Here is a 57,671-nt window from a genome sequence, read left to right on the forward strand (position 1 = left end):
TAAAAATAATCAAAGAAAAGAAAAATGTTTGCAACACTATTTTTCGAAGAATTTCTCTAAGAAAATTGACTCTTTTTATAGAATAGAGTTTTACATAATCTGCAATAACAAACCAAGCGATTAATAATAGTAAAATTGCTTTGTAATGAGCATCGAGTAATTCAGAAAAATAAGGAAGTCTAGCTAACTTAGTATGATAAAAATATTGGTATTGATTACAAATAAAAAAAAGTAAACCAAAAATAATAATCAATGCATCTAAAATATAGAATCCTATTTTTATTGAAAAATTAAATTTATTAAGATTACCCATTATAAAATTTACGTTATACTTTTTTTATTTTTGATTCTACGAAATCTCTCATTTTTTTCTCGAAAACTTCATGAGAAAAACTTAATGCATGATTCCTTATTAAAGTCTGATCAAATTGAAGTTCTTCGAACTCATTTATTGCAAAATTTAAACTTTCTTCAGTTTGTTCATCAAAAAAAACACCTGTTTGTTTATCTATTACAGTTTCCACAACACCTCCTTTCGCAAAAGCAATAACTGGTGTACCACAAGCTTGCGCTTCTAATGGAGCTATTCCAAACCCCTCTATACCAACTTGTATAAAAGCTTTTGCCTTACAGATATATTCGCCTACTAACTTCGACTCTAAAAAACCAAAAAAATGGATATTATCTGAGGTCGATAGCCTTACTAGGTCATCTAACTTTTCTCCATCTCCAATAACTATTAACTTCTTTTTGTTTTGATTAAATGCTTTTATAACAACATCAAATCTTTTTATTGAAGCCATTCTACCTACAATAACGTAATAATCTGACTTATGTTTTACAAGTTCAAAATTTTCGAAATTAACGGGTGGATAAATTACAATAGACTCTCTATTATATGTTTTTTTTACCCATTGTTGAACAAACTTAGAGTTAGAAATTATATAATCAGGTTTCTGAGCTTGTTTAATATCAATTTTTCTAAGAATTAATAATAATGGATAGAATAGATATTTACTTTTACCAAAGTATAGGTCTATTTCGTCCCAGATATAATTTGAATTTCTCGCCTGAAAATAACTTATATGAATTTGGTCTTTTCGAGATTTTGTAACGCCTTTCGCTATAGAATGAGAAGAAGAAATAAAATAATCAACTTCTGGAGAAACTTTCATTCGGTTTATTACCCAAAAGAAAATGAAGTAAAGAAATCTAAATTTATTTTTTAAAATTCTAAGAAAAGTATCGTGAACCTGTATGTTTTTTTGAGGAAAAATTTCCAAAAACTCCTCCTTTTTCATAATATTAGTCAAAGTATACACTTCGTCAAAAAGAAAAATTTGATTAAGCTTTGCGATTACTCTTTCTGCACCTCCGTATTTATCAAGCCAATCAATAATTATAGCTTTTTTCATTTATTATTTTTTAAAGGTTGAAATACTACTAAACAATGAATAAAATAATCCGCTAAAAACAATTCCATCAAATCGAATTAAAAAATCATCCGTTAAATTCGAAATAAAGAACAACGTTCCAAAACAAATAAATAGTGATTTGAAATTAAGTAAATCTATGCTTTTATAAAACGGAAAAAATATATAAATACAACAAACTATAAAGCCTATAACTCCAAATTTTATTGAGAAATCTAAGAATTGATTATGAACTGGAAATTCGTACTTAGCTAAGAAATGTTGATTTGTCTTTTTATAATAATCAAAAAGTTCTTTTTTACCCATCTCTGCTCCTGTTCCAAAAGGTAAATTTTCTTTTGCGACTTCTACAGATGCTTTCCAAATAGAGACTCTTGTCACCAAAGCATTAAACACTACAATTTCTGGATTTTTAATTTCATCTAGCTTTCCAACTTTATCCATATGTATAAAAGTAACCGAAGAGTATTTCTCGTACATATAAGGATTAAGTTTAACAAAACCTCCTATTATTGTGGTAGTTATCATTAACCCTGCGAATAAACCAATCATTGTTTTCTTTAATGAAAATATAGAAATAAGTTCTCTTACCAAAATAATAACAACGCAAATAATAACAGCTAATAACGTGACACGAGTATTGACAATTAGGACTAAACAAAAGGAAAGGAAAAATAGAATGATGTTAAAAAACATTCTATAAAATTGTTTATTTACAATTGATTGAATCAAAAAATAAAAATGAACTACACTCAAAAATCCAACCTGTAAATTAAGTAATGGTGCATGCGAGCCTAATGAAATTGCAAATTGATAACCAATTTCTATCAAATCAATTCCATTAATATATTTCGTTATTTTCTCAGGAAAAATTAAAACAAATCTTACTAAAAACCCTAATAATATAACGAGAAACCAGATCCTATATTGATTTAGAATAAAATTGATATTCAAGTTTTTATTCGTTAAAACAAAAATTGGAAAAATAATTAATGTCAATAATTTTTCTACAGATTTGAATCCTCCTGAAATTGTATCATTATTGAAAAAAAACAGTAAACTAATTAATAACGGAGAACTTATGATTAGAATATCTTTAAAATGTTTTTTTTCAATAATGATAAACTTATAATGAAGTAAATTAAACACTAAAAAAAGTATAATAATAGGTGTACAAATACTCCTAAAAACAATTGTACATGCAATTAGTATGATCAATAACTGATTAATTTGATTATACTTTTTTAGAGAAACTATCATAGTAGAAAACGTAATAAAACAATGGTAAAATTCCAATTTTGTGTCTAACTGCTGAACCTAAATCTGGCTCAAAAACACTTTGGATTGCTAGATAAGAAAACAGAAAATAAAATATCCATAATATTCTATTATTCTTTATCGGATCTTTTATGGCCCACGAAAAACGAACTATAAAAATTATTGTAAATAAAATCTGCCAAATAATAAATAGAAAAATTCGAGGTGATAATAAATGCTTATATTCTACAATTGGGAAATTAACTGATAAAAAACTATAAAAAGTATTCACTAACTCTGCTAATAATCCTGTAGGTTCTAATGGAGGAATTATCATAGAGTTTGCATCTTCAGAGCCTTGTCTAACTTCATTTACAGAATTTCTTGCTAAATCAGAAAAAAATTCTCCCTTTGCTAAATAATGTAACGCTGAAAATAGAATTATTACTAATACACTTATTATTATTATTCCGAATGTCCTGTTTGTATACTTTATTTTCGAAATAAAGTATAATAAAATAGATATAACAGGTATTAATGCAAAATAAGACCTGAAGAATATTCCAAATATTATTAATATTAAAAAAGAATATAAAAGTGATAAATCAAACCCTATTTTTTTAGATTGAAATAAGAAAACAATTTGTGAAATAAATAGAAATGTAATAAACTCTTTTGAAGGCATTGAGATAAAAATTCCTATCATCAAAAAAGCTAAGTAAACAATTATATTTTTTATAGTAAGGATATGAAAATCCTTTGGTACACCTATTTTGAATAAAATAATATAATAAAAAAACAACTGAAAAACACCTACTACATTAAAAGGTAATTTACCTAACTGAGTATATTTATAAAAAGACATTGTAAGCGGATAACTTCCTTTGAAACCTGCTTCATTATAATAATCAAAAACAATTGTATTAGCATCTATAAAGAACTTCTGTGGCAATACTTTCTCTCCTATCAATGCGATAAGAATTGACAATAAAAAAAGAAGTATAAATGTTAACTTATTTTTTTGTAGAGTAACTCTCATTTCAATTGATATAAATTTTTATTTTATCCTTTTGGTAAATATATATAACAGCACATAAGTTCCAAAAAAGAATTGTTAAAACATACGTTATAGACGCTCCTATTATTCCAAATTTAGGAATCAAAATTAAATTCAAGGAAAGATTAATTAGCAAAGCAATCAATAGAAAACTACGAAAAACTTTTGGTCTTCCTGTCATATTCAAGTAAGCAGCCGAACTTCCTAAACTTGAAATTAAAATTTGTCCAATAACAAGAATTAATAAAGCTGTTTTCGCTGCAATATATTCTGCTCCAAATATTGGTAAAATGTAATCAGAAAATAAAATAATTATTAAGCCTATTGTTACACTTAACAGAAAAATAAATCGACTCGAATGTCTTAAAACCTTCTTTAACTCGTCTAACTCATTCTTCAAATAAAGTTCAGCTATCTGTGGCGAAAGATTAACATTGATGCTTAAAATTACCATACTCAAAATTGCCATTATTTTTATTCCCAAAGCGTATAAAGCCACATCTGAACTCGAAAAATAGTTTCTCAAAATAATAATATCAATTGTAGAAAATAAATAAACTGCAAAGCTACTTATTCCCATTGGCAAAGAATAATCTATTATTTCGCGATAAGTTATTGATGAATAATTATGTTTTGATTTCGGAATTTTACTCAAAAGGACTAATACAAAAACTGAAGTAATAAGACCTAGAATTACAAAACCTAAAATATAATAAAAGACAATACTTTCCTCTTTTTCACTTCCATATAAAATGATTGCGCCAAAGATAACAGGAAAGAACTTGAATGTATTTCGAAATAATTCAGACCAAACAATTTGGTCAAGAGCTCTCAAAACCTCCGTATTAAAAAGAGTCCAAACATTAAAAAATAAAAACAATATACTATAAGATGTTATTTTATATGAGTTTTCCAAACCAAAAAAAGAATTAATAAAAGTTGAATCAAAAAAAATAAAAAAAATAAGTCCTATTATTAAACAAAAAAGAAAACTTAGAATTGATATTTTATAATACAATTTTTTTAGTTCATAAAATCTTTCTTCGCTTTTCAATCTTCCTGCGAAATATAAAATAGAGATATCTGTGCCGAACAAACAAATACTTCCTGATACGAGTAAAAACATACGAGTAAACTCGTAATCGCCCACCACAGAAGAATCAAAATTTCGATTAAAAAAAATAGTAAAACCAAATAACGTCAATACACCAATTCCTCTTAAAAAAAGTGTGATTAAACCTTGTTTAATTTCCTTGTTTTTGATAATATTTTTGCTCTTTTCAAGCATTTGTAATTTTTGTCTTTTGGTATAGATTATTGTACTTCGCATACAAATATTTGATATAAGACAAAAACAAGTAGAAACCAATCAAAAAAAGTGGTAAAATAACTACCATTTTTTCATATATCTTTTGGTGTATTTTATTGTTAAAAGATGTATTAACAGGATAAATAGTAGATTTATACTCAATTAACTTAGTATTAATATCAACTAATTTTTTCATATAATAATCTTTCATCTCAATTACATTAGATAATTGATCATAACTATTAATATTCAAATCTTTACCAACAACAGAAACACTTCCATTTCCTAAATTTTCTAGAATCTTATTAATTTGTTCAATACTCTTTTCTGCTTGTTGTTTAGCATTAGTTTGATTTTTAATTGCGAAAGCAGACCTTTGTTTATAATATGGTTTAGAATTAATAGTATTTAATAAAAAATCAATGATTTTTTGAGAATTCACCGATGAATTTGTTTTCAACGTGATTAAATGATATTTATAATTCTTTTTAAACTCTTCATTTTTCAAAATTTTAGATAAATCTTGTCCATTTGATGTTAATACTTTAAAAATTTCCAAATTATCCTTATCTGTAAGAATACTATTTATATTTTCTATAGATTCTATTCTTAAATCTACAACATCATTCAAAAAGTCATATTTAGATTTGTTCGAATTTAAGTTCGATTTAAAATTTTCTACTTCTGCATAAAGTAAATCAACACTTTCAAAATTAGGAACAACAACAACTTCTGTTTTAAAATTATTTTTTGATTTTTTATCAAAATAAACCCCAAGAGATATACCTAAAATGAACAAGATAATTACTATTATTTTGTTTCGAATAATAAAGTTGATTAATCGTAGGATTAAAAAACCTATTGATAGAAAAAAACCTTTAATTTTCTTCGCTAAAAAAACCAAATCAATTTCTTGATTATTATTTTCTTGTTGAGTTTCCATAAAATAAATAAGTGTTGTTGTTATAACATTAAAGTTTAGAACGCATTTATTTAACTTTTCTTATATCTCTATCTTCATTTAATTTTTTACTTCATTCAACTAATTTATTCCGTAAATTTGTTCTCATATTTTAATCTAAATTATTTGAACTATGTTCCTCGAAAATACCTTTAATCATAACAAAAAAAGTGGATGGATAGAAGTCATCTGTGGCTCAATGTTTTCTGGTAAAACCGAAGAACTTATACGCCGTCTAAAACGTGCCGAATTTGCCAAACAACGTGTCGAAATCTTCAAACCTACGATAGATACGCGTTATGCGGACCGCGAAGTCGTTTCACACAATCAAAATTCTATTACATCAACGCCAGTTGAGTATTCTTCAGCAATTTTATTATTGGCTGATGATTGCGATGTGGTAGGGATTGATGAAGCACAATTTTTTGATGAAGGAATTGTAGACGTAGCCAATCAATTGGCAAACGAAGGCAAACGCGTTATTGTTGCTGGTTTGGATATGGATTTCAAAGGTCGTCCTTTTGGTCCAATGCCCAATTTAATGGCGACTGCCGAGTATGTAACAAAAGTGCATGCAATCTGCGTTCGTACAGGAAATTTAGCCAATTATTCGCACCGAAAAATTGACAGTGATCGTCTTGTAGAACTTGGCGAAGTACTAGAATATGAACCATTAAGCCGAGTTGCTTTCTGGGAAGAACATAACAAACATAAAGTTGAAAACTTATAATCTAAATCAAATTGCAAGTATCATCAACGGTACTTTGATTGGAAATGGAGACGAAATCATCAATCAAATTTTCTTTGATTCGCGCATGATTGTCAATCCAATTCACGGAATTTTCTTTGCTTTTCACGGAAACCAAAAAGACGGACATTTGTTTTTGCAAGATGCTTATCAAAGAGGAATTCGAAATTTTGTCGTAGAAAAAGCGTTGACAAATTTGCCTCATGCAAATTTTATCGAGGTTGAAAATCCGCTACTTGCTTTGCAAAATTGGGCAAAAATTCATCGCAAACAATTTCATTTTCCTGTGATCGGAATTACCGGTTCCAATGGAAAAACGATTGTCAAAGAGTGGTTGAATCAATTGTTATGGAAAAAATTCTCGATTGTTCGTAGTCCAAAAAGTTACAATTCTCAATTTGGAGCAGCACTTTCTGTTTTGCAAATGGAAGAGAAAAACGATTTGGGTATTTTCGAAGCTGGAATTTCGATGCCAAATGAAATGCAAAATCTCGAAGAAATTATTCAACCAACAATAGGTGTGTTGACAAAAATCGGAGAAGCGCATTTAGAGAATTTTAAAAATCAAGATGAATTGATTCAGGAAAAACTGAAACTATTTTCTCATGTTGATAAATTAGTTTTCAATATCGAAAACGAAAAAGTTCATCAAGCTATTCTTGAAAACGCTCATTTAGCAAAAACAGATAAATATACTTACGGTTACTCCAATTCTGCCACTGTACAGATCAAGCAAATACAAAGTAATCAGACTAATACGCAAATTTCTATTTTACATAATCAACAAGAATTCACCTATTCGATTCCTTTTATCGATGATGCTTCGATTAAAAATAGTTTAATTTGCTTAACGACTTTAATTAGTTTAAATATTGATTATAAACAACTTAAAAACGAATTTAGTCAACTTCTACCAATCGAAATGCGTTTGGAAATTAAAGAAGCGATTAATCATTCAATTTTAATTAATGATACCTTCAATTCTGATCTAAATTCATTAAAAATTGGACTAAATGTGCTAAATCAACAACCGCGCGACAAAAAATCGTTGGTGTTGACGGATATTTTACAAAGTAACTTATCTGACCACGATTTATATCAACAAGCAGCCGATTTAGTCAACCTTTATCATTTTGATGAGATAGTGTTGATCGGAGAAAAAATTTCTCAGTTCAAACATTTATTTGAATCCTATGTTCGTTCATTCAACTCGACTGAAGAATTCTTAGAGCAGTTCAAACATCAACATGTCGACAACGAAGCTATTTTATTAAAAGGTGCTCGTCCGTTCAAATTAGAAAAAATTTCGAATGAATTAGAAACACGTTCCAACGATTCTGTTCTTGAAATTAATTTGCAACACCTGATCGAAAATATAAATGTGTACCGCTCATTGCTAAAATCTACCACAAAATTGATGTGCATGGTGAAAGCGAATAGTTATGGAACAGGAAGTTTTGAGGTAGCAAATACCTTACAAAATAACGGTGTCGATTTCTTAGGCGTGGCGATTGCAGATGAAGGAAAAGAATTGCGCGAGGCTGGAATTACCATTCCAATTATCGTCATGAACCCGGAACAAAGTAGTTACTCTACGGTTATCGATTATCAATTGGAACCAGAGATCTATAGTTTACGTGTTTTGAAATTATTCATTCAGAAACTACAAGAAAAACAAATTTCTTCACCTTATCCAATTCACCTAAAAATGGAAACAGGTATGAATCGTCTTGGTTTTCACGAAGATGATTTCGAAGAATTAATTGCAATTCTAAAAGATAATTCACATGTTTATGTTCGCTCAATTTTCACGCATTTAGCAACTGCCGATATGCCAGAGCAGGAAGATTATGCGAAATATCAATTAGAACGTTTTGATAATAGTTATTCAGTAATTACAACTGCTTTAAACATAAAACCAATCAAACATGCATTAAATTCTCCTGGAATTGTAGCGTATGGAGAACATCAATATGACATGGTTCGTTTAGGAATCGGAATGTATGGCTACTCTGAATATACCGATTTTATGGAGAAATATTTGAAACCTGTTGTGCGTTTCAAAACGGTAATTTCTCAGATTTCAGAGATTGAAAAAGGCGAAACTGTAAGCTATGGTCGTCGTTTTACAGCGGAGCGTCATACCAAAATTGCAACCTTGCCTGTTGGTTATGCAGACGGAATTCGTCGTTCACTTGGTTACGGAAAAGGAAAAGTAGGTATCAACGGGCATTTGGCTACAATTACCGGAACCATTTGTATGGATATGATGATGGTTGATGTTACCGATATTCCATGTAAAGAAGGTGACGAAGTGACTATTTTTGGAAACTCGCCAACTTTAGCTAACGTTACCGAATGGTTAGGAACAATTCCTTATGAAGTCTTAACTTCGGTTTCCCAACGTATAAAACGCGTTTATTACAAAGAATAATTTATTGAAAAGAGTTACTGAATAGTAGCTCTTTTTTTGTAATTTTAAAAAAAATAAATGGATAAAATAATTAGATTAATTGAAGAGTATAATAATTCTGACGATTCTCTGAACAATGAATTCGAATTAGAAATAACATCTGAACAGATTCTTTTTTATTTAAATGATTTTATCTTAAATGAGGATGATTATCCAACAGAAATTTATGATTCATATCCACTTTCTGTTTCACAAATAGAAAAACTAAAGCCTTTTCTAAAACTAAATAAAGCTTTTTCTCCCAACTTTTCGAAGTTTTCATATTATTTAAGTTGTTATGAAAATAATGTAGAATAGTTAAACAATTCTACAACTTAGATTCAAAATTGCTATCTTTATTCCTCAATTTAGATCAATTTATGCGCAGTCTTTTTGCTTTCATTTTCATTATTTCAACCATGACCTTTGCACAAGAAACAAAGAATGATTCAACGCGTCTAAAAGTGGGTGTTGTATTGAGTGGTGGTGGCGCAAAAGGCTATGCACATGTTGGCGCTTTGAAGAAGATTGAAGAAGCGGGAATCAAAATTGATTACATCGGAGGAACAAGTATGGGCGCGATTATCGGTGGATTATATGCCGCTGGATATACACCTGACGAACTCGAGAAAATCATGCATCAATTGGATATTTCTTCATTGATTACGCAAAATAAAGATCGTGCAGAGATTCCTTTTTTCGAGAAAGCATACAAAGAAAAATACATCTTAGAATTACCTTTTGATAAGTTCAAATTAACGATTCCAAATGCCATTTCAAAAGGTCAAGGTCCGCTTGATTTATTGACCTATTTATTGCGTCCAGTTCATGATATTGATGATTTCAATAAACTTCCAACGCCTTTTGTTTGTATTGGAACTGATCTCGAAACTGGAGAAGAAAAAGTCTTTCGTTCAGGATTTTTACCTCGCGTTATTTTGGCTTCGGGCGCTTATCCAACCATGTTAGATCCTGTCACAATTGATGGTAAAATATATGTTGATGGCGGTGTTGTCAACAATTTCCCCGTGAAAGAAGTGAAAGATATGGGTGCTGATATTATTATCGGTGTAGAATTGGGTGATGGTTTACAAAAACGTGATGATCTAAATTCTGCTATTGATATTTTGAGTCAAATTATGACGATGAGTATCGTTAAAAAAACAGATGAACAGAAAAAACTAGTCGATTTATTGATTAAACCGGAGCTAAAAGAATATACAGTTACAAGTTTTGATGAAGTAGATTCTATTTATAATCGCGGACTTGTTGCTTCAGAAAAAGTGTATGATCAACTTAAAGAAATTGCAAAAAAACAGCATGCTTCGAACAGAACTCGAAACGAAATCAAACTTGATGATTATGTTTTGGTCAAAGAAATCGAGGTTGAAGGATTGAAAAATTTCAACACAAATTATATCGAAGGTAAGCTAAGAATTCGTACTCCTGAAATTATAAAATATGATGATTTAAAAGCTGGAATTTCGAAACTATATGCTTCTGGAAACTTCAATAATATCACGTATAAAATCTCAGAAATTAACGATGAAGAAAATTTATTAACGTTAAAAGTTCAAGAAAATAAGACCAAACAATCTATCCGATTTGGATTACATTACGATGATTTATTTAAAACAGGATTACTTTTAAACTTCACTTCAAAGAATTTATTTGTCAAAAACTCGGTGCTTTCTGCTGATGTTGTGGTTGGTGATTATGCGCGATATAACATCAATTTTTTCATTGATAATGGATATCTTCCAAGTATCGGCTTCAACTCTTTTTCACATTATTTTGATAAAGAAATTGATCTAAGAAACTTCTTTGGCCAGGATAATATCTACAAAAAAGTAAATTATAACTTTAGAGAATACATCAATCAAATCTACATTCAATCGACTATCAAAGAAAAATTTGCTATTGGCGTTGGATTAGAGCATCAATACACAAAAGTTTTCACGAATAATTTTATTGCTTCTAATGAGGAATTTCCAGCAAAATCCGAAGGTTATTATTGGAAAGCGTATGGATATATCAAAGCAGATAATCGAAATAATGCAAATTTTGCGCGTAGTGGTTTAAAATTTGATGGAAGTTTCAAGTATTTATTTGATTCTAATGTAACTGGGTTTGAAAATAACTATTTGTTAGAATCAAGTTTAGAGGCAAATTTTCCGTTAAATAATTTCCTAAGTTACAGATTTACTGCTAACTTTGGAACCTTTTTCAACGATAATGTAACAATGCCTCAGAAGTTTTATATCGGAGGTTATGTTGAACAAGATTTTTTCAATTACACTAAGTTTTATGGGCTTCCCTTTGGCTCTGCAATTGGCGACAATCAATTGCTTTTTGGCTCTCATATTCAAGCTCGAATTTTGAAAAATCATTACACAAGTCTATTTATGAATATAGCAAATATCACAGATAGATTTGAGCAATTGAGTTTAACAGATTACAAATATCTTGGGTACGGCATTACCTATGGCTACGATAGTCCATTAGGTCCTTTAAATTTTATTTGGAGTTATTCGCCTTACACAAAAAAAGGATTATTTAATTTAAGTTTAGGTTACTGGTTTTAGAACAATGATAGAATTATTTTACGAAACAGATTTTGAGCTAAAAGATGCTCAAACTTGGATAGATTGGATCGTAGAGAGTATGAAGAATGAAAGGAAAACAATAGAAGATTTAAACTATATTTTCTGTGATGATGAATACTTACTTCAAATTAATCGACAATATTTAGAACACGATTATTACACAGATGTTATTGGTTTCGATAATTCTATTGAAGATAAATTGATGGGTGATATTTTTATTAGCGTCGAACGAATCAAAGATAATGCTGAGCAAAATAATGTTTCTTTTGAAAACGAATTAGCTCGCGTTGTTATCCATGGGATATTACATTTTGCTGGTTATATGGACAAAGAACCAGATGACAAAGAATTAATGACTGCTAAAGAAAATCAATATTTAGAAACGTTTAGTAGCTATCTAAATCAATAATGTTCCACGTGGAACATTTATTATTTTAACAAGAAAAATAAGTTTACAAATCAAATGATATTTCAATCAGAATATGATGTAATTGTAGTTGGTGGTGGTCACGCAGGTGCAGAAGCAACAGCGGCAGCAGCCAATTTAGGAGCAAAAACGCTTCTTGTTACAATGAACTTACAAACAATCGGACAAATGTCTTGTAATCCTGCTATGGGTGGAATTGCGAAAGGGCAAATTGTTCGCGAGATTGACGCTTTAGGCGGATACTCAGGTATTATTACCGACAAAACTGCGATTCAATTCAAAATGTTGAATCAATCAAAAGGTCCAGCGATGTGGTCGCCACGTGCGCAATCAGACCGTATGCGTTTTGCAGAAGAATGGCGTTTATCTTTAGAGAGAACAGAGAATGTTGACTTCTTTCAAGATATGGTAAAAAATTTAATCATCGAAAATGGTAAAGTTTGCGGAGTAATTACAGCCATGGGAATGAAAATTCGTTCTAAGTCTGTTGTACTTACAAATGGTACTTTTTTGAATGGTTTAATTCATATTGGAGAAAAACAATTTGGAGGTGGACGCATGGGAGAATCTGCTGCTTTCGGAATTACGGAACAATTAGTTGATTTAGGTTTCGAAGCTGGACGAATGAAAACAGGAACTCCTCCACGTGTAGATGGTCGTTCTATCGATTATACGAAAATGGTTGAGCAACCAGGTGATGAAAATCCTTCAAAATTCTCATATACAAATACACAAAAATTAACGAAACAACGTTCTTGTTGGATTACTTATACCAATCAAGAAGTTCATGATTTATTGCGTGAAGGCTTTGATCGTTCTCCAATGTTTAACGGAACAATTAAATCGACAGGACCAAGATATTGTCCATCTATCGAAGATAAAATTAATCGTTTTGCAGACAAAGATCGTCATCAGATTTTTGCTGAACCGGAAGGTTGGCACACGATGGAATTCTACATAAATGGATTCTCAACATCTTTGCCAGATGATATTCAAGCAAGAGCTTTACGTTCTGTTCCTGGTTTTGAAAATGCAAAAATTTTACGTCCAGGTTACGCCATCGAATACGATTATTTTCCACCAACACAGTTAAAACATACGCTAGAAACTAAGTTAATTGATAACTTATATTGCGCTGGTCAAATTAACGGAACAACAGGTTATGAAGAAGCTGCTTCTCAAGGTTTGATGGCGGGTATAAATGCTGTGTTAAAAATTCAAGGAAAAGATCCATTTATCTTAAATCGTAACGAAGCTTATATAGGAGTTTTAATCGACGATTTGATTACAAAAGGTACAGAAGAACCTTATCGTATGTTTACGTCTCGTGCAGAATATCGTATCTTATTGAGACAAGATAATGCGGATGAACGTTTGACAAGAAAAAGTTTTGAACTTGGTTTAGCTTCAGAAGATCGTTTGAGAAGAATGGAAGAAAAATTTGACAAAGCTGAAAAACTTGTTAATTATTTCGAAGAAAATTCCATCAAGCCACAAGAAATAAATGATGTAATTGAAGAGCGCGAAGGAACACCTTTGAAACAACCAAACAAAATGATTTCGGTTATTTCTCGTCCTGAGTTAAAACTTTCTGATTTTACGAAATTAGATCGTGTAAAAGAATTTATTGAAACAAATGAATACGATCAAGAAGAATTAGAACAAACAGAAATTCAGATCAAATACAAAGGTTATATTAAGAAAGAACAACAGAATGCAGATAAATTGCATCGTTTGGAAAATCTAAAAATTCCGGCTGACATCGATTATCATGTCTTTGGTTCGATGTCGATAGAAGCTCGTCAAAAATTAACAAAAATAAAACCTGCAACGGTAGCACAAGCATCAAGAATTAGTGGTGTATCACCAGCAGATATTAGTGTATTATTAATTTACATGGGAAGATAATATGGAAAATGTTCCACGTGAAACATCTCAAGAAAATCCTTCAAAAGAAGGATTTTCTGGTATTAAGAAATTAGATTTAAAAGATTATTTTTTAACAAAAGAAAAGTTCGAAATTTACGAAGATTCAGAAACTGAAGTTTTGTATACTCTCCCCCAACCTATCGAAAATTTGGGAAAGTATTACGAAAGTAAAAATTACATTTCCCATACCGATGGAAAGAAATCTATTTTCGAACGTTTTTATCAAATGGCAAAATCAATCAATCTAAATAATAAATTAGAATTGATTAATAAAATTGGCAATGGTAAAAAGATTCTAGATTATGGTTGCGGCGTTGGAGATTTTTTAGAGCATCTACAAAAAAATGGTTACGATGTTTTGGGAATGGAGCCAAATGATTCGGCAAGACGAATTGCTCAATCAAAAGTAGGAATCGAAAAAGTTACTTCTACAGAATTAGAACAGAATACAGAAAAGTATGATGTGATTACCTTGTGGCATGTTTTAGAACACATTCCTAATCTTAAAGAAATAATTACAGAACTAAAGAAACATTTAACAAAAAGTGGTATCTTAGTAATAGCTGTTCCAAACCACCAATCGTATGATGCTAAATATTATGGTGAACATTGGGCAGCTTATGATGTACCTCGTCATTTATGGCATTTCACAGAAACCAGCATGCGAAAGTTATTTAGCAACTTTGGTATGAAAATTGAATCTATCCACCCGATGAAATTAGATTCATTTTATGTGAGTCTACTATCTGAAAAATATAAAGGTAATAAGTTAGGTTTTATCAATGCACTTAGAATTGGTTTGAAGTCTAATACTCAAGCTAAAAAAACAGGTCAATATTCTTCTTTAATCTATATTATTAAAGCTGAAAATTAAAATAAGCGTTTTTAAAGAATGATTATCTAATCAGATGTATTAGAAGTCGTTTTTTTTCTAAAACTTTATTAAATCTAATTTATAGAAGCCGTTTTTTAAGATTAATAATAGATAAAATAAATAGCTATGAAAAAAAGTATTTTATTATTTGGGATATGCGCTTCAGCATTTTTAACTTCTTGTGCATCTACAACCGTTGCAAAACAAGAAATACAAACAGGTAAAGAAGTGAGAGGTGCATGGACTTTGACAAATGTAGACTACCAAGGTTTAACAACAAACGAGGTACAAGGTAATGTAAAAGTTACTGATGCAGTTGCGAAAGTTTTTGACACAGCAAACCCAGAATGTTATGAAGGTTCTACATGGAACTTAGTTCAAAACAACAAAAAAGGAACATATACATTTAATAACGCTGGCGGAGATTGCCCTTCAGGAACAACAAATATTATTTGGGATTTACAACAAGATGGTTCTACAACTTACTTTATCTTCAAAGATGTTACAGGAATCAAAGCGAAACAAAATACAGCAGGATATAAAATGCGTGTAGATTATGTTGATGCAAATTCGATGAAATTGGTACAAGATATCAATGCAAATGGAAAAATTGCACAAGTGATTTATAACTTCGTACGTTAATCAACAATTTAAAAAACTTAGAAATTATGAAAAAAATAAATACTAAAATAGCTGCAATTGTATTAGGAGGATCATTTATTATGTCTTCTTGTACAGCTGTACAAAATGCAAACAATACACAAAAAGGTGCTGGTATTGGTGCTGTTGCTGGTGGTGTTATTGGAGGAATCTTAGGTAATAATATCGGTAAAGGTGGTAACACTGCTTTAGGTACTGTAATTGGAGCTGCTGTAGGTGGAGCTGCTGGTGGTGTTATTGGTAACAATATGGATAAACAAGCGCAAAAAATTGAGCAAGTTTTACCAGGTGCAGAAGTCGTAAGAACTGAAGAAGGGATTAACTTAATTTTAGATGAAAACTCTAAAGTTACTTTTGATTATAACAAAGCTTCTTTAACTGCTGTTGCTAAATCTAACTTAGATAAATTAGTAGAAGTTTTCAACGAATATCCTGATACAGATTTATTAATTGTTGGCCATACTGATAACGTAGGTTCTCAAAATTATAACTTACCATTATCTCAAAAACGCGCACAGTCTGTAAAAGATTATTTAGTTTCTAAAGGTATTGCTTCTTCTCGTTTAACATCGAAAGGAAAAGGTTTAGAGGAACCAATTGCTGATAATACAACTGCAGAAGGACGTGCTCAAAACCGTCGTGTAGAGATTGCAATTACTGCAAACGCAAAAATGAAAGCGGACGCTGCTAAAGAAGCAAACGGACAATAATTCATTTCAATATAAAACAAGAAAAGCGTTCAGATTTTGAACGCTTTTTTTATGTTTAATACGTTTACGATTATTTAAAATTAACCACAAACCATTTATTATTAATCTTTTCTAAAGTCACTTGATATGTCTTAGAAGATTGGTCTTTTAAATTTGCATTCACTTCAACTAATGCAACTTTTTCGTCTGCATCTAACACTTTTGCATCATTAATTGTTGCTTGCTCTAAATTCTTAATTGATTCATCAGAAGAAAATTTTTGGAAAGTATTCCATTCACCACTTCTTGTCAACGCAAAAGCACCAGAATAATTTTTCTTTGATAAATTTGTCATAAAACGATTCGAAAGAGATTTTACCATTCCAGCTTCTTTACTTACATGTGCAGGCGTACTTTCAACCAAAAGAGAATCTACAACCTCAGCAGCACCAACTAAATTCAACGGAACTTTTACCGCTTTACGATTCGTTAAATATCGTTCAGAATTCGGAATTCGAACCAAAATATCTAATCGATCACTCTTAATTTTAGAAGCATCTAATGACGAATATTTAATATTAATTGTATTTTTTCTGTACAAATCATCCATAGAATTTGGATCAATTGTAGAACGAAATGTGTACACAATACTACCTGAATTAAACACTTCTATCGTTGCCGTTACAGCTTTATCCAACTGAATTTCCTCTCCTTGCGCATTGTAGAAAAAAGGAGAAATTGAGATTCCACTATCATCTTGTTTTAAACTAAAATCGAAACGTTGTACATTAGAAGTCGGTTCAGCAGGCGTTTCTACAGTTTCAATTGCACCTGATTTTGGAATTCCATTCACCAAAGGAACTTGATTTCTATTCCATGTAAATTTATTTTGTAACGCGACTTTTTCAGCAATATCAAAAACCTCATCTACTGTTTTTCCATCTAACAACGTACGCACAATTCCCCAACGCGATTCATTATCCATTGATTGACTTGTGTTATACTCGAAAATAATCTGTAAAGCTTCCTTAAATTTATCTTGTTGCATAACAGGCAAAGCCTTCGAAATTTTGTCTACCGTTTCACTAAAAGTTTGCGCAGATGTAGAATCAATTTCAATGTTATCATTTTTACAACTGATAATCATTAAAGCGAAAGAAGCAATGATGAATAAACGTTTCATATAGTATAGATTAATACGTTTTGAGTTAAAGTTTTATAAGCAGTAAATATACTAAATACTTGTGTTGATAATGGTATTTTTTTAACAAAAAAAAAAGCAAATTCCATTTCTGAAATCTGCTCTATATATAAAACAACTAAAACTTGAAAAAAATTCTAAATATCCATAGGAACTTCGATTAACATCAAGCGAGAATCTTTTGCTACATTAAACGAAAACTCGTTTGTATCTTTAATCTCGATGACATCTCTTCGTCCTAATTTGTTTCCATCAAATTCAACTTCTCCTTCCACAACCATAAAGAAAACACCATTTCCTTCTTTTTGTACTTTGTATGTTTCTTGTTTATCTTCTGTATAATTTCCTAAAAAAATCCATGCATCTTGATGAATCCAAACTCCTTGATCATCTGCATTTGGAGAAAGAACTTGATATAATTCATTTTCTTTTGCTACTTCACGAACAGAAATTTGTTGATAACGAGGCTCAACATTCATTTTATTTGGAATAATCCAAATCTGAAAAAAATGTCCTTCTTGGTTTTCATAAGCATTCATTTCACTATGAAAAACTCCCGTACCAGCGCTCATTACTTGTACATCCCTAGACTCAATTACAGAACCAGTTCCCATTGAATCTTCGTGAGAAATTCCTCCTTTTGTAGGAATTGTAATAATCTCCATATTATCATGAGGATGTTTTCCAAATCCCATTCCTCCGGTAATTATATCATCATTTACGACACGCAAAGCTCCAAAATGAATACGAGCTGGATCGTAATAATTTGCAAAACTGTAAGAATGTTTAGAGTCTAACCACCCATGATTTCCTCCACCTCTTGATTCTGATTTAAATATTTGGTAATTCATAGTAATTTATTTTTATACAAATTTAGGGTGCAAAAAAAACTTATCTATTGACATGTGATAAGTTATCAATTAACACACCTAGAAGATGAATAAAACTTTTTTTAAATTATTAACAAAATGTTAAAAATAATTTATATTTTAGCATTCAGTTAACACATGAGACATATATATGCTATCAATTTCAGGCGAATCAACATTTAATGTTATACTTTGGATTCTACTCCAAATCGTTCTTGTTATTATAGTAGCAGTTATTTTGTATAAAGTTTACAAAAAACTTACAAAATGAAAAAAGGTTCCGAAGTTTCGGAACCTTTTTAGTTTATATCAATTAATCATTACTGATTATTCTTCCAATCAATTATTTTATCACGAATAAACTCTGCTAATTTCACTTTACTTTGATGCGTCCAACCTGCAATATGTGGCGCCAAAACAACATTATCCGCTTGGATTAAATACTGAAATTCTTCTGGTAAATCAGATGCAACTAATTTCTCAAAACTCGATTTTTCAAATTCTAAAACATCTAAAGCTACTCCTAAAATTTTTCCTGTTTTCATTGCTTCAACCAAATCTTTTGTCACAACAGATTTACCACGCGCTGTATTCACAAAATAAAATGTTTTTTTAAAGTTAGAAATAAATTCTGCATTAATCATTTGCATCGTTTCTGGTGTTTGCGGCGTATGTAAACTTACAACATCAGCTTGTTCAAAAATTTCTTCTAACGAAACTTGCTTCGCAAATTCATTTCCTTTATTTGGCAAAATATCATAACAAATCACATTAACTTCAAAACCCTGCAAACGTCTCGCAAAAGCATTTCCCATATTTCCATAACCAATAATTCCAACCGTTTTTCCCTTCAATTCATCACCACGATTTTCTTCACGTTTCCAAATTCCATTACGAACTTCGTTATCAGCTCTGCGCAAATGATGCATCAACATCAACAACATACCAATCGCATGTTCACCAACAGAATCTCGGTTTCCTTCGGGAGAATTGAATAAAACAATGTTATGATCAGCTGCAAACTCTTCGTCAATATTCTCCAAGCCTGCCCCTACTCTACCAATAAACTTTAAATTCGTTGCTTTTGCTAAAAAATCTTTATCAATTGGAAATCTACTCCTTACAATCATTCCATCATATTCATTGATCTTTTGTTCGATGATTTCTTTGGGTGAAGTGTAATCTTCATCAACAATAAACCCTGCTTCACGAAGTCCATTATTTAGACATTCGTGATTAGAATCAATTGCTAAAATTTTATAAGGCGTATTCATTGCAAAAATTTTAATCAAAGTTACAACGAATGCAAGTATTATTATAAAATTGAAGATAAAATTGGTTACAAACAAATCGTTTATAACTACGTTAATAATATTTTAATTTATTGAAAATGTATAATTTATATTGCTAATTAAATAATAATTGAAGTTTAAAAAATGATTTTTAAAGCATTTGGTATGACCTTAACTTTTACTTGAAGTGAATCGGTATTATGAATCTCTCCATCAAGCTGATACGTAATAGGATTGTTATCTAAACTTTCAATCTTGAATTTTTTCACTTTTCGATACTTTGCTTTGTCTAATAAATCAATTTTCTTGGCTAAAACCAATACCGAAAAATAAAATTGTTCGAAAACATCTAAATCTTCAATCATCAATAAATCCAATTCTCCATCAGACAAATCAGCTTTCGGTGTAAAAGAGATTCCATAACCAGCAATGTTAGAATTAGAGCAGAATAGATAATAAAAATTTTTTTCAATAATTACATCATCAATATAAAGGCGAAACAATTTAGATTTATAATTCAACAACGTTTTCACAGATGCATCAACATAACCAGTAATCGTACGTTTTTGATTTTCTTCATATGTTTTGATAACTTCTGCGTCAATCCCAAAACCTAAATTGCTAAAAAAATAGTTATCCTCTACTCTACCAACATCAATCGTATGAACAATATGGTTTTTGATAATTTCGATTGCCTTGTTAATATCTTTCGGAATATTAAGATTTGTAGCCAAACCATTTCCAGATCCGGCAGGAATTATTCCCAACGGAATATTTTTTTTCACCAAAGCACTCGCCACTTCATTGATTGTCCCATCACCACCGCACGCAACAATAACATCTGAATTTTCTGCAATCGCCTCCTTCACCAATTCTTTTGCATGAAATTGATAAACGGTTTCTTTCAAAACGATTTCGTCTGAAGAATCAAATTTTGATTGTAAAAAATCGAGCGAAATATCGTGTTTTGCGTTTCCAGAATTAGGATTAACAATGAAAGTGTACTTCATTTTTTGGGAATTGAAATTTATCAAAACACAAAAATAAGAAATCTAAAAGAATCAAGCTATTTAACGTCTTTTTTTGAGGAAAAACTATCAAAAACTTTCTAACTTTGTCATATGAAAATTAAAGAAATTCAAAACGAAATAGTAGATGAATTCTCATTTTTTGACGATTGGGAACAACGCTACGAATATTTGATCGAGTTAGGAAAAAGCTTAAATACTTTGCCTGAAGAAGCAAAAACAGATGATAAAATCATAAAAGGTTGTCAATCTTCTGTTTGGTTAGATGCAGAATTGGATGGTAATACAATCGAATTTAAAGCTGATTCTAATGCTATTTTACCAAAAGGAATTGCCGCATTATTGGTGAGAATGTATAATCATCAAACGCCAAAAGATATTTTAGAATCGGATACAGATTTTATCAACGAAATTGGTTTATCAGAATTTTTATCACCAACTCGTGCAAACGGATTATTAGCGATGATAAAACAATTCAAATTTTATGCGATTGCATTTCAATCAAAACAAAATAATAGTTAGACACATCATCTAATCAACCTTATAAAATAATGAACGACTTTTTAGGCCAAGCATTTATTTTTCTATTTTCCGCTGTAATCTGCGTTCCTATTTCCAAAAAATTAGGAATGGGTTCGGTTTTGGGATATTTAATTGCCGGAGTTTTAATTGGACCTTATGTGCTAAAATTTGTTGGCAATGACGGAACAGACATTATGCACGCCACAGAATTTGGTGTAGTTATGATGCTTTTTTTGGTCGGATTAGAACTTGATCCAAAGGAATTCTGGAAGATGAAAAATAAAATCATCAACCTTGGTGGAATGCAAGTTTTGGGGACGATAATTATTACAACTTTAGTCGGAATGTTTGCCTTGAAAATGGATTTTTCTTTGGCTGTTTCTATAGCTTTTGCAATAACCATGTCTTCAACAGCCATTATTATGCAAACACTTAGCGAAAAAGGGTTGACCAAAACAAACATAGGTAAATCAACTTTTTCAGTTTTATTGTTTCAAGATATTATGGTGATTCCAATCTTAGCAATTATTCCACTTTTAGTTGGAGATTCTTTGATTCAGTCCATTGGAGATGATTCTAAAAGTTTGTTAGTTGGTGGACCAGCGTTCATGAAAACCTTGGTTATTGTTGGTGCAATTACATTTATTTATGTGATTGCAAAATACATTATTACACCTTATTTTAAGTATGTTGGACAATTACAAGTTCGAGAAATTTACACCGCTTCTGCCCTACTTTTAGTCATTGGAGTTTCAATTTTGATGCAAAAAGTTGGAATTTCTCCTGCCTTGGGAGCATTTATTGCTGGTGTTGTTTTGGCGAATAACGAATATAAACATCAATTAGAAAGTGACATTGAGCCATTCAAATCATTATTATTAGGAATCTTTTTTATTGCTGTTGGATCAACCATTAACTTCAAATTAATTGCAGATAAACCTTTTATGATTCTTGGATTAACATTTGGAATAATGTTAATAAAATCATTGGTTTTATGGTTTATTGGAATCAAACATAAATTTGATTTTGATCAGAAATGGTTGTTCATTTTGCTTTTATCACAAGTCGGAGAGTTTGCTTTCGTTATCTTATCTTTGACTCGAAATTTAGATATTCTAAACAAAGAATGGTACGATTTGATGTTAGCTACAACTGCGATAACAATGGTAATAACACCATTACTTTTAGTCTTAAATGAAAAATTAATTCTAAAATATTTTGGTGTAAAAACAAAAGTAAAAACAATCATTGAAAACGATAAAATAAATCCACATTCAGCAGAAGGTGAAATAATTATTGCTGGTTTTGGTGATTTTGGAAACACAATTAGTCGTGTCTTGAAAAGCACTGGAATAAAATCGATTGTTTTGGATAATGATAGTGAGCGTGTAGAGAAAATGCGCAAGCAGGGTTTTAATGTTTTTTATGGCGATGCAACAAATGTTAACTTACTAAAATCGGCTGGTGCTGAACATGCAAAATATTTTGTAGCTGCTTTGGATCCGCCAGAAATTAATCAAAAATTAGTTTATATTGTTCGTAAAAACTTTCCGAATTTAGAAATTATTGTTCGTGCAAAAAATCGTAGTTATGCGTATAATTATTTGAAAGATGGTATAGACGAAGTTTATCGAGAAAACTTTTTCTCATCTGTTTACGTTGGTAGACAAATCCTTATAAAATATGGTTTTTCACCTGAAGAAGCGTCTAAAATTGGAGAAATTTTCATAAAAAGTGACCGAAAATCGTTGCGTAAAATTGCAAAACATGCCGAAAATTCTGATCAATATTTTGAAGCATCTAAGCAAGAATTTGAAAAGCAAATGAAAATGGTTGCAAAAGAAATTAACAATAGGAATAATGGAGAAAACGAATCATAAAAAACTATTAGTTTTACGTTTTTCTGCTTTGGGGGATGTTACAATGATTGCTCCTGTTTTACAAGAGTTTATTGAACAAAATCCTAACATCGAAGTTTATGTTGCTTCGCGCCCTTTTATGGGAAATATTTTCAAGCAATTTCCTCAAATCAAATTTATTTCGGTTGATTTGAACAAAGACTACAAAAGCTTTTTTAGCTTGTTCAAATTATACAAAGAATTAAAACAATATAATTTTGATTATGTAGCTGATTTTCACAACGTAATCCGATCAAAAGTCATTACAACTCTATTCAAACTTAACGGAACAGAAACGGCTACTTTAGATAAAGGTCGTGAGGAGAAAAAAGCTTTAGTCAATCAAAAAAATCGCGTTTTTAAGCAATTAAAATTAACAACTGAGCGCTATGCTGATGTTTTGCGTCAATTTAGTTTTAACGTCAATTTAAAGCATAAAATCGAACCAAAATCGATTAAAGAATCTAAATCAATTGGAATTGCGCCTTTTGCAGCCTTTACAAGTAAAATGTATCCCATCGAAAAGATGAAAATCGTTGCGAAGAAATTAGCTGAAAATGGGTACAAAATTTATTTATTTGGCGGTGGAAAAATTGAAATTGATGAATTAAAAACGTGGGAAAGTTTTAATCCTAACATCAAATCTTTAGCTGGAACAATCTCTTTTGAAGAAGAATTACAAGCAATTGCTAAATTAGAAGTAATGATTTCTATGGATAGCGCAAACATGCATTTAGCTTCGTTGATGGGAACACGCACAATTTCTATTTGGGGTGGAACGCATCCATTTGCTGGATTTTTAGGTTATGGTCAATCTATGAATGATGTGATACAAGACGAAACGATGAAAATTCGTCCAACTTCTATCTTTGGAAAAGATCCAAAAAAGTTTCAAAATTATGATTATTTTCAAAATTTGAGTGCCGAAGATATTTATGAACAAATCGTCGATAAATTAGAAAAATAATACTTTTAAAAGCATCATATCGATGCTTTTCCTATTTTTATAAGAAATTATAATCACATGAAGTATACATTTCTTATTCTTGCCTTATTCTCAAATTTTTTATTTGCTCAAGAACCGAAAGTTATTTTGGTTACGCTGGATGGTGTTCGTTGGAAAGAAGTTTTCCGAGGAGTTGAAAAATCAATTTTAAATGATAAAAAATACAACTCACTTATTGTTCAAACTAATGAAAAATATTGGACAGAAGATTCTATAAAACGTCGCGAATTATTGATGCCATTTACGTGGAAAACGATTAAAGACAAAGGAGTTATTTTAGGAAATCGTGATGAACAAAACTTTGTTAATTTGACCAACAAAAGATTATGGTCTTATCCTGGATACAACGAAATTATTACAGGAAAAGCTGATGATGAGCGAATTAAAAATAACAAAGATATTCCGAATCCTAATGTTTCAGTTTTTGAAATTGCAAATCAACAAAAGAATTTAAACAATAAGGTAATGGCTTTTGGAAGCTGGAGAATGTATACAAATATTTTCAATCAAGAACGTTCTAAATTGTTTGTAAATGCTGGATATCAAGATAGTTTTAATCAAAACAAATCTGAACGAGAATTGCTTATCGAACGTTTTCAATTAGAAACACCAAAACAATGGTGGGCAACTAGATTTGATATTTTTACGCACGAATTTGCGTTAGAAGCGATGAAAAATCAAAAGCCAAAATTACTTTTTATTGGTTATGGAGAAGCTGATGATTACGGACATGATGAAGATTACGATCAATATATTACTTCAATAAATCGCAATGATAGAATGATTGAGGAATTATGGAATTATGTACAAAGCGATCCATTCTATAAAGATCAAACAACTATTATTGTAACAACTGATCACGGACGTGGAAATGGAAGACAATGGCCAGAACATTATGATGAAATTCCTGGATCAGACGAAGGTTTTATTTTGATGATTGGAAATGGGATTAATCCTAAAAAATTCAAACAGAAACAAACTTATCTCAATCAAATTGCCTCTACAATTGCTGATTTGATGAAAGTAAAAACATGGAATTATAAGGATTCTGGGAAGTCGTTATTGAAGTAAGATTTGTCTGCTTTGGATATGCAGTTTAAAACGATAAAATATGCCTTTCAGAGCATTCCTAACTGTAAAATTATTTATTCAAAACTTCACTCTCACAATATCAATAATTTAACCTAAAAAAATATGAACAATCTTTATACAAAATCGGGAGGTCTTATAATAGGCTCTATTAGAATGTCAAGTTTACTTGCTCAAATAAATATTTATGAAGATAAGTTAATAATAAATTATTTGTTTTTCTTTAAAATAATCCTTTTAAAAAAAGATATTATAGATATAATTCCATCTAACGATTTTTTTGAAAAAGGAATTAAAATTCTTCATAAAAATCCTAAATATGATTCAAAAATAATTTTCAGAGTTTCTAATCCTGATAAATTGATAGAAGAAATAAAAAAAACAGGTTTTATGAATTGTAATTAATGCTAAAATACATATTTTATTACATCATTATCAACCTTATTTTGTACTTAATTATTTATTTTATTTTTCATGATATCAATAATCAATTAGATTATTTTTATAAAGTAGAAATAAAAAAACTCCCATCAAAAAATTTGATGGGAGTTTATATTTCTAACTTGTTTGTTCTTGATTAATGAGCTGATTCTCTATTTTTTGATCGATTTCTTTAAAGAATCCGAAACCTTTTAAGATAATGATTAATCCAAAGACTAAAAGACAAATACCAACTCCTTTTCGCACCATAAATACTTTTTGATCGGTAAAACGTTTCTGTAGCTTCCCTGCCAAAAATATTTTACCCAAATCTATTACAAAATAGGTCGTCAAAACAACGCCCATATACAGCATAAAATCGCTTGGATTTGGATATTGAATCATAATTGAAGAGACAATTACAAACCAAAAAACAATGACACCTATATTCAACAAATTCATAATAAATCCATTGATAAACGTTCTCAAATAATTGTTGCTTACAAATCCCGCTTCGCCTTCTATATGTAGCTTTGGTTTAGAGAAATACATGAAAATTCCGTAAATCAATACAAAGAAACCTGCAATGATATAAATGCGGTAAAACTTTGGATGATTGGTCACATAATCTGTAAAATCTTTACTTCCATAATAGGCTGCTGCAATACACAAAATATCAGCTGCAATAACCCCTAAATCTAGGACTACAGCTGTTTTCCAACTTCTACGCAAACTGGTTTCAATAAGTAAGAAAAATACAGGTCCAATAAGAATTGTACTTAATAAAAAACCTATTAGTATGGCCGAAAATATTATTTCCATAACATAATTAAGGTCTGCAAGATAAGTCTAAAATATGAAACTTAAGCATCAACTAATTCAAAATCTAATTGCTTCTTGATTAAATCAGCATTTAAAACTTTGATTCTAACCGGACTTCCTAACTGATATTTAACACGTGTGCGTTTACCTATTAAAGCATGATTTTTTTCGTCAAAAACAAAATGATCACCTTTCATAGCACGAGAACGAATCAAACCTTCGCAACGCGTTTCTGGAATTTCAACAAAGATTCCATAATCTTGTACACCTGTAATAAAAGCATCAAAAGTTTCGCCAACAAATTGCTCCATGTATTTTACTTGCATATATTTTATTGACTCTCGCTCTGCTTCTGCAGCAATTTTTTCGCGAGATGAACAATGTTTTGCTTTATCTTCGTAAACAGCCGCTGCAGGAGATTTTTTACCATCTAAATAATCTTGCAACAAACGGTGCGCAATCATATCTGGATAACGACGAATCGGCGATGTAAAATGCGTGTAATAATCGAACGCTAAACCGTAATGTCCTATATTCTCTGTTGTATATTTTGCTTTCGCCATTGTTCGCATTGCCAAAGTTTCAACCATATTTTCTTCTGGTTTTCCTTTCACTTCTGCTAACAACTTATTCATAGAATTGATAGTTGTTTTACGATCTCCAATCTCTAATTCATACCCAAATTGGCGAATAAAATTCTTTAAGTCTAATAATTTATCTGGATTCGGATCATCGTGAACACGATAAATATAAGTGTTCGCATTCTCTTTTCCATGTTTATCTAAACTGATGAATTCTGAAACTTTTTTGTTACATAACAACATGAATTCTTCAATCAATTTATTCGAATCTTTCGAAATTTTGAAGAAAATTCCTTGTGGATTATGCGCTTGATCTAAATCGAATTTTACTTCAACTTTATCAAAATTAACCGCTCCATATTTCATACGTTTTCCACGCATTGTTTTTGCTAAGCGATCTAAAGTCAGGATTTCATCTTTAAAATCGCCATCTTTCCCTTCAATAATTTCTTGTGCTTCCTCGTATGTAAAACGTCTGTCAGAATGCGTTACTGTACGACCAAACCATGTTTTTACAATCTTCGCATTATCATCCATTTCGAATACACCCGAAAACGTATATTTATCTTCGTTTGGACGCAAAGAACATGCAACATTCGACAATACTTCTGGCAACATTGGCACTACTCTATCCACCAAATAAACAGAAGTTGCACGCTTGTATGCTTCTTGCTCGATCAACGAACCTGGACGAACATAATGCGTAACATCGGCAATGTGAACACCAATTTCCCAGTTTCCGTTCTCCAATTTTCGTATTGATAAAGCATCATCAAAATCTTTTGCATCTTTCGGGTCGATTGTAAATGTCGTTACATTTCGCATATCTCTACGACGAGCTGCCTCGGCTTCATCTATCGAAGTATCCAACTGATTTGCTTCTTCTTCAACTTCCTCTGGAAATTGAGCTGGCAAATCGTATTCTAACAAAATTGCATGAATTTCTACATCCGTATCGTCTGGACTACCCAAAACTTGCGTGATTTCACCAAATGGTGAATTAGATCCTTCTGGCCAGTTTGTTAATCGAACCACAACTTTTTCTCCTGGTTGAGCATTTTTAATTTTCTCTTTCGGAATAAAGAAATCGTGGTTACCATTTTGCATCGTTACAAAACCAAAATTTCCATTCTTTCCTAACTCGAAAATTCCTGTAAATTCAGTTTTATTACGCTCGATAATTTCTACAATTTCTCCTTCTGCTCTCGATTGATTGGCATGTTTTTTTGGATAAACATATACGCGAACCGTATCGCCCATTAAAGCATTTCGCGTTTTCCCTTTTTGTACAAAGACATCTTGTTCAAGACCATCAATCATAATATAAGCGCTTCCCGAAGAAGTCAAATCCGCAATCCCAACCATATAATCATTGGTTGCATTGATTTTATATTTTCCTCTTTCTACTTCAGAAATCTTTTTGTCAGCTAATAAAACATTCAAATTCTTAATCAATAATTCTGTATCAATTCGATTTGTTAGGTTTAAAGCTGCTGCAATTTGTTTATAATTTAAAGGTTTATTCGGATTTTGAAATAAAACTTCGATGATAGACTTCGTAAACTTTGTTATGTTTTTGTCTTTTTTCGCCTTTGTATTTTTAAAATTTCTTCTTGGCATAATTTGTTTTCTGTCAAATCTCTTCTTTTTTTTTTCGAGATTTATTTTAAAATAGTTAATAAATAAACATCTTATTTATTTGATTATCAAATTATTTTTAATAACTATTGATAAGATGTTAATAAACAACATAACCACTGCAAAGGTAATATATCCTTTTTCTAAAATAACAATTTACAGCCAATTCTATGTTACGGAAAGGATAAGATTACTTGTAACGTTTTGATTTATTGCGAAAATTGAGCCAAAAAAGCTATTTTTGCATTGATAATTAATTGAATGAAAACTAAACCATTATATCAAACTTACTTGATTAACCTTGATAGAGCTACGGATCGGCTTGAATTGATGCAAAAAGAATTCGAAAAATGTGAGATTACTTACGAAAGAATTTCTGCTGTGGATGCCAAAACTTTGGATTCGTCAACCTATAAAATAAAAAATAAATATGACCGCGATTTAGTTCCTGGAGAAATTGGTTGTTATTTGAGTCATGTGAAAACGCTAAAAACTTTTTTGGCTTCTGAAAATGATTTTGCTTTGGTTATAGAAGATGATGCAATTTTGGTTGATGATTTTAAATCTGCTGTAGAACATGCTCTTTCTAATTATGAAGAACTTTCTAACAAGCATAAATGGGATGTTTTGAAGCTATTTAACGGAAAAAGAAAACATATAAAAATTGCTGATGTGAATAATAAATACATTATTGGTGCTTGTGGAACGAGTATTCCAATCACAACAATTTCAGCCATTTGGACAAGAAAGGCCGCAGAAAAATTTTTGAATAAAATTAAAACGCCACTTCCTACAATTCAACGTCCTATTGATTGTGATTTACAGCATGCTTGGGAATTTGACTTAAGAATATATAATCTTCTTCCATCGCTTGTTAAACCAGCTCCAGTAGAAACGCAAATTCAGATTGATCGCAGTTTAAGAAAGTCTAAATTTCCAAGACAAATTCAATACGAATTGAATAGATTATTTCCTAAATATTTCTATTTGATTAATCATCATGGTTTCAAAAAATTCTATGATAGTTTTATTGTGAAGAAAAATGAAAGAATTTCTTAATCAACAATTATTACACTTATTAAGTTACTGAATTAAAATAAATTAACAACCTTTATCAACAGTTATAAACATTGTTAATTTCTATATAAAATACAAAAATAGCAGTTTCAAGACTTTGAAACTGCTTTTTCATTTATAATAATTCGATGCTTTCTTCTTTTAATTTTTCTTTTACTTTTCCGTCCCAAATACTCGCTTGTACTTCGCCAATATGTCGAGATTTCAACATAAACATACACATACGAGATTGTCCAATTCCACCTCCAATTGATTCTGTTAACTGATCATCTAACAACATCGAGTGAAATAATAAATTTTTACGATCCGAAAAATCTCTAATTTCTAATTGTTTGGTCAAAGCTTCTTTATCTACACGAATTCCCATCGAGGATAACTCGAAAGCAGATTCTAAAACAGGGTTCCAAACTAAAATATCACCATTAAGACCTCTAAAACCAGCACTGTTTTCTGTACTCCAATCGTCATAATCAGCAGCACGTGCATCGTGTAATTCTCCATTACTCAATTCTCCTCCAATTCCGTAAATAAAAACAGCTCCAAATTCTTTACAAATTGCATTTTCTCTTTCTTTCGGCGTAAGAGTTGGATATTTCTGTAATAAATCTTCAGACGAAATAAATGTAATTTGTTCTGGTAAAACAGCTTTCAATTGTGGATATTTTGCTTCTACATTTTGCTCCGTTTTTTTAATAACTTCATAAATCGATTTTACTGTCGAAAAAAGATAATCCAATTGGCGATCTTGCGGCACAATTACTTTTTCCCAATCCCATTGATCCACATAAATAGAGTGAATTGGCGAATAATCTTCGTCTGGACGCAAAGCGCGCATATCTGTTATAATTCCTTCGCCTGGCTCAATTTCTAATTCTTTCAAACGAATACGTTTCCATTTTGCCAAAGAATGTACAACTACCGCATTTTTATCATTCAAAGATTTTATAGGGAATTTTACAGGTCTTTCGATACTATTCAAATCATCATTAATACCTGTTCCATCCAAAACTACCAATGGTCCAGAAACTGGAATAATGTTTAATTCTTTTTGTAATCCTTTCGAAAATTCTTCTTTTACAAAAGAGATTGCTTGTTCTCTACGTAATAATGCTCTGCTCATCTTTTTAATCTTTAAATGATTTGTTTTTTTAACTGATGTAAAAGTAGAACAGCTAAAATCAATAAATATACTATTGACTTAAATTGGTTTAAAAATATTTAATTTTAAATATAAAATATTGTTTATAGTTAACTATTTAAACTTTATAATAGTTTTAAATTTAATTTTTAAAATAAAAATCGGTAAACTCTAACGAATTGACCGATTTTATATCTTATAATAGATGTATAAAATTATCCGTTGTATGAACAAGCAATTTTATCTACGCGTCCTTGGTGACGACCACCTTCAAATTCTGTTGCTAAAAATGTATTCACAATTTCTTCTGCATATTCATACGCAATAAAGCGTGCAGGTAAAGTTAACACATTTGCATTATTGTGTTGACGAGCTAACTTGGCAATATCCATCATCCAACATAATGCAGCACGAATTCCTTGGTGTTTATTTGCAGTCATTGTAACGCCTTGCGCACTACCACAAATCAAAATTCCGAAATCTGCTTTTCCATCTTCTACAGCTTGTGCCGTTGGGTGTGCAAAATCAGGGTAATCAACACTCGCTGTTGAGAACGTTCCAAAATCCTCAACCTCATATCCTTGACTTGTTAAAAAGGGTACTAATTTTTCCTTATAATCGAACCCAGCATGGTCCGCTCCGATTGCAATTTTCATTTAATTAACAGGTGTTTTTGTTGTTTTTGTTTAAATAATTGTAAATCAAATGTTAAGTAAAAGTAACAACTTGTTAAAAGATGATTGAATAAAACTAATAACTTTTCGAGAGAAAAATTTGGAAATCTGATTCAAAAAATCAATTAGAAATAAATCAATACAAGTCAAGTAAAACTTTTCATTTTGGCATAAAAGATTTACACATCGTTATGAATAGTTTTCACAAAACATCTTGCTAACAAAAGTTGTTTATCAACCAAAATGATAAATTGTTGATAGAATATCTAACTCTTTCATTACAAAACAAAATTACAAATAATAGCTTGTTAATTGCTATTAAATAAAATTTATCTCACTTTAGTTATCCACATATTAACAGTGCTAATAATAGTAACATTTTTTTCTTTTTTTAAAATTTAAAAATTAATTAAACTATATATATTATTATGAATTGTTAATAGTTGAAAATTGTATTGAATGATTTTAAGTCTCAAAATGAAAGTTTGATTACTTTTGTGTAGTTCAAAATTTCAAATCAAAATATGAAAACAATCAACGACTACAATTTCGAAAACAAGAAAGCATTGATTCGTGTTGACTTCAATGTTCCGCAAGACGAAAATTTAAATGTGACAGATGATACACGTATTAGAGCTGCAAAACCAACGATCGACAAAATATTGAAAGATGGTGGCGCTGTTGTATTAATGAGTCATTTGGGACGTCCTAAAGGCGAATTCAATGATAAATATTCATTAAAACATATTGCATCAAAAGTTTCAGAAATTCTTGGCGTTGATGTGATCGTTGCGAATGATGTTATTGGCGATGATGCGAAACAAAAAGTAAGTAATCTAAAACCAGGCCAAGTTTTATTATTGGAGAATGTTCGTTTCCATAATGAGGAAGAAGCTGGAGATAAAGACTTTGCAAAATCATTGGCTCAATTTGGAGATATTTATGTGAATGACGCTTTCGGAACAGCACACCGCGCACATGCTTCGACTGCAATTATTGCTGAATTTTTCCCGGGAAATAAATGTTTTGGTTTGTTAATGGAACAAGAATTAACAGCTATTAACAAAGTGTTAGATGATGGTGAAAAACCTGTAACAGCGGTACTTGGAGGAGCTAAAGTGTCTTCTAAAATTACGATTATCAACAATATTTTACCAGTTATTGATAACTTGATTATTGGTGGTGGAATGACGTATACATTTGTGAAAGCAAATGGAGGAAAAATTGGAAATTCGTTGGTAGAAGATGATAAATTAGATTTAGCGAAAGAAATTTTGGCTGAATGTGAAAAACATAATGTAAAAGTTTATTTACCGGTTGACAATGTAATTGCTGATAATTTCAGTAATGATGCAAATACACAAACAGTTCCTTCGGATCAAATTCCTGATGGATGGATGGGAATGGATGTTGGTGAAGAATCGTCAAAAGTTTTTGCAGATGTAATTAACAATTCGAAAACAATTCTTTGGAATGGTCCTTTAGGTGTTTTTGAAATGTCAAATTTTGCAAAAGGAACTATTGCTTTAGGTAATGCAATTGCTGAAGCTACGGCAAACGGCGCTTTCTCGCTTGTTGGTGGTGGAGATTCTGTTGCTTTCGTAAAACAATTTGGTTACGACGACAAAGTAAGCTACGTTTCTACAGGAGGTGGCGCAATGTTAGAATCGTTGGAAGGTAAAGAATTACCAGGAGTTGCTGCGATTTTAAAATAAGAAAAGGAAAAAAATACTTAAAATAGTAAAAAATTAAGTCGAGCATTTGCTCGACTTTTTTTGTCTTAATTGTTAAGCTGAATTTATTTCAACTTCTCATCTTAATGATTAGGTTCTTCACTTTGCTGTCGTTTCGTTCAGAATGACATTTTTTTTTAGCATCAAATTTTCTGCCATTCCAACGTTAGGAGGAATCTCAATGATTCTAAAATTGTTAATAGTAATCACTTGTTATTTAATAAATTAACTACTTTTCAACTGAGTTATAAAAAGAATGTTTATAGCTTGATTAATTACTCAAATTGTTAATAGTAAACTATTAAATATAAATGAATTAAAAAGTTATGAATAGACTTTATTAAAACTTGTGAATAATGATGATTTTAGAACTAAATTGATTTAATAAAGTTAAAATTGTTAATTATAAAAACTTGATAAATAATGAATTAAAAAGTAATTAAGAAAGTTTATCAAAAATTGTTGAAACTGAAATCTCCCTACAATTAGCCATTTTATTTATAGAAAAGGATTGTTATATTCGTAATGATTTAATAATCAATCTATGAATGAATTTAACCAACGACTAAACGAAGTAGAAAATCATTTGCAGCACAATGATCTTGATTTGGGCTATCGCCGATTAATTGATTGCGTGTTGGATTTGGGTGAGAAATCTTTTTACAAAGAGATTATCTCCTATTCGGATCTTTATTACACCGAAAATTCTACGAACGAAAATAAAATAACGCAGGCTTTACAATTGGTGGAAAAGTTAAAACAAGCTTCTCCTCCTCCCTTTCAGAAAGAAGAAACATTGATATCAACCAACAATGTTGAAAAAGCTTATCATCGTCGAAATTTTAAACTCCATCCCATTACTTTTGATTTGAAATCACGAGAAGTTGTTGGATTAGTTGGAGAGAATGGAAATGGAAAAACGACTTTATTACGTTTAATTTGTGGTGAATTGAAACCAACTTCTGGCGAAATAATTTATCATTTTTCTAAAGCAAAACCGTTTAGTTTTGAGCTGAAAACAAAATTAGTTTATGTGCCGCAACGAATCGAAGTTTTATATGGTACGTTGATGGAAAATCTGCAATTTACCTTGACATGTTATGATATTTACAACGAAGAAAATAGGTTATTAGCGAATGTTATGTTGGCGCGTTTGGGGCTTTGGCCTTACAAGGATTTGCAATGGCGACAATTGTCGTCTGGTTATAAAATGCGATTCGAGCTCGCGCGAACGTTATTGCGTCGTCCAAAAGTATTGTTGTTAGATGAGCCTTTGGCTAATTTAGATATTTTGGCACAACAAATTATTCTTGAAGATTTGAAATTTTTATCACAATCAATCCGAAATCCTTTTGGTGTTATTTTGAGTTCTCAACAATTGTACGAAGTTGAAAAAGTATCGACAGAAGTTCTCTTTTTAGAGCAAGGAAAGCTTAAAATACAAGGAGATACAAATGATTTGGAAGGTGATTTTACGATTGTTGAAATTGATGTTGAAAATACCAAAGAAGAGTTATTAACAGCTTTATCTAACATCGAAATTAAACAGATAAAATTCAATGGAGGATCATATATCGCATATTTTGATGATGAAATTTCAATGAATATGATTTTGTCTGAAATCGGAAAATCATTATTGAAAGTAAAATATATTCGAGATATTTCGAAATCAAGTCGTCGCTTTTTTGTCAATTAAAACCAACCAACTATGTTCAAAAAAATAAATCAAACTTTAATTACCAAATATCCATTGATTTGGAATCTGAAATTTATTTGGATTTTGTTGACGGTTTTAGTTTTCAACTTGATTGCATTTATCAATGGTTTTTTGTTTTTTACTAAAAAATCTCAACTGCAAGTAACTGGACTTTATGAAGTGTTTTTCAACTCAGGAATTGCAATTTATTACCTATTAATTGGTGACATTATCGGCGTTATTTGGTTGTATTTCTATATAAAAAATAATCGTTTCAAATCAAATTATCCAACCTCAAGAAATTATTTATTCAAAGAATTTTTGGCCGTTTTCTTCATTATATTTTTGATGTTTTATGTACCAAATTCGTTCAAAACTGGTCTTAAATTTCGTGTTTCAAATTATATAACTGAAGAGCAATATTTGAAAGATATCGATATTATCAATAGAGCGCAAGGTTTTACGTTGCAACCAAATTTTGGGTACGATAATTATTCGAGAAATTTGCCTGTTCCAGCTTTTGATTCGTTGGTTTCGGAAAAAGAAACAAGAGAATTATATGAAAAAAATAAGAGAGAATATTTAAGAAAAAATCCAACATACTCATATGATGCTTTTTTGGATCCGTATTTCAGAAATCCTGAATTTGAAACCTTATTAAGAGATTATTTTCCGGATCGATTTAGTTATTCTAAAATTAATTTTAATCAAACGTATCAACCTCTTAAAAAGAATAATTCATCTACAGATTCATTTCAAGAAGAAATGGACTATCCTACTACAGTAGCTGTAGATTCAACTTATGCTGTTGTCGATTCTGCTGCAGTAACATTAAATTCTGGTGGAAAACCAGATGTTTATTACAACTTAGCAAGTTTGTATAATTATAGTGTTTTGGCTTTTAACAATCCGAAAGATTCTACTTTAAATCATCAATTTTATGATGGACAATGGATTGCTTTGTTGCAAAAAAATGATCGAAAAGTAATTGAAAATTTATTGAATAATTATACCGATTTATTAAAAAAGCAAGAAATTGGGTATCAGTTCAAACATAAAAAGTGGATTGATTATTTGCCTCAATATCCGTATTATTTCATTGATCATAAATTGAATTATATTGATCCTTATCAAACTGTAGATAAAAAACTGAATGATTATATCCACCAAGATAGTTTAAACAAAGTGTATGAAAATATTGAGTTTTCGAAATATAGTTCCACTTGGTTAGAACATATTCAGTACTATTTACTAATCGCTTTAGTTATTACCGTTCTTATTATTACATTCAGATTTAGTTCGTTCAAAGTTTGGTTAATTTCATTGATTGGCGCAGGAATTTTGGCAATTTTAGGAAGCGTTTTCGGAATTTCTATCGATGCAAGTATTGGTTATACACAATTCACACCTTATATTATTTTATTTGTTTTTTACATTGCATTTATAGTGACTACACTAATTGGCTTACGTTCCAAAAAATATAAAGTTTTGACAGGTGTTAATCTTAATTGGTTTGTTGCGACCAATATTTTTATTGGAATTGTGATGCTTAGTTTTTACACAGATTTGCGTGAAGAAATGTTATATGAAGCAAATAAACATATGAATATTTATGAGTTTAGACAAACAAATAAAGAATTATTGCTGTTACAAGAATTTGCAGAAATTTTTCTTTACATCAATCCAATTTTATATTTAATAAGTTTTTATTTCATCATTAATCTTTATAAAAAATGGCAAGCAATGCCAGAAGAATAAAAAAAGAAAAGCGAGCTAAATCGGCTCGCTTTTCACTTGATAATTGAATGAAAATGAATTTTAAAAACTACTTTAAAAAAACTTACTTATGAAATAAAATAACACATTGTGCTATTCAATAATAATTTTAAAACTCATACAAATTTTAAAATATTCTTTCAAAATTTAAATTAATAGAGGTTAACCATCAAAATTTGTAGGTTAACCCTATTTTTTATGATTTTATGCACATTTAGAAGAATGTCTATTTCCTTTTGCATCACGTTTTTTGTGCATACTAAATTTATCAGATTTCATACGTTTTTCACGATCTTGTTTGTATTGATTGAACTGATTTTTGTCTAAAATTTTCTCTAATTTAATATCAAAATCGTTTGTACCTTTTTCTGGTCGAGAACCTCTTTTTCCTTTTTGAGTAGAATTTTTGTCTCTGTTCGCAAATTCTTTTTTCATGTCAGAATCTCTACTTTCTAACAACGATTTTACTTTTTTCTTTTGAGTAGAACTCAAATTATATTGATCAAATTTTTTTAATTGTTGATCTACAGTTGGGCGTTCTCTTTGCTCTTTTCTATTTCCAGATCGTTCACCTTGTTGTGGTCTTTGTTGAGCAGAAACTGCCATAACCATCATTATACTTGCTAATAAAAATGCTTTTTTCATAATCTATGTTTTTGTTTACAACTAAATGTTAGAATTATTTTCTTTTCATTTTTCTTGAAACAAAGTTGCAACACAAAAAAAAGACGTCAAAAATATTGAGGTAAACGAGTGTTAAGTATCGGTGAAATCAAGGATTTATTAAATTTTTTAACAAAGTTGTCAAATTTATTGAATAAAAAAATCCATTCGATAAAGAATGGATTTTGATGTATTTTTTTTGAAAGATTATTTTATTTTTTTCTCTAACATTTTAGAAAAAGTTTTAGCAGTTTTTGCAAACCCTTCTCCAATTCTCGATTCATCACTATAATTATTACCGAATTGAGTTCCTGGAGCTTCTTTATAATTGACAACAAATTTTTTATCTTCAAAATTATTAGAATCAACAATAGTAATAGTTGTAGATACTTTTGCAGCTTGTTTCATTACAAATGCATCCCAACCTGGATAAATCCAATCAACTTTAACAATCATTGTGTAAGGAGCATCTGTAGCGTTTTCAGAGAATGAAATTCCAGTAGATTTTGCACCATATTTAGTTAATAACTCCATAAATTTTGGTTCCCAGATAGACTCTTTTGCACCAGTCCATTTATCATTCCAAATATCTCCATTTCCAGCATTTTTGCCATTTAGATCAACAATCTTTTTTTGAACATATTCTGCTTCTGTAATGCTATCTGCATTAATTTTTAGATTTGAATAGTCAAAAATAACTTTCATTTTAGATTGTCCTTTTAAGAAATCGACAGTACCAGATTTTACTTTCTCTTTTTGAGCATAAATGTTTGAACCGAGTACAATAATGATTAATAATAAATAGTTTTTCATAATAGTTTTAATAAATTTCAGCAAAATATAAATATTCTTTAAATAGTTATTGTATAATCATTTAAAGAAATATTATTTAGAAACGTTTATTGTTTATAAATAGTTTGTAAGTCTTGGAAAAATTTTACTGAAAATAATAATCAAAACGTTTGGTACACTACTTTTGTCTTAACAAAGTTTAACAATATTGTATGAAAGTTTTAATTTCTAAATCAATTGTATTTGTTAATTTTAGAGGAAATTTGAATCAATAATATAAACATTAATTTCAACGAAATTTTGGATATACAACAACTAAACCAACAAATAGAAGCAAAAAGCGAAAGCATTGCAAGGTTGACATCGGAAATAAATAAAGCGATTATTGGACAAGAAAAAATGATTGAAAGTCTATTAATCGGATTACTTGGAAATGGACACGTTTTATTAGAAGGTGTTCCTGGATTAGCAAAAACATTAGCTATTAAAACATTATCTGATGCTGTTGATGGATCTTTTTCTCGTATACAATTTACACCAGATTTGTTACCTGCCGATGTTGTGGGGACACTTATTTATAATGTAAAAGAAAACGATTTTAGAATCAAAAAAGGACCAATATTCGCCAATTTTGTTTTAGCTGATGAGATTAACCGTTCGCCTGCAAAAGTACAATCTGCCTTGTTAGAAGCAATGCAAGAGCGTCAAGTAACAATTGGTGACGAAACGTATCTGTTACAAAAACCTTTCTTGGTTTTGGCGACTCAAAATCCGGTGGAACAAGAAGGAACTTATCCTTTGCCAGAAGCACAAGTTGACCGTTTTATGTTGAAAACGGTCATTACTTATCCAGAATTTGAAGCAGAACGTTTGATTTTAAGAAATTCGATTAATCAATCTTTTCCAAAAATTGAGAAAGTAATCTCTATTCAAGAATTGTTGGATGCGCGCGAAATGGTGAAACAAGTTTATATGGACGAAAAAATTGAAAAATATATTTTGGATATTATTTTCGCGACTCGTTTTCCAGAAAAAGTTGGATTAGAAAAATTGGTTCCAATGATTTCGTTTGGTTCTTCGCCTCGTGGATCGATCAATTTGGCACAAGCTTCAAAAGTGTATGCATTTTTACGCAAACGCGCTTATGTTATTCCAGACGATGTACGTGCAATGGCAAAAGATGTGTTGCGTCACCGTATCGGAATTAGCTACGAAGCAGAAGCAGAAAATGTTACGCCAGAAGAAATTATAGACAATATTCTTAATGTTGTTCCAGTTCCTTAAACCACTATTCAAAATCATTTAAACTTTGGATGCAAAAGAAATCATCAAACGTGTAAAACGTATTGAGCTAAAAAGCAAGCGTAAAGCGAGCAACCTTTTTATGGGTGAATATCACAGTTCATTCAAAGGAAGAGGTATGATTTTTAGTGAAATTCGTCCTTATCAATACGGTGATGACGTTCGTAATATCGATTGGAATAAAACGGCTCGATATAGCGAACCTTATGTAAAAGTTTTTGAAGAAGAACGAGAATTAACCATGTTTTTATTGGTTGATGTTTCGAATTCTGAAAACTTTGGAACACGAAAACAAATTAAAATGGAAACGATTGCTGAATTGAGCGCTACATTGGCTTTTTCGGCAATTACCTATAATGATAAAGTTGGTTTGATATTATATTCGGATCAAGTGGAGAAATTTATTCCACCCAAAAAAGGAAAACAACATGTGTTGCGTTTGGTGAGAGAAATTGTTTCGTATGAGCCAAAAAGTAAGAAAACTGATTTAGCAGAGACTTTGGAAACATTTATGAATTTGGTTCGCCGAAAATCAAATGTTTTTATTCTTTCAGATTTTATTGATTCGTCTGATTATGAAAAAGCATTGCGAATCGTGGCAAAAAAACATGATGTGACTGGAATTAGAGTTTATGATGAAAAAGAACAATCTTTTCCAGATGTAGGTTTGGTTCATGTGCAAGATAACGAAACAGGTGAAATCCGCTTGATTGATACTTCATCGAAGAAATTGCGTCAACAATATGCGCAATATTATCGCGATTTAGATCAACGTTATCAATCTATTTTCAAAAAAAATCATTCAGGCGCAATCAGTATTCGTACCGACGAAGATTATGTTCGCCCATTGTTAAACTACTTTAAAAGTCATAAAGCCTAATGAAGAATTTATTGCTTTTAGTAAGTTTTTTTATCCTTCAATTTTCGTTTGCGCAAGAAATTACGCCAAAATTAGATCGCACGACAATCAAAATTGGCGAGCCAATCCAATATGAAGTGAAAATTGATTACAAAGAAGGAGATAAAGTTGTTTTTCCTACGATTTCAGATTCAATTAATCATCACATCGAAGTTTTAGGTCAAAAAATTGACACTGTAAAAACGGATGGAAAATCTGAAATTGTTCAACATTTAGAATTGACTGGATATGATGCAGGTAAATTTAATATTCCGTCATTTATCATTCAGAAAAATGGAAAAGATTTAACAACAAAACAACTTGAAATTGATATTCAAGATATTGCAGTTGATACAACGAAAAATGCAATTTTCCCGATAAAACCTGTAATGGAAGAAGAATATTCTATTGGAGATTATTGGAATAAATATTGGTTGTACGGCATTATTGCGTTGATTTTATTTATTATCGGAATTGTTTTGGTTGTATTATATGTTCGCGCAAAATCGAAATTATCTGGCAAAGATTCGTACAAAACGCCTTATGACGAAGCGAAAGCAAGTCTGAAAGCCTTGGATGCTAAGAAATATTTGAAACGTGGTGAACAAAAAGAATATTACACGCAATTATCATTTATTGTAAGACGATATTTAGGACGTATTTATAACTTTTCGGCATTAGAAATTTTGTCGGATGATTTGGTAAAATATGTTGCGACAAAACCAGATGTTTTACCAGAAGATGTGCAGAAATTTAAACAATTTTTGTTCGATGCTGATTTGGTAAAATTCGCAAAACAAGAATTTGATGAACCAACAAATATTTCGCACCGAAATTGGGTAGATGAATTTGTAGATCGTGTAAAACCATTAGAAATTCCGGAGAACGAAGATTTGAAAAAAGATCAAGTGACGGGAGAAAAATATAAACAGTTTAATAACAATTAGGAATGCTAAATTTTGAGTTTCAAAATCCTTGGATCTTACTCTTATTGCTTGCTTTGCCTTTCTTTATTTTCAGAGAAATTCGCAAAACGAGCCAGAAAAAAGCATCCTTAAAATTACCTTCGCTCAAAGCATTTGGAGGTGCAAAAAGTTCGTTAGCGACGTACAAACCACTTTTATTTTTGATGCGAATTATCGCAATGGTTTTGTGCATTGTTGCTTTAGCTCGTCCACGTTATGTAGATGTTACGACAAAAGTAAAATCGGACGAAGGAGTTGATATTTTATTGACTGTAGATACGTCATTGAGTATGTTAGCGCGCGATTTGAAACCAGATCGTTTAACAGCGTTAAAAGAAGTTGCAAAAGACTTTTCACTTGGAAGAAAAACGGACAGAGTTGGTTTGGTCGAATATTCTGGAGAAGCTTTGACACGTGTTCCATTAACAACAGATCGTGATGTTTTGATACAAGAAATCGAAATGTTACATTCTGGTAGTTTAGCTGATGGAACAGCAATTGGAGTTGGTTTGGCAACAGCTGTTAATCATCTTAAAAATAGTAAAGCAAAATCTAAAGTAGTTATTTTGATTACAGATGGTGTTGAAAGTGTAAATCCTTCTGGAGATTTGATGTATGTTTCACCGAGACAAGCCGCTGATATTGCAGCAGAGAAAGGGATAAAAGTATATACAATTGGTATTGGAACAAACGGAATGGCGCCTATGCCTGTTGGTTACGATATGTTAGGTGATTACGTTTTTGAGATGCGTCCTGTACAAATTGACGAAAAACTGTTAGAAGAAGTTGCAGATAAAACTGGAGGTTTATATTTCCGTGCAACAAACAATGAAAGTTTGAAAAACATTTATAACGAAATTGATAAACTTGAAAAAACAGAGATTAACGAAGTCAAATATTATAATTATACCGAATTGTTTGCACGATTCTTATTGCCTGCATTCATTATTTTGGTATTAGAAGCCATTTTACGAAGAACCGTTTTTAAAGAATTAATCTAATGCAGTGGGGAGAATTACATAATATTTGGTTGATGATTTTATTGTTTGTCGTTATTTTTCTATCGATAACAGTATTTCAATGGCGCGAACGTGTAAAGAAAACATTTGCAGATAAAGAACTGTTTCCATTTGTTTTTCCAATCACTTCTTCAAAGCGTTATGGTTTCAAAATCATTGCATTTTGTGTGGCTTTATTTTTAATGGTAATTGCATTGATGGATCCACTTTATGGTGAACGAGATGTGCAAGTAAAGCGCGAAGGAATTGATATGGTTTTCTTGTTAGATTTATCAAGTTCGATGAATGCACAAGATGTTGCTCCTTCGCGATTAGAAAAAGCAACAAAATTAATTACAGAAACATTACATCAATTAGGAGGAGATAGAGCTTCTTTGGTTGCGTTTGCAGCGAATGCTTACACGATTTCTCCATTGACAAATGATTATGCTGCAATCGAAAGTTATTTGCAAAATGTTAATACTGAGTTAATTTCGAGCCAAGGGACAAATTACTTAAATGCGATTCAGGAAGCTGCAAAAACATTCAAAGGATCGGCGAATACAAGTAAATTAATTGTACTAATTTCGGATGGAGAAGACAACGAAAATACAGTTAATCAAGCTTCTAAAATAGCAAAAGATAACGGAATTCATATTGTATCAGTTGGTGTTGGAACAGATAAAGGAGCTCCAATTCCGATGTATTACAATGGCTACGCCGAAGACTATAAAAAGGACGAAACAGGTTCTATAGTTATTACAAAATTAGAAGATAAAAATCTTCGCAAATTGGCACAAGATACAAACGGAACTTACATTCATTTGGATAATACGCAAGATGCATTATCCGCATTATCAATGTATAAAGCCCGATTAGATAAAAACGAAATTGCTAACTCTACAACAAGAGATATGAATCATATTTATCAGTGGTTTTTAGCGGTTGCGGTTTGTTTACTTTTTGTGGAATTATTAACATCTGAATATAAGATTTTTAACAAAAAGAAATAGTAAGTTTGTATGGTAAAATGATGTACTTTTTAAAACAAATAGGATTTTTAGGAATAATGCTTTTATCCGTTTTTGGTTATAGTCAATCGAAAGCGAAAAGCTACATTATTGAAGGAAACGAGTATTATCAAAAAGGAAAATTTGATAATGCAGAAGTTGCCTACAAGAAAGCTACCATGGAAGATCCAACTTCTGTCAAAGCAAATTACAATTTAGGAAATGCTTTATTTCAACAAAAACGTTACAAAGAAAGTATAGCGCATTACAAACGTTCTGCTGAAGTATCTAAAACGAATAATGATAAACATTTGGCTTATCACAATTTAGGAAATGCTTTTATGCAGGAAAAAGATTATCAAAATGCTGTTGATAATTACAAACAAGCCTTACGAAATGATCCAAAAGATGATGCAACACGTTACAACTATGCATTAGCAAAAAAAATGTTAGAAAAAGAACGTGAGAAACAAAAAGATCAAAATAATAAGGATAATAAAGATCAAAACAAACAAGATCAAAATAATCAGCAAAAACAACAACAGCAGCAAAATAAACAGAATCAACAAAACCAAAATAACCAAAAGCAAAATCAGAATCAGAATCAATCTCAACAACAACAATCTGATCAGCAGAAACAGCAAAATCAAGGAGGAAACCCGAAAGCTGGTGGTGAAAATGGAAACAATAAAGGACAAGGAAATAATCAATCTCCAGAAATCAAACAAGGAAATAATGGAGACGGAAAAGAACAAGATAATGCAAAGAATAATTTGGGAGACGGTTTGCTAAAAGCATTGCAAAATCAGGAAGCCAAAACCCAACGAAAAATTATTCAACAAAAAGCAGAAAAACAACGAACAACAACATCTAAGGATTGGTAATGACAACGACAAGCGTTTTAAATAGCTTTTTAGTGTTTGCCTTAACGTCTATCACAGCGTTAGCACAACAAATTTCTTTTAAATCTGATGCAGATAAAACACAGGTCAGTTTAGGAGAAGCATTTAGCGTGGGCTTTTTTATCGAATCTAATACAGATAGTTATTCGATTGATCAACCAATGAAATATCCTCCACATAATGGATTACAAATTGTAGGTGAACAACGCTCGCAAAATGTTTCTTATGTGAATGGAAAAGGAGTGATAGAAGAAGGAATTATCCTTGCTTTTGTTGCTGAAAAAGAAGGTAAATATCGAATTGGAGCTGCTAAAATTGTGATTAATGGAAAAACCTATACATCGAAACCTGTCGATGTTGTAGTGAAAGGAACGGGGTTGACGCACAACAATTTTAGAAGTAATACTTCGCAGCCTGTTTTTCTACAAAGTAAAGTTTCGAAAACGAATCCTTATGTGAACGAACAAGTTGGTTTATCAGTAAAATTATACGTAAAAGATTTATCTTATCTTAATCGTAAACAAAACTTTCGTCAAGGAAATTTAGACGGATTAAGCCCAAAAATTGTAAAAAGCTCTCCCGAAAATATCAAGCAAGAAATTGTTGGAGGAAAACAATATTTCTCCGAAGAAATTGCACGTTATTATGTTTTTCCTCAAAAACCAGGAAAGATAGAAATCGATCCGTTTTCGGTAGATGTGGTGTTGCCAACAACGTATGGAGCGGAGCCTGTAGAAGTGCGTAGTAATCCAGTTGTGATTAATGCAAAAGCACTTCCAGAAGAAGGAAAGCCAAAGAATTTTAGCGGTGCAGTTGGTCAATTTAAAATGAACGCTTCGGTTGATAAAAAAGAAGTTGCAACCAATGAAAGTGTAAATTTTGATGTTGAAATTATTGGAACAGGAAACTTTAATACGATTAATTTACCTGAAATTACGACGCCAAAAAATTTAGAAAAATTCGCACCGAAAAAACGCGATGCATATAAAACCTATGATACAGGAATGAAAGGAAAAGTTGCTGAGCAAACAGTTCTTGTCCCAAATTTTGGAGGAGAATATACGATTTCGCCTGTAGAATTTTGTTATTTCGATCCTGTTAAAGAGAAATATGTAACCTTGAAATCAGATTCGATTAATTTGTCTGTTTCAGGTTCTAAAACTTCTTCTGCAACGGCTGTGGCTTCTAATTCACCAGATTCGACAATTTCTGATAAAATAGAAGAAATGACGAACGATGTGAAAGAAGGAAAAAGCGGTTGGTTGTGGTTAACTGGTGGTGTAATTGCATTGAGTGCTGGAAGTTTATTTTTGATGAGAAAGAAAAATAACCCGACACAAAAACAAAAAATTGAACCAAAAATAAAACCTCTTAACGAGCAAAATAATTTTGAATCATACCAACCAAAAACAGAAACCCAAAAGTTTACTTTGGTTGAAAAACCAACGATAAATTCGAGTCAAATTTCTGCTGAATTAGATGAATTGAAGCAAAAAATAAACGTTGAAGACCAAAAAGATTTTTATCAATTACAAGAAAATATTTTGTGTAATGCCGCGCTATTAAAAACGAATACAGATTTAGCTCATTTTTCTGACGAGGTGATTGCAAATAAATTGATTGAAAATGGTGTGAGTGAATTAGCCGTAGAACAATGGAAATTGTTGCTGAACAACGCACGACAAGCTAAATATGCCTTTGGTGGTTTGCATCAAAATTTAGAAGAAGTTTTCGAAGCTACGCAAAATATTTCCGAAGAATTATTACGAAAATAAATTTCAAGTTTTTTAGATAGTAAAAGGGACAATCTCAGTTTTGAGTTGTCCCTTTTATTTTTGCTCTTACAACTCATCCTCAAAAATTGACAATTCGGTAACATATAATTTCAAACGAAAAGTGTTTGTAAGAACTTTGACTCAACAAATAAAAAAACACAAATGATGAAAACAATTTTCTTAACAATCGCAATTTTATTCACTGTATCAACTTTTGCACAAAAGAATTTTGAATCAGATATGAATAAAACTTTAACGGAATGGAACAAAGGAAATCATTCTTCTGAAGCTAATTTTAAGCAATTAATAAATGATTATCCAAATGAATGGTTACCAAAATATTACTTGACTTTTTCTGAAGTTTTGAAAACGTTCGAATCAAAAGATATTACTAAAAATGAAAAAATTCTTTTGAATGTAAAAACTCAAATCGATGATTTAGTCAGAAATAATCCATTAAATGTAGAAATTCTCAATTTGAAAGCCTTGTATTTAACAGCAGAAATTGTGCAGAATCCAATGCAAAATGGAGCAATTTATTATCCAGAAGTAGTACAAATCTATCAAAAATCGTTGATGTTAAATCCAACTAATCCGCGTTCTGTTTTAGGTTTGGCTGAGTTTAATATCAATGCTGCAAAATATAGAGGAATGGATATTACACAAGATTGTAAAAATGTAAAAAAATCTTTAGCTTTATTTAATGCTGAAAAGCCAAAAAATAATGAACCGATATGGGGAAAAAATCGTGCCGAAGCCTTGTTGAATAACGAATGTAAAAACGTACTATAATGATAGCTTTAGTTGCACAATTTATTCACGAAATTATTTTTTGGTTAATTAATTTGATTGCTTGATATGGATAAGTATTATAAAGGATATTTGAGATTATTTTCATTTGTATTTTCATTTGCAATTTTAGTATATGTATTTGATTTTAGTACAATTAATTTTCAAAATAATTCAAATTTTGATTTAGGTGTAGAAGTAGGCTTGTTAACAGGAAACTTTCTAAAATTTGTTGCTTTAGGGTTGGTCTTTTTAAAATTCTTAGAAGGAATTATTGTTTCTGACAAAAAGTTAATTGTTCGTAATATTTTGATTCTATTTGTAATCAATGTTTTGATTTATAGCGTGATATTTTTTACATCTCCAAATGTATCATTCAATCAATTTTTTCATCCAGAAGCTATCAAATATTTTATCGGATATTTTTCGTTCAGTGTTGCAGCATCTTTTGTGAATACAAGCATTTTTAATGAATATAGAATAGATGTACCAGATTCGCCTAAACCAGAAAAAGTTTTAAGAAAGTATTTTTTACGTTCTATTATTTATACGTTGGTATTGTATTATGTATTCGTGGAGTTTGCGAATCTCCTTTTGCAGAAATATATTTTTTACGATCAATCGATCAATTATCTTTTAGTTGCAGTTATCACGGTTTTCTTTTTGTTTTTATTCTTTATTATCGATCGAAAGAAAAATAAATTAGAACGTAAAATTGTTATCGAATCAACAAAAGCAGAAACAGCAACTGCACAATTCGAAACCTTAAAAAGTCAATTAGACCCACATTTTTTATTCAATAGTTTGAATGTTTTAACTGGTTTGATTGAAGAAAATCCAGATAATGCGATAGATTTTACAACATCGCTTTCTAAGATTTATCGATATGTTTTAGAACAAAAAGACAAAGAAGTTGTGTCGATTCAAGAAGAAATAAATTTTGCAAAAACCTATGTCAACCTTCTAAAATTAAGATTTGAAAATAGCATCGATTTCGAAATTGAACAAATAACTTTCTCTGAAACCGAATTTATTGTGCCACTTTCTTTGCAGATTTTATTAGAAAATACAATCAAACACAATATTGTATCTGATCAAAAACCTTTGAAAATTAAAATTTATAAAAAAGATAATTATTTGATAATTGAAAATTCTTTCCAACCAAAAGAAACCATTAAAGATTCGACAGGAATTGGGCTGAAAAATATTATTAATCGTTATCAATTAATTTCTAACCGAGAAGTGAACATCGAAAAAAATGAACAACTATTTCGTGTAGAACTTCCCATATTAACACAAAAAAATACAACTATGAATACACAAAATTTTGACGAACAACAAGCTTATTTACGTGCAATAGAGCGTGCAAAAGAATTGAAAAAGTTTTATGCGCATTTAGGAACTTATGTTGTAATGAGTTTATTCTTTTTTATTCTGAATTTAGTTACAAATAATGGACATTGGTGGTTTTATTGGCCAGTTTTAGGTTGGGGATTGGGCGTTGCACTAAATGCTGTAAAAGTTTTTGCGTATGGTTCTGGTTGGGAAGAGAATAAAGCCAAAGAAATCTTGGAAAAAGAGCAAAATAAAAAGTGGCAATAAATGAATTTTATAAATCAAATAAAGCAAACAAATTGGGTTAGAATAATTATTTTTTATGGATTGATATTAATCGGAACTTTTCTGATTCGTAAATGTCCTAATTTTTTACAATTGATTTTTGGAGGTTTAGTCGATTTTCAACTGCCTTGGAATATGAATCATGGGTTGATTATTTTTCTAATTAGTTTACTTTTCTATAAATTCTCTAAAGTTAAAAAAGAAGTCTCTCTTCTAGGAAAAGAAGGTTTCAAAACATTGATTTTTCCATTTATATTACTCGTTGGTTATTCAATTTATGGGATAAATAACGATTACGGAATTAATAAACATTTGTGGGCAGCGATTTTTATTTCTGTTACGTTGCTTTATGATATTATGGAAGAATATACGTGGCGAGGTTATTTGAATGATGCTTTAGGCAATATATTTTGGATAATAAAAAGCATTATAACGGGAATATTTTGGGCAGTTTGGCACTTATTTATTTTTAAAGATTTCGATCAGTTTGGAGGTTTTGGAATTTTTATGTTATTGTGCATTGTTTTTTCTTTTGTATTAACTTTTTCAACAATTCGAACAAAATCGATTATCGTTCCAGCTACAATTCACGCTTTAATGGCTAAGACAAATCTTGCAACATTGATCATTTTTGTCATTATACTTGCTTTATTATTTGTTTGGAACAAAATTTTTGAAAGAAAACCGATTCGTGAATTAACTTAAAAAAAACTATGAAAATACTAATTATAGAAGATGAAAAGCCTGCAGCGCGTTTATTAAAGCGACGTGTAGAAAAATTGGGTTATCAAATACACGAAATGTTGCACTCTGTAGAAGAAAGTGTAGCGTGGTTGAAAACGAATCCAAATCCTGATTTAATTTTTCTGGATATTCAGTTATCAGATGGGTTATCATTTGAGATTTTTAATCAAGTAGATGTTTCGTCTGCGATTATTTTTACGACTGCTTATGACGAATATGTATTGAAAGCGTTTAAACTAAACTCGGTTGATTATTTGTTGAAACCTGTTGATGAAGAGGAATTGAAGTTTGCTATTGAAAAATTTGAAAGACAATTTCAGCAAGCATCTTCAAGTTTCAATCTAAATGAATTGAAAAGTCTTTTTTCGAATAATCAAACAGAAAAATTTAAAGAACGTTTTTCGATTAAAATAGGAACATCAATCAAAATTATAGAAATCGATAATATCGAATGTTTTTTTAGCGAAAACAAAGCAACGTATATTCATACAAAAGAAAACCGAAATTATTTGGTAGATTTTTCGTTGGATAAAGTGGAAGAACAAATCGACCCGAAAAAGTTTTTTAGAATTAATCGTAGTCAAATCATCCAAATCGATTCGATTAAAGAAATTACAATGTATTCTAATTCAAGATTAAAAATAATTTTGAATACTTACAATGAACAAGATATGATTGTGAGTCGCGAAAAAGTGGCAGATTTTAAGAATTGGTTGGATTAAGAATTGATTTATTGCTTTTTTATGAAAAATTGTTCATAAAAACTTCTATTTTTGCATCAACCAATTAATTATAACTAAATACGAATGGAAAATATAATATCATTTTTTCAGAAATTCTCTTTCAATCAAATCGGAACAACTTTCGCCGTACTTTTTGCAGTTATCGATATTTTAGGAAGTATTCCAATTATTGTAGGAATTCGGAGCAAAGTTGGACATATTCAGTCCGAAAAAGCCTCGATTGCAGCAGGAATTATGATGATTTCGTTTTTGTTTTTCGGAACAAAAATTTTGAAATTAGTTGGTGTTGATGTTCAGTCATTTGCTGTGGCTGGTGCATTTGTGATTTTTATCATCGCTATTGAAATGATTTTAGGAATTGAGATCCAGAAAGGAGTCGAATCTAACTCTGCATCCATCGTTCCTATTGCGTTTCCGTTAGTTGCGGGTGCGGGATCGTTGACAACTGTACTTTCGCTTCGTTCGCAGTTTGCAGATATTAACATTGTGATAGCGATTATATTAAATATGTTAATCGTATATTTGGTGCTGAAATTCGCAGGAAAACTCGAAAAATGGATGGGACCTGGCGTTTTATCGGTACTGAAAAAAGTATTTGGAGTAATTTTATTGTCAATCGCAATCAAATTATTTACGTCAAATATCGGTGCATTGTTTATGAATGAAATTAAAATTTAAAAATTCATTATCTAATGAAAACATATATTTATATCGCGACAATCGTTTTGTTGATAGGTTTAGGTTACAACCTATATGAGATGGATTATAAAGCTGGTTTTATGGCTGAAGAAAACTTTCGTAGCGTTTTAGGAATTGGAGCATCAGTTTGTGGATTAATTTTAGTATCTGTATACTTTAGTTTTTTCAGATTGCAAGCAAATCTTAAGAAATAAACAGTTTTACAACTTATAATAAATGAAAAAGATTAATCCTAGGATTAATCTTTTTTTGTTTGTATCGCTTCGTTTAATTTTTCTAATAAAGTTTTGACAGATTGTTCTATCACCTCAAAAGGTTGATGTTTTGTAGAAGTATAAATCATCACCAAATCAACCGAATAATTTTCATTAGGTTCAAGTAACAATTTATTCAATCTGTAAGCTTCTTTAGCACGACGTTTCAATAAATTTCGATCAACCGCGTGTTTGAATTTTTTCTTTCCAACACTTACTCCTACTCTTATATTGTAATCCGCTTTCGGTTTGATTTTGTAGACAAATCTAATCGGATGAGAAACAAATGTTTTTCCATCAGAAAACAATTCATCGAATGCTTTTCTGCTTTTAAGTTTCTCATTCTTACCAAAAGTCAATTTCATATTGCTAAATTCTACGTAAATTTGTAACTGCAAAAGTAAGTATTCTAAAAAGTTTTAGAATTATGTAACTTTGAAAATAATTTATTTTTATTTAAAACAAAAAAAGAACAATATGTATCCAGCAGAAATAGTAATGCCGATGAAGGCTCAGTTGACTTCTAATGGTTTTGAAGATTTAACTACTCCAGAACAAGTAGAAGCAGCAATCAAACAAGAAGGAACAACTTTGGTAATGGTAAATAGTGTTTGTGGTTGTGCTGCAGGTGCTGCAAGACCAGGAGTTGTAATGTCATTAGATAATGATAAAGTTCCTACACATTTAACAACAGTTTTCGCAGGATTTGATAAAGATGCTGTAGCAAAAGCACGTGAGTTTTTTGCTCCATTTCCTCCAAGTTCTCCAGCTGTTGCTTTATTCAAAGATGGTGAATTAGTACATATGTTAGAGCGTCACCACATCGAAGGACACTCTGCAGCAGCTATCGCAGAAAATTTAAAAGCAGCTTACAACGAGTTTGCTTAAGACTAAATTTGAAGGTTATTTCAAAAATATTTTAAAAAGTGGAGCAATTTGTTCCACTTTTTTTGTGTTCAAAATTCTTATAAAAAAGAGTTTTATAAATTTTAATTCGAGGAAAAGTTTAAAAACCTGAATTAACATCATAACATAAAATATATCATATCAAATTGATTGCTAAACCTATGAAATAGAGAAAAATGTATCAAAATAATCTGTAAATTAGCAATTCGAAATTTTTTAATATATTATTTAATAAACAAATGAGAATAGCAGTCGTAGGCGCTACCGGAATGGTCGGCAGAGTTATGCTCCAAGTTTTGGAAGAAAGAAATTTTCCAATCACTGAAATTATACCAGTAGCATCAGAAAGATCAATAGGAAAAACTATTGAATACAAAGGAAAAGAATACAAAATTGTATCAATGCAGGATGCTGTAGAAATGCGAGCTGATATCGCAATCTTTTCAGCAGGTGGAGAAACTTCCAAACAGTGGGCGCCTAAGTTTGCAGAAGTCGGAACAACTGTAATTGACAATTCATCGGCTTGGAGAATGGATCCAGATCGTCCGTTGATTGTACCAGAAATCAATGCAGATATTTTAACAACAAATGATAAAATTATCGCAAATCCTAACTGTTCAACGATTCAATTGGTAATGGTTCTTAATCCTTTACACAAAAAATACGGAATTAAACGTGTAGTTGTTTCTACTTATCAATCAGTTACGGGAACAGGTAAAGATGCTGTGGAGCAATTGAATGGAGAAATTGAAGGACGTGATGTAGCGAAAGTTTATCCATACCAAATTTTCAAAAATGCATTGCCTCATTGTGATGTGTTTGATGAAGAAACAGGTTATACAAAAGAAGAATTGAAATTGACTCGTGAGCCTCGTAAAATTATGCGTGTGGATGAAATGAATATTACAGCTACTGCGGTTCGTGTTCCTGTGCAAGGAGGACATTCGGAGTCGGTGAATATTGAATTTGAGAATGATTTTGATTTAGCCGAAGTTCGCAAATTATTAGCAGAACAGGAAGGTGTAACAGTACAAGATAATCCAGACACAAATACTTATCCAATGGCTTTCTATTCAGAAGGGAAAGACGATGTTTTTGTAGGTCGTATTCGTCGTGATTTATCTCAACCAAATGCATTAAATTGTTGGATTGTTGCGGATAATTTACGCAAAGGAGCAGCTACAAATGCGGTTCAAATTGCAGAATATCTAGTAAAACACAATTTAGTTGGATAATATTTTCAATTAAAAACTTATATAAAGTCGCTCTTGTAGCGACTTTTTTATGTTTAATGAATAAGTTTTCAGAACTTTAACAAATATTTTACGCTATCAAAGCAACCATAAGCGTAATTTTCGCATCTAAACACTGAGAAAGAAAAAGTATTTTGGACGAAAAACAACTCATAAAAGCTTGTATCAACAATGATTCGAAAGCACAGCGGCTGCTTTACGAAAAATATGATGCGCGATTTTTTGCGGTTTGTAAACGTTATTTTACCGATATACAACAAGCGGAAGATGCGTTGGTAAAAGGTTTTTTGAAGATTTTTCAGAATCTTGAAAATTATTCGTTCGAAGGAAGTTTTGAAGGATGGATGCGAAGAATTATGATTAATGAATGTTTGATGGAGTTGCGGAAAAATAAAATTTTTCACCTTAATGTAGACGATTACTCCTCTTCTATTTCATCTAATCAAGAAGCTTCGCAACAAATCGAAGAAGATGATGTGATGAAACTCCTCGATTATCTACCCGAAGGCTGTCGTCTCGTGTTTACCCTTTACGTTATTGAGGGATATAAGCACAAAGAAATTGCCGAAAGTTTGGGCATTACAGAAGGAACATCTAAATCGCAACTTAATTTAGCGAAGACGAAATTGAAGGATATGTTAAGTAAGAATGAAAATATAAAATCAAATTTATCGTGAACACAAACGATCCAATAGAAGATTTATTTCGATCAAGAAGTAGCGAAACAGTCGGCGAAAAGCCGAGTGATTTGGTGTGGAAACGTATTGAATCTGGTTTGCAGAAGGAGGAAAAGAAGAAGAAACCTATTCGCGAATTTGTTTCGAGTGTATGGTTTTCTGCTGCCGTTTTCGCGTTGATTGCGATTCCTTACTTTGTGCTTTTTATCGAGAATATTAATACTGAAAATAGAGAAAATTCACTTGAAATTGTCAAAACAAATGTCCCAGTTATCGAGCAATCGCCTGCTGAACAAGAAGAAATAGTGGTTTTGGAATCGAAAGATAAAGATTTGGAAAAACCTCTAGAAATAGTAAAGAATGATAAAGTTACAAAACAGCCTGTTTATAAAGTAATTGAAGGACATTCTGCTAGTGTAATTGCTGACGAAGGATATTTTCCTCAATTATCTAATGCTTCTGCATCGAATGCTCCAGTTACTTTATCAGCACCGCAAGCGATGGAAGCTCGTTCTAAGGTTTTAGATTCAATAGAAAAAGAAAGACAATATGCTAAAACAAGTAATCAGAATTTGGGTTCTATAAAAGATTCAGTTATTTCGGATAAGTTAGCTGGAAAAGCTTCTGGTATTGTAGTTGCAAATGGTGTAAGCAGACAAAATGCTAAGCTAAAAGATACTTCTGATGTGATGAAAATGACGGTTGTTGCAGAAACACGTGCTGCAAATGCTTCGTTAGAAACAGCTTCGGTGATGGAAGTTTCGCCAAAAAAATCTGTAATTGACAAATCTGCAATTGTTTATAAACCTTTAAAGTTTACAGTAAAATCGGATATTTTACGTACTAATTTTAAATTACAAAAGAAATTAAAAGATAAAATTTCGTTTGAAAGTACAACGAATAATCTTGTCATTACATTTGAGAAAGTAAATGATAAGATTGTTTTAATAACAAACGAACCAAAGGTTGATGCGACGCTTTTGGGAGTTTTGGAAAAAAATAAAAAAGAAATATTTAAATATTATAATAAATAGAGATTAAAAAAAGGTTCGCTTTTAGCGAACCTTTTTTTAATTATTTCCATATAAATTTATTGCATTTTCTTTGTCTTGATTCATCGCGATGATTAAATCATCTAACGAATCAAATTTCTTTTCATCTCGCAAATGTCCTAAAAATTCAAGGCGAATTGTTTCTCCATAAATATCTCGATCAAAATCCAAAATATTCACTTCTACTCGATGTTCACGAGAATTGGTAACCGTTTCTCTAAATCCGATGCTTAATAAACCTAAATATTTCTGATCATCCACAAAAACATCAACCGCATAAACGCCATCTTTTGGAATTAATTTATTGGGATCAACTTGTAAATTAGCGGTAGGAAAACCAAGTGTACGACCAATTTTGTCACCATGAACAACTTCTCCAGAAAGCGGATATTGATAGTTCAACGCTTTATTCGCATACGCGATATTTCCTTCGATAAGTGCATTTCTAATTTTTGTAGAACTCACCGCCACATCATTTTCTTCGACAGCTTGCAATTGAATCAAATTGAAACCATATTTTTTCGAAAGAACTTGTAATTGTTCAAAATTTCCTTCTCTATTTTTCCCGAAATGATGATCGTAGCCAATCACTAGCGTATCAATATTAATTTTATCAACCAATAAATTCTTGACAAATTCGACAGAAGTTACTTGCGAAAAATCTGTTGTAAACGCTTGAATAATCAAATGTTCTAACCCAAATTGACGCAAAACATTTTCTTTTTCCTCTAAAGTGTTCAAAAATTTAAGATCACAATTTGGTTGTAAAACCATTCGAGGATGTGGATTAAAAGTAATCAAAACACTTTTTCCATCAATTTCTTTTGCAATTGTATTGAGTTGTTTTAGAATAGATTGGTGTCCAATGTGCACACCATCAAACATGCCCAAAGTAAGGACAGGACGTTTGATTGGTTTGATTTCTTCTAAGGATTGATAAACGTTCACTAAAAATGATTTTGCACAAAATTAAGGCTTTCAAATCGAACTTCAAATCTATTTTTAATTTCCTTTGATTGTAATATTCTGATTACTAATCAAAATATTATGACAAAAATCTTAAAAAGTATATAAATTATACAATGTTTTTAACTTACCTTTGCACCCAAATAAAATAAACTAAATCATTTCATATAATGGCAAATCAAAAGAAAGGTAAGATTGCACAGGTTATTGGACCTGTAATTGACGTTATTTTTGATAACGCAGAAGGCCTTCCAAATATTTATGATGCATTAGAGGTTCCTCGTCAAGGAAAAGAAACATTAATTCTTGAAGTTGAGCAACACATCGGTGAAGATACTGTACGTTGTATCGCAATGGATAGTTCTGATGGTTTACAAAGAGGTCAAGAAGTTATCGCTTTAGGAAAACCAATTATGGTTCCTATCGGAGAAAACATCAAAGGACGTGTATTTAATGTAGTTGGAGATGCTATTGATGGTTTAGGGAATTTAGACAAAGAAAATGGTTTACCTATTCACCGTCCAGCTCCAAAATTCGAAGAATTATCAACATCTGCAGAAGTTTTATTTACAGGTATTAAAGTAATTGACTTAGTAGAGCCATACGTAAAAGGTGGTAAAATTGGTTTATTTGGTGGTGCCGGAGTAGGTAAAACAGTATTAATTCAGGAGTTGATGAACAACATCGCAAAAGGACACGGAGGTTTATCTGTATTCGCTGGTGTTGGTGAGCGTACTCGTGAAGGTAATGACTTAATGCGTGAGATGATTGAAGCTGGATTAATTAATTACGGTGAAGATTTCATGCACTCTATGGAAGGTGGATCTTGGGATTTATCTAAAGTAAACAGTGAAAACATGAAAGAGTCTAAAGCAGCTTTCGTTTTCGGACAAATGAATGAACCTCCAGGTGCACGTGCTCGTGTTGCTTTAACAGGTTTAACATTAGCTGAATATTTCCGTGATGGAGATGGACAAGGTCAAGGACGTGACGTATTATTCTTCGTAGATAATATCTTCCGTTTTACACAAGCAGGTTCTGAGGTTTCTGCCTTATTAGGACGTATGCCATCAGCCGTAGGTTATCAGCCAACATTAGCAACTGAAATGGGTGCTATGCAAGAGCGTATTACATCTACTAAAAACGGATCTATTACTTCTGTACAAGCGGTATATGTACCTGCCGATGATTTAACTGACCCTGCGCCAGCTACGACTTTCGCGCACTTAGATGCTACAACGGTATTAGATCGTAAAATTGCTTCATTAGGTATTTACCCAGCGGTAGATCCATTGAACTCTACATCTCGTATCTTATCACCAGCAATTATTGGTAAAGAACATTACGAAACAGCACAACGTGTAAAAGAAATCTTACAACGTTACAATGCTTTACAAGATATCATCGCGATTTTAGGTATGGAAGAGTTATCAGAAGAGGATAAGTTAGTTGTACACCGTGCACGTCGTATCCAACGTTTCTTATCTCAACCATTCCACGTTGCAGAACAGTTTACAGGTATCCCAGGTGTTTTAGTAGATATCAAAGATACAATCAAAGGATTCAACATGATCTTAGATGGTGAAGTTGACCAATATCCTGAGGCTGCATTCAACTTACGTGGTACAATCGAAGAAGCGATTGAAGCTGGAGAAAAAATGTTAGCAGAAGCTAAATAATATAATTTAACCATATAAAGAGTGCTTACGTTTCTTTTCTTTTTGAAAGTTGCTAAGTACTCTTTTTTTTAAAAACAATAGGATTATGCACTTACAAATTATTACGCCAGAATTCGTAGTTT

55 protein-coding genes (2 of these 55 running past the window's edge) are annotated in these 57,671 nt (G+C 31.0%); 37 read left to right on the forward strand and 18 right to left on the reverse strand.

Annotation, left to right across the window (positions count from 1 at the left end):
- The 6 genes in view from B3578_RS06165 to B3578_RS06190 are tightly spaced (at most 13 nt apart) and all read right to left on the reverse strand, a layout consistent with a single transcriptional unit that may run on beyond the window.
- Positions 1-313: the 5' portion of an exopolysaccharide biosynthesis polyprenyl glycosylphosphotransferase gene (locus B3578_RS06165; protein WP_286495684.1), read on the reverse strand. The gene continues 1,082 nt to the left of window position 1, outside the view; only the first 313 of its 1,395 coding nucleotides appear in the window; its start codon is at positions 311-313; its stop codon lies off the left edge, out of view.
- 13 nt (positions 314-326) lie between these two features.
- Positions 327-1,415: a glycosyltransferase gene (locus B3578_RS06170; protein WP_286495683.1), complete on the reverse strand. Its 1,089-nt coding sequence runs from the start codon at positions 1,413-1,415 to the stop codon at positions 327-329.
- Positions 1,416-1,418: 3 nt separating this feature from the next.
- Complete coding sequence (locus tag B3578_RS14340; RefSeq protein ID WP_125349125.1) at positions 1,419-2,693, reverse strand: O-antigen ligase family protein; 1,275 nt, start codon at positions 2,691-2,693, stop codon at positions 1,419-1,421.
- Complete coding sequence (locus B3578_RS06180) at positions 2,668-3,729, reverse strand: hypothetical protein (RefSeq protein WP_280035024.1); 1,062 nt, start codon at positions 3,727-3,729, stop codon at positions 2,668-2,670. Before B3578_RS06180 ends, B3578_RS14340 begins: the two co-directional genes overlap by 26 nt.
- A gap of 1 nt (position 3,730) precedes the next feature.
- Entirely contained in the window at positions 3,731-5,077 is a 1,347-nt protein-coding gene (locus B3578_RS06185; protein ID WP_349676197.1) for an MATE family efflux transporter, read from the reverse strand.
- On the reverse strand, positions 5,028-5,999 hold the full coding sequence (locus tag B3578_RS06190; RefSeq protein ID WP_125349122.1) for a hypothetical protein: 972 nt from the start codon (positions 5,997-5,999) through the stop codon (positions 5,028-5,030). Before B3578_RS06190 ends, B3578_RS06185 begins: the two co-directional genes overlap by 50 nt.
- Before the next feature lie 151 nt (positions 6,000-6,150).
- Between B3578_RS06190 and B3578_RS06195 the strand changes: the two genes are divergently transcribed.
- The 9 genes from B3578_RS06195 to B3578_RS06235 all read left to right on the forward strand — a co-directional run bounded on the left by B3578_RS06195 (position 6,151) and on the right by B3578_RS06235 (position 16,423).
- Complete coding sequence (locus tag B3578_RS06195) at positions 6,151-6,747, forward strand: thymidine kinase (RefSeq protein ID WP_038336222.1); 597 nt, start codon at positions 6,151-6,153, stop codon at positions 6,745-6,747.
- Complete coding sequence (locus B3578_RS06200) at positions 6,734-9,199, forward strand: bifunctional UDP-N-acetylmuramoyl-tripeptide:D-alanyl-D-alanine ligase/alanine racemase (protein ID WP_291047376.1); 2,466 nt, start codon at positions 6,734-6,736, stop codon at positions 9,197-9,199. Before B3578_RS06195 ends, B3578_RS06200 begins: the two co-directional genes overlap by 14 nt.
- A gap of 57 nt (positions 9,200-9,256) precedes the next feature.
- On the forward strand, positions 9,257-9,535 hold the full coding sequence (locus tag B3578_RS06205) for a DUF7683 domain-containing protein (RefSeq protein WP_221854021.1): 279 nt from the start codon (positions 9,257-9,259) through the stop codon (positions 9,533-9,535).
- A gap of 101 nt (positions 9,536-9,636) precedes the next feature.
- Positions 9,637-11,802 (forward strand): patatin-like phospholipase family protein, encoded by a 2,166-nt coding sequence (locus tag B3578_RS06210; RefSeq protein WP_291047378.1) that lies wholly within the window; start codon positions 9,637-9,639, stop codon positions 11,800-11,802.
- 4 nt (positions 11,803-11,806) lie between these two features.
- Entirely contained in the window at positions 11,807-12,232 is a 426-nt protein-coding gene (ybeY, locus tag B3578_RS06215; RefSeq protein ID WP_219034096.1) for an rRNA maturation RNase YbeY, read from the forward strand.
- 54 nt (positions 12,233-12,286) lie between these two features.
- Complete coding sequence (mnmG, locus tag B3578_RS06220) at positions 12,287-14,158, forward strand: tRNA uridine-5-carboxymethylaminomethyl(34) synthesis enzyme MnmG (protein ID WP_286495677.1); 1,872 nt, start codon at positions 12,287-12,289, stop codon at positions 14,156-14,158.
- Position 14,159: 1 nt separating this feature from the next.
- Complete coding sequence (locus B3578_RS06225) at positions 14,160-15,053, forward strand: class I SAM-dependent methyltransferase (RefSeq protein WP_125349119.1); 894 nt, start codon at positions 14,160-14,162, stop codon at positions 15,051-15,053.
- 126 nt (positions 15,054-15,179) lie between these two features.
- On the forward strand, positions 15,180-15,695 hold the full coding sequence (locus B3578_RS06230) for a lipocalin family protein (RefSeq protein WP_286495675.1): 516 nt from the start codon (positions 15,180-15,182) through the stop codon (positions 15,693-15,695).
- Positions 15,696-15,721: 26 nt separating this feature from the next.
- On the forward strand, positions 15,722-16,423 hold the full coding sequence (locus B3578_RS06235) for an OmpA family protein (protein WP_291047383.1): 702 nt from the start codon (positions 15,722-15,724) through the stop codon (positions 16,421-16,423).
- A gap of 70 nt (positions 16,424-16,493) precedes the next feature.
- Here B3578_RS06235 and B3578_RS06240 read toward each other — a convergent pair whose 3' ends face one another.
- The 4 genes from B3578_RS06240 to B3578_RS06255 form a co-directional block, all read right to left on the reverse strand.
- A complete protein-coding gene (locus tag B3578_RS06240) occupies positions 16,494-17,585 on the reverse strand; it encodes a hypothetical protein (RefSeq protein WP_221854014.1) in 1,092 nt (363 codons plus the stop codon).
- Between the two features lie 155 nt (positions 17,586-17,740).
- On the reverse strand, positions 17,741-18,454 hold the full coding sequence (locus tag B3578_RS06245; RefSeq protein ID WP_291047385.1) for a pirin family protein: 714 nt from the start codon (positions 18,452-18,454) through the stop codon (positions 17,741-17,743).
- 338 nt (positions 18,455-18,792) lie between these two features.
- Positions 18,793-19,746, reverse strand: coding sequence for a 2-hydroxyacid dehydrogenase (locus tag B3578_RS06250; protein ID WP_286495673.1), 954 nt, complete (start codon positions 19,744-19,746; stop codon positions 18,793-18,795).
- Between the two features lie 155 nt (positions 19,747-19,901).
- On the reverse strand, positions 19,902-20,774 hold the full coding sequence (locus tag B3578_RS06255; protein ID WP_291047387.1) for a diacylglycerol/lipid kinase family protein: 873 nt from the start codon (positions 20,772-20,774) through the stop codon (positions 19,902-19,904).
- A 111-nt stretch (positions 20,775-20,885) separates the two neighbouring features.
- Between B3578_RS06255 and B3578_RS06260 the strand changes: the two genes are divergently transcribed.
- The 5 genes from B3578_RS06260 to B3578_RS06280 all read left to right on the forward strand — a co-directional run bounded on the left by B3578_RS06260 (position 20,886) and on the right by B3578_RS06280 (position 25,712).
- On the forward strand, positions 20,886-21,314 hold the full coding sequence (locus B3578_RS06260) for a SufE family protein (protein ID WP_125349112.1): 429 nt from the start codon (positions 20,886-20,888) through the stop codon (positions 21,312-21,314).
- Between the two features lie 29 nt (positions 21,315-21,343).
- The gene (locus B3578_RS06265; RefSeq protein WP_291047390.1) at positions 21,344-23,194 is read left to right on the forward strand and encodes a monovalent cation:proton antiporter-2 (CPA2) family protein; all 1,851 of its coding nucleotides are present in this window, start codon (positions 21,344-21,346) and stop codon (positions 23,192-23,194) included.
- Positions 23,175-24,179 carry a glycosyltransferase family 9 protein gene (locus B3578_RS06270; RefSeq protein ID WP_219034136.1) on the forward strand — a complete coding sequence of 335 codons (1,005 nt, stop codon included), beginning with the start codon at positions 23,175-23,177 and terminating at the stop codon, positions 24,177-24,179. The genes B3578_RS06265 and B3578_RS06270 overlap by 20 nt, the downstream gene beginning before the upstream one ends.
- 57 nt (positions 24,180-24,236) lie before the next feature.
- Positions 24,237-25,289: an alkaline phosphatase family protein gene (locus B3578_RS06275; RefSeq protein WP_219034089.1), complete on the forward strand. Its 1,053-nt coding sequence runs from the start codon at positions 24,237-24,239 to the stop codon at positions 25,287-25,289.
- Between the two features lie 123 nt (positions 25,290-25,412).
- Positions 25,413-25,712, forward strand: a complete 300-nt coding sequence (locus tag B3578_RS06280; protein WP_219034088.1) for a hypothetical protein — start codon at positions 25,413-25,415, stop codon at positions 25,710-25,712.
- Between the two features lie 153 nt (positions 25,713-25,865).
- Here B3578_RS06280 and B3578_RS06285 read toward each other — a convergent pair whose 3' ends face one another.
- Positions 25,866-26,549, reverse strand: coding sequence for a LysE family translocator (locus B3578_RS06285; protein WP_125349109.1), 684 nt, complete (start codon positions 26,547-26,549; stop codon positions 25,866-25,868).
- 41 nt (positions 26,550-26,590) lie between these two features.
- Positions 26,591-28,750 (reverse strand): ribonuclease R, encoded by a 2,160-nt coding sequence (gene rnr / locus B3578_RS06290; RefSeq protein ID WP_291047395.1) that lies wholly within the window; start codon positions 28,748-28,750, stop codon positions 26,591-26,593.
- Positions 28,751-29,029: 279 nt separating this feature from the next.
- On the opposite strand from rnr, the gene B3578_RS06295 reads away from it, so the two are divergent.
- Complete coding sequence (locus tag B3578_RS06295) at positions 29,030-29,827, forward strand: glycosyltransferase family 25 protein (RefSeq protein ID WP_291047397.1); 798 nt, start codon at positions 29,030-29,032, stop codon at positions 29,825-29,827.
- A gap of 133 nt (positions 29,828-29,960) precedes the next feature.
- Here B3578_RS06295 and asnA read toward each other — a convergent pair whose 3' ends face one another.
- Together asnA and rpiB are read right to left on the reverse strand one after the other, a co-directional pair.
- Positions 29,961-30,965, reverse strand: a complete 1,005-nt coding sequence (gene asnA / locus B3578_RS06300) for an aspartate--ammonia ligase (RefSeq protein WP_038336194.1) — start codon at positions 30,963-30,965, stop codon at positions 29,961-29,963.
- A gap of 233 nt (positions 30,966-31,198) precedes the next feature.
- A complete protein-coding gene (gene rpiB / locus B3578_RS06305) occupies positions 31,199-31,639 on the reverse strand; it encodes a ribose 5-phosphate isomerase B (protein WP_291047401.1) in 441 nt (146 codons plus the stop codon).
- A 542-nt stretch (positions 31,640-32,181) separates the two neighbouring features.
- Here rpiB and B3578_RS06310 point away from each other — a divergent pair.
- From B3578_RS06310 to B3578_RS06320, 3 genes are all read left to right on the forward strand, one after another.
- A complete protein-coding gene (locus B3578_RS06310; protein WP_291047403.1) occupies positions 32,182-33,372 on the forward strand; it encodes a phosphoglycerate kinase in 1,191 nt (396 codons plus the stop codon).
- 562 nt (positions 33,373-33,934) lie between these two features.
- Positions 33,935-35,086 carry an ATP-binding cassette domain-containing protein gene (locus B3578_RS06315; RefSeq protein WP_291047405.1) on the forward strand — a complete coding sequence of 384 codons (1,152 nt, stop codon included), beginning with the start codon at positions 33,935-33,937 and terminating at the stop codon, positions 35,084-35,086.
- Positions 35,087-35,098: 12 nt separating this feature from the next.
- Entirely contained in the window at positions 35,099-36,844 is a 1,746-nt protein-coding gene (locus tag B3578_RS06320; RefSeq protein ID WP_291047407.1) for a hypothetical protein, read from the forward strand.
- 222 nt (positions 36,845-37,066) lie between these two features.
- Here B3578_RS06320 and B3578_RS06325 read toward each other — a convergent pair whose 3' ends face one another.
- Together B3578_RS06325 and B3578_RS06330 are read right to left on the reverse strand one after the other, a co-directional pair.
- Positions 37,067-37,507, reverse strand: coding sequence for a hypothetical protein (locus tag B3578_RS06325; RefSeq protein ID WP_291047408.1), 441 nt, complete (start codon positions 37,505-37,507; stop codon positions 37,067-37,069).
- Between the two features lie 225 nt (positions 37,508-37,732).
- Complete coding sequence (locus tag B3578_RS06330) at positions 37,733-38,338, reverse strand: hypothetical protein (RefSeq protein ID WP_038336180.1); 606 nt, start codon at positions 38,336-38,338, stop codon at positions 37,733-37,735.
- A gap of 261 nt (positions 38,339-38,599) precedes the next feature.
- Here B3578_RS06330 and B3578_RS06335 point away from each other — a divergent pair, with 261 nt between their 5' ends.
- From B3578_RS06335 to B3578_RS06395, 13 genes are all read left to right on the forward strand, one after another.
- Complete coding sequence (locus tag B3578_RS06335; RefSeq protein ID WP_407932366.1) at positions 38,600-39,601, forward strand: AAA family ATPase; 1,002 nt, start codon at positions 38,600-38,602, stop codon at positions 39,599-39,601.
- A 25-nt stretch (positions 39,602-39,626) separates the two neighbouring features.
- Positions 39,627-40,499, forward strand: a complete 873-nt coding sequence (locus B3578_RS06340) for a DUF58 domain-containing protein (protein WP_125350567.1) — start codon at positions 39,627-39,629, stop codon at positions 40,497-40,499.
- Positions 40,499-41,464, forward strand: coding sequence for a BatD family protein (locus B3578_RS06345; protein ID WP_291047413.1), 966 nt, complete (start codon positions 40,499-40,501; stop codon positions 41,462-41,464). Before B3578_RS06340 ends, B3578_RS06345 begins: the two co-directional genes overlap by 1 nt.
- Before the next feature lie 2 nt (positions 41,465-41,466).
- Entirely contained in the window at positions 41,467-42,483 is a 1,017-nt protein-coding gene (locus B3578_RS06350) for a vWA domain-containing protein (protein WP_291047415.1), read from the forward strand.
- Entirely contained in the window at positions 42,483-43,493 is a 1,011-nt protein-coding gene (locus tag B3578_RS06355; RefSeq protein ID WP_125350569.1) for a vWA domain-containing protein, read from the forward strand. The genes B3578_RS06350 and B3578_RS06355 overlap by 1 nt, the downstream gene beginning before the upstream one ends.
- A 17-nt stretch (positions 43,494-43,510) precedes the next feature.
- Positions 43,511-44,374, forward strand: a complete 864-nt coding sequence (locus B3578_RS06360) for a tetratricopeptide repeat protein (protein ID WP_114998633.1) — start codon at positions 43,511-43,513, stop codon at positions 44,372-44,374.
- Positions 44,374-46,167 carry a BatD family protein gene (locus B3578_RS06365; RefSeq protein WP_291047418.1) on the forward strand — a complete coding sequence of 598 codons (1,794 nt, stop codon included), beginning with the start codon at positions 44,374-44,376 and terminating at the stop codon, positions 46,165-46,167. The genes B3578_RS06360 and B3578_RS06365 overlap by 1 nt, the downstream gene beginning before the upstream one ends.
- A 165-nt stretch (positions 46,168-46,332) precedes the next feature.
- Positions 46,333-46,959, forward strand: a complete 627-nt coding sequence (locus B3578_RS06370) for a hypothetical protein (protein ID WP_286495653.1) — start codon at positions 46,333-46,335, stop codon at positions 46,957-46,959.
- A gap of 66 nt (positions 46,960-47,025) precedes the next feature.
- On the forward strand, positions 47,026-48,558 hold the full coding sequence (locus B3578_RS06375) for a histidine kinase (RefSeq protein WP_180905517.1): 1,533 nt from the start codon (positions 47,026-47,028) through the stop codon (positions 48,556-48,558).
- Complete coding sequence (locus tag B3578_RS06380; protein ID WP_260509601.1) at positions 48,559-49,281, forward strand: CPBP family intramembrane glutamic endopeptidase; 723 nt, start codon at positions 48,559-48,561, stop codon at positions 49,279-49,281. It abuts the gene before it with no gap.
- Between the two features lie 8 nt (positions 49,282-49,289).
- Positions 49,290-50,042, forward strand: a complete 753-nt coding sequence (locus B3578_RS06385; RefSeq protein ID WP_219034073.1) for a LytR/AlgR family response regulator transcription factor — start codon at positions 49,290-49,292, stop codon at positions 50,040-50,042.
- Positions 50,043-50,126: 84 nt separating this feature from the next.
- On the forward strand, positions 50,127-50,741 hold the full coding sequence (locus B3578_RS06390; protein WP_125350575.1) for a MarC family protein: 615 nt from the start codon (positions 50,127-50,129) through the stop codon (positions 50,739-50,741).
- A gap of 14 nt (positions 50,742-50,755) precedes the next feature.
- Positions 50,756-50,956, forward strand: a complete 201-nt coding sequence (locus B3578_RS06395; protein ID WP_125350576.1) for a hypothetical protein — start codon at positions 50,756-50,758, stop codon at positions 50,954-50,956.
- 44 nt (positions 50,957-51,000) lie between these two features.
- On the opposite strand, the gene rnpA is transcribed toward B3578_RS06395, so the two are convergent.
- Entirely contained in the window at positions 51,001-51,381 is a 381-nt protein-coding gene (gene rnpA / locus B3578_RS06400) for a ribonuclease P protein component (protein WP_125350577.1), read from the reverse strand.
- A gap of 112 nt (positions 51,382-51,493) precedes the next feature.
- Here rnpA and B3578_RS06405 point away from each other — a divergent pair, with 112 nt between their 5' ends.
- The 4 genes from B3578_RS06405 to B3578_RS06420 all read left to right on the forward strand — a co-directional run bounded on the left by B3578_RS06405 (position 51,494) and on the right by B3578_RS06420 (position 54,886).
- Positions 51,494-51,904, forward strand: a complete 411-nt coding sequence (locus B3578_RS06405) for a BrxA/BrxB family bacilliredoxin (protein ID WP_038336154.1) — start codon at positions 51,494-51,496, stop codon at positions 51,902-51,904.
- Between the two features lie 257 nt (positions 51,905-52,161).
- Positions 52,162-53,157: an aspartate-semialdehyde dehydrogenase gene (locus tag B3578_RS06410; RefSeq protein ID WP_038336152.1), complete on the forward strand. Its 996-nt coding sequence runs from the start codon at positions 52,162-52,164 to the stop codon at positions 53,155-53,157.
- A 152-nt stretch (positions 53,158-53,309) separates the two neighbouring features.
- On the forward strand, positions 53,310-53,852 hold the full coding sequence (locus tag B3578_RS06415; protein WP_291047424.1) for an RNA polymerase sigma factor: 543 nt from the start codon (positions 53,310-53,312) through the stop codon (positions 53,850-53,852).
- Entirely contained in the window at positions 53,849-54,886 is a 1,038-nt protein-coding gene (locus tag B3578_RS06420) for a hypothetical protein (protein ID WP_291047426.1), read from the forward strand. Before B3578_RS06415 ends, B3578_RS06420 begins: the two co-directional genes overlap by 4 nt.
- A 36-nt stretch (positions 54,887-54,922) precedes the next feature.
- Here B3578_RS06420 and B3578_RS06425 read toward each other — a convergent pair whose 3' ends face one another.
- Complete coding sequence (locus B3578_RS06425) at positions 54,923-55,852, reverse strand: bifunctional riboflavin kinase/FAD synthetase (protein WP_286495649.1); 930 nt, start codon at positions 55,850-55,852, stop codon at positions 54,923-54,925.
- A 188-nt stretch (positions 55,853-56,040) separates the two neighbouring features.
- Between B3578_RS06425 and atpD the strand changes: the two genes are divergently transcribed.
- Positions 56,041-57,549: a F0F1 ATP synthase subunit beta gene (atpD, locus tag B3578_RS06430; RefSeq protein WP_114998651.1), complete on the forward strand. Its 1,509-nt coding sequence runs from the start codon at positions 56,041-56,043 to the stop codon at positions 57,547-57,549.
- Positions 57,550-57,634: 85 nt separating this feature from the next.
- Positions 57,635-57,671 carry the 5' end (the start) of a F0F1 ATP synthase subunit epsilon gene (locus B3578_RS06435; RefSeq protein WP_280038257.1) on the forward strand. 257 nt of this gene lie beyond the right edge of the window, so only the first 37 of its 294 coding nucleotides appear in the window; it begins with the start codon at positions 57,635-57,637; the stop codon falls past the right edge of the window.

Source organism: Empedobacter sp. UBA1574 (genome assembly GCF_002322895.1).
Classification (GTDB): Bacteria; Bacteroidota; Bacteroidia; order Flavobacteriales; family Weeksellaceae; genus Empedobacter; species Empedobacter falsenii_B.

Coding starts and splice junctions, on each gene's coding strand:
- B3578_RS06170 (WP_286495683.1), bottom strand. CDS start 1,415: ATGAAAAAAGCTATAATTATTGATTGGCTTGATAAATACGGAGGTGCA.
- B3578_RS14340 (WP_125349125.1), bottom strand. CDS start 2,693: ATGATAGTTTCTCTAAAAAAGTATAATCAAATTAATCAGTTATTGATC.
- B3578_RS06180 (WP_280035024.1), bottom strand. CDS start 3,729: ATGAGAGTTACTCTACAAAAAAATAAGTTAACATTTATACTTCTTTTT.
- B3578_RS06185 (WP_349676197.1), bottom strand. CDS start 5,077: ATGCGAAGTACAATAATCTATACCAAAAGACAAAAATTACAAATGCTT.
- B3578_RS06190 (WP_125349122.1), bottom strand. CDS start 5,999: ATGGAAACTCAACAAGAAAATAATAATCAAGAAATTGATTTGGTTTTT.
- B3578_RS06195 (WP_038336222.1), top strand. CDS start 6,151: ATGTTCCTCGAAAATACCTTTAATCATAACAAAAAAAGTGGATGGATA.
- B3578_RS06205 (WP_221854021.1), top strand. CDS start 9,257: ATGGATAAAATAATTAGATTAATTGAAGAGTATAATAATTCTGACGAT.
- B3578_RS06210 (WP_291047378.1), top strand. CDS start 9,637: ATGACCTTTGCACAAGAAACAAAGAATGATTCAACGCGTCTAAAAGTG.
- ybeY (WP_219034096.1), top strand. CDS start 11,807: ATGATAGAATTATTTTACGAAACAGATTTTGAGCTAAAAGATGCTCAA.
- mnmG (WP_286495677.1), top strand. CDS start 12,287: ATGATATTTCAATCAGAATATGATGTAATTGTAGTTGGTGGTGGTCAC.
- B3578_RS06225 (WP_125349119.1), top strand. CDS start 14,160: ATGGAAAATGTTCCACGTGAAACATCTCAAGAAAATCCTTCAAAAGAA.
- B3578_RS06230 (WP_286495675.1), top strand. CDS start 15,180: ATGAAAAAAAGTATTTTATTATTTGGGATATGCGCTTCAGCATTTTTA.
- B3578_RS06235 (WP_291047383.1), top strand. CDS start 15,722: ATGAAAAAAATAAATACTAAAATAGCTGCAATTGTATTAGGAGGATCA.
- B3578_RS06240 (WP_221854014.1), bottom strand. CDS start 17,585: ATGAAACGTTTATTCATCATTGCTTCTTTCGCTTTAATGATTATCAGT.
- B3578_RS06245 (WP_291047385.1), bottom strand. CDS start 18,454: ATGAATTACCAAATATTTAAATCAGAATCAAGAGGTGGAGGAAATCAT.
- B3578_RS06250 (WP_286495673.1), bottom strand. CDS start 19,746: ATGAATACGCCTTATAAAATTTTAGCAATTGATTCTAATCACGAATGT.
- B3578_RS06255 (WP_291047387.1), bottom strand. CDS start 20,774: ATGAAGTACACTTTCATTGTTAATCCTAATTCTGGAAACGCAAAACAC.
- B3578_RS06260 (WP_125349112.1), top strand. CDS start 20,886: ATGAAAATTAAAGAAATTCAAAACGAAATAGTAGATGAATTCTCATTT.
- B3578_RS06265 (WP_291047390.1), top strand. CDS start 21,344: ATGAACGACTTTTTAGGCCAAGCATTTATTTTTCTATTTTCCGCTGTA.
- B3578_RS06270 (WP_219034136.1), top strand. CDS start 23,175: ATGGAGAAAACGAATCATAAAAAACTATTAGTTTTACGTTTTTCTGCT.
- B3578_RS06275 (WP_219034089.1), top strand. CDS start 24,237: ATGAAGTATACATTTCTTATTCTTGCCTTATTCTCAAATTTTTTATTT.
- B3578_RS06280 (WP_219034088.1), top strand. CDS start 25,413: ATGAACAATCTTTATACAAAATCGGGAGGTCTTATAATAGGCTCTATT.
- B3578_RS06285 (WP_125349109.1), bottom strand. CDS start 26,549: ATGGAAATAATATTTTCGGCCATACTAATAGGTTTTTTATTAAGTACA.
- rnr (WP_291047395.1), bottom strand. CDS start 28,750: ATGCCAAGAAGAAATTTTAAAAATACAAAGGCGAAAAAAGACAAAAAC.
- B3578_RS06295 (WP_291047397.1), top strand. CDS start 29,030: ATGAAAACTAAACCATTATATCAAACTTACTTGATTAACCTTGATAGA.
- asnA (WP_038336194.1), bottom strand. CDS start 30,965: ATGAGCAGAGCATTATTACGTAGAGAACAAGCAATCTCTTTTGTAAAA.
- rpiB (WP_291047401.1), bottom strand. CDS start 31,639: ATGAAAATTGCAATCGGAGCGGACCATGCTGGGTTCGATTATAAGGAA.
- B3578_RS06310 (WP_291047403.1), top strand. CDS start 32,182: ATGAAAACAATCAACGACTACAATTTCGAAAACAAGAAAGCATTGATT.
- B3578_RS06315 (WP_291047405.1), top strand. CDS start 33,935: ATGAATGAATTTAACCAACGACTAAACGAAGTAGAAAATCATTTGCAG.
- B3578_RS06320 (WP_291047407.1), top strand. CDS start 35,099: ATGTTCAAAAAAATAAATCAAACTTTAATTACCAAATATCCATTGATT.
- B3578_RS06325 (WP_291047408.1), bottom strand. CDS start 37,507: ATGAAAAAAGCATTTTTATTAGCAAGTATAATGATGGTTATGGCAGTT.
- B3578_RS06330 (WP_038336180.1), bottom strand. CDS start 38,338: ATGAAAAACTATTTATTATTAATCATTATTGTACTCGGTTCAAACATT.
- B3578_RS06345 (WP_291047413.1), top strand. CDS start 40,499: ATGAAGAATTTATTGCTTTTAGTAAGTTTTTTTATCCTTCAATTTTCG.
- B3578_RS06350 (WP_291047415.1), top strand. CDS start 41,467: ATGCTAAATTTTGAGTTTCAAAATCCTTGGATCTTACTCTTATTGCTT.
- B3578_RS06355 (WP_125350569.1), top strand. CDS start 42,483: ATGCAGTGGGGAGAATTACATAATATTTGGTTGATGATTTTATTGTTT.
- B3578_RS06360 (WP_114998633.1), top strand. CDS start 43,511: ATGATGTACTTTTTAAAACAAATAGGATTTTTAGGAATAATGCTTTTA.
- B3578_RS06365 (WP_291047418.1), top strand. CDS start 44,374: ATGACAACGACAAGCGTTTTAAATAGCTTTTTAGTGTTTGCCTTAACG.
- B3578_RS06370 (WP_286495653.1), top strand. CDS start 46,333: ATGAAAACAATTTTCTTAACAATCGCAATTTTATTCACTGTATCAACT.
- B3578_RS06375 (WP_180905517.1), top strand. CDS start 47,026: ATGGATAAGTATTATAAAGGATATTTGAGATTATTTTCATTTGTATTT.
- B3578_RS06380 (WP_260509601.1), top strand. CDS start 48,559: ATGAATTTTATAAATCAAATAAAGCAAACAAATTGGGTTAGAATAATT.
- B3578_RS06385 (WP_219034073.1), top strand. CDS start 49,290: ATGAAAATACTAATTATAGAAGATGAAAAGCCTGCAGCGCGTTTATTA.
- B3578_RS06390 (WP_125350575.1), top strand. CDS start 50,127: ATGGAAAATATAATATCATTTTTTCAGAAATTCTCTTTCAATCAAATC.
- B3578_RS06395 (WP_125350576.1), top strand. CDS start 50,756: ATGAAAACATATATTTATATCGCGACAATCGTTTTGTTGATAGGTTTA.
- rnpA (WP_125350577.1), bottom strand. CDS start 51,381: ATGAAATTGACTTTTGGTAAGAATGAGAAACTTAAAAGCAGAAAAGCA.
- B3578_RS06405 (WP_038336154.1), top strand. CDS start 51,494: ATGTATCCAGCAGAAATAGTAATGCCGATGAAGGCTCAGTTGACTTCT.
- B3578_RS06410 (WP_038336152.1), top strand. CDS start 52,162: ATGAGAATAGCAGTCGTAGGCGCTACCGGAATGGTCGGCAGAGTTATG.
- atpD (WP_114998651.1), top strand. CDS start 56,041: ATGGCAAATCAAAAGAAAGGTAAGATTGCACAGGTTATTGGACCTGTA.